Origin of the sequence: Achromobacter sp. GD03932 (assembly GCF_029839485.1) — a bacterium.
GTDB lineage: Bacteria > Pseudomonadota > Gammaproteobacteria > Burkholderiales > Burkholderiaceae_B > Achromobacter > Achromobacter bronchisepticus_A.
On sequence record NZ_JAOCAT010000035.1, the window covers coordinates 1 to 57,165 of the forward strand.

Sequence of the window (57,165 nt, forward strand, 5' to 3'; positions counted from 1 at the left end):
ACGTCGGGCAACACCAATTCGCCGACCATCATGATCGCGGAGCGGGCTGCCGACATGATCCGCGAGGATGCCGCGGCGCGCTGAAACGACGCCGGGCGCCGCAGAAAAGAAAGCCGCCCTCTTGGGGCGGCTTGCTGGCGATGGCGTCACTGCCTTCAGCGCAGCGAGCGGTACATCTCCTGGCGTTGCGGGTGGGTCAGCATCACTTGCCAGAGCTGGCCCTCGCGCGAGCGGAAGAAGCCCGCGCAGCACATCAGGTAGTACTTCCACATGCGGTAGAAGCGGTTGCCATAACGCGATTCCAGGCCGGGCCAGGCGCGCTCGAAGTTGTCCCACCAGGCCATCAGGGTGCGGTCGTAATCCGCGCCGAAGTTATGCCAGTCTTCAATGATGAAGCGGCTTTCCACGGCGGTGGCGATCTCCCGGGCCGATGGCAGCTTGCCGTTGGGAAACACGTAGCGGTCGATCCAGGGGTCGGTGCTCTGGCTGGTGGCGGCGATGCCGATGGTGTGCAGCAGGAACACGCCGTCCGGCGCCATCAGGCGCTGCACGTTGCTGAAGTAGGTGTCGTAGTTCTTGGGGCCGACGTGCTCGAACATGCCCACCGACACCACCTTGTCGAAGCTGCCCTGCAGGTCGCGGTAGTCCTGCAGCAGCAGTTGCACCGGCAGGCCCTTGACCCGTTCCTGCGCCAGCGCCAACTGCTCCTTGGACACGGTCACGCCCGTGACCTTGACGCCGTAGCGTTCGGCGGCGAAGCGCGCCAGCCCGCCCCAGCCGCAGCCGATATCCAGCAGCGTTTCGCCTTCGCGCAGCTGCAGCTTGCGGCAGATCATCTCCAGCTTGGCCAGCTGCGCCTCTTCCAGCGTCTGGGCGTTTTCCCAGTAGGCGCAGGAATAGATCATGCGGCTGTCCAGCATGGCCTCGAACACATCGTTGCCCGCATCGTAGTGCTGTTCGCCGACCTCGAACGCGCGGTGCTTGGACTGCAGGTTGAACAGCTTGTGGCGCAGGTGTTCGGCGATCAGCTTGACGCGCGCCAGGCCCAGCGCCGCCGACCCCATGTCCGCGCGCAGCAGGCGGGTGAACAGTTCGTCGAGCTGGTCGCAGTCCCATTCGCCGTCCATGTAGGATTCGCCCAGGCCCAGCGACCAGCTGGCGAAGACGCGGTCGTACATATGCTTGTCATGAACCTGGATGTCCCAGGGGCGGTTGCCGTTGATGCGGACGTCGGCCCGGGCCAGGATGTCCTGGAGCACTTTGGGAGGTTCGGGGGGAGGGGAACTGGCGGATTGATGGCCGGTGGCGGCCAGCGGCGAGGAAGGACTGCTCTGCTGCATACGGACTCCATATCAATTTTGGGATGACTGATCTGGCAATGCTTGAAACTTCCGACTCTGATCCTAACAGGTCCGCAACTCCAATTTAATGATTGGATCGCCTCGATAGGCAATGGCAATTCCGCGGCGGCGGCGATCCGGATGCCAGGATCGTAGCGACGACCGGGCCGATAGTCCAGAACCCCACGGCCGGGGTGTTGCGGCGGCGCAGCCCGCCGTCCTATAAGATACCGGCCTGGCGCGCCTTCGCCATGGCGCGCAACGACTTGTGGAGTGTATCGATGGTGGACGCCAGCCTGGAACCCCGTTTGGATTTCGTCACATGCGCCAGCCCGGCGGGCCTGCACCGCATGGCCTACTGGGAATGGGGCGACCCGGCCAACGACCAGGTGCTGGTCTGCGTGCACGGCCTGACCCGCAGCGGGCGGGACTTCGATACGCTGGCGCGGAGGCTGGCGGGGCGTTATCGCGTGGTCTGCCCGGACGTGGTGGGACGCGGCCGCTCCGACTGGCTGGCCAATCCCGCGTTTTACACGGTGCCGCAGTACGTCTCGGACATGGTGACCCTGCTTGCCCGCCTGAAGCCGGCGCGGCTGGCCTGGGTGGGGACGTCGATGGGCGGCCTGATCGGCCTGGCGCTGTCGGGCGCGGCCGTGTTCGCGCGCGCCATGCTGGCCATGCGTCCGCACGCGGGCATGCTGCCGCCCGAGCAAGGCTTCCATCTCGACAAGCTGGTGCTCAATGACGTCGGGCCGCGCCTGGAGACGGGCGCCCTGGCGCGCATCGGCCAGTACGTGGGCGAACCCGGCGAGTTCGCGAGCTTCGAAGAGGCCGTGGCCACCATGCGCGCCAACTCCACCACGTTCGGCCCGCATACCGACGCGCAGTGGGCGGACTTGGCGCGCTATCTGTATCCCCGGCAGGGCGATAAGTGGGTCAAGCATTACGACCTGGCGCTGTCGCAGGCCCTGGCCGCGCAGACCCCCGAGGAACTGGCGGCCGGCGAACAGATCCTGTGGCGTTCGTATGATTCCCTGCCGTGCCCCGTGCTGATCGTGCGCGGCGCGGAATCCGACTTGCTGACGCGCGCCACCGTCGAGGAAATGCTCAAGCGCAATCCGCGCGCACAGGCCCATGAAGTGGCCGGCGTGGGCCATGCGCCCACCTTGATCTCGGACGAGCAGGTGGATCCGGTCGCGTCCTTTCTGCTGTCCTGACCGCGCCGTAAACAGGGGACGGCTCGGCGCTATCCACGCTGCCGGGCCTTCTCTACAATAGCTGGATGAACGCGCGCACACTGAACATCGATCTGCATTGCCATTCCACCGTCTCGGACGGCTCGCTCGCGCCGCGCGACGTGGCGCAGCGCGCGCATGCCAACGGCGTGGACGTATGGGCCTTGACCGACCACGACGAAATCGGCGGTGTGGCCGAAGCGGCGCGCGCGGCGCGCGAGCTGGACATGGACTTCGCCACCGGCGTCGAGATCTCCGTGACCTGGGCGGGCGTGACCGTGCATATCGTGGGCCTGCGCTTCGACCCCGAGAACGCTGCCCTGATCGAAGGCCTGCGCAAGACCCGCTCCGGCCGCGCCGAACGCGCCAAGCGCATCGGCGAACGCCTGGCGGAAATGGGCATGCCCGGCGCCTATGAAGGCGCGCTGCCGTTCGCAGGCAACCCCGAACTCATCAGCCGCACGCACTTTGCGCGCTATCTGGTCGAAGCCGGTTATTGCCCCGACGTGCAGACCGTGTTCACCAAGCATTTGGGCGATGACCGCCCGGGCCACGTGCCCATGCAGTGGGCCACGCTGGCGGAAGCCGTGGGCTGGATCCGCGGCGCGGGCGGCATCGCCGTCATCGCGCATCCCGGCCGCTACAAGTACACGCCGCTGCAGTTTGCCGCGCTGTTCGACGAATTCCTGCAGCTGGGCGGCCTGGGCATCGAGGTCAACACCGGCAGCCATACCCCGGAAGAGGCCCGCTATTATGCGGATGTGGCGCGCCGCTATGGATTCCTGGCGTCGCGCGGTTCGGACTTCCATAGTCCGAAGGAAAGCCGGGTGGACCTGGGCCGCTTGCCGGCCTTGCCGCCCGACCTTAAACCGGTCTGGCACGACTGGTTCTGACGCGGGCGGCGGCCGGGCCGCCTTGCCCTTCAAGCTATCGACTGTGACCGCGCCGAGACGGCGCAACCGCCATGAACAAAGCCTTTGTCAAAGAGTCGGACAACGAGGACGACGACGATCTGCCGCAAGCCCAGGCCCTGCCTGCCGGCACCAAGAACTACATGACGCCCGGCGGCTATGAGCGCCTGCGCGGCGAACTCACGCACCTGATGAACGTGGAGCGTCCTTCGGTGGTGCAGGTGGTGTCGTGGGCCGCGTCCAACGGCGACCGTTCCGAGAACGGCGACTATCTGTACGGCAAGAAGCGCCTGCGCGAAATCGACCGCCGCATGCGCTTCTTGACCAAGCGGCTGGATATCGCCGAAGTGGTCGATCCGGCCGCGCAGCCCAACCGCGACCAGGTCTTCTTCGGCGCCACGGTGCTGTATTCCGACAAGGCCGGCGAGGAACACAACGTGACCATTGTCGGCGTCGACGAGGCCGAGCCGCTGGCGGGCAAGATCAGCTGGATTTCGCCGGTGGCGCGCGCGCTGATCAAGGCCAAGGAAGGCGACACCGTGGTGCTGCGCACGCCCGGCGGGATCGAAGAGCTGGACATCCTGGAAGTCAGCTATCCCGCATAAAAGAAAACGGGCGCCAGCTTGTGGCCGGCGCCCGTTGGTGGGCGGGATCTGACGTCCCTGCCTCGGTTGGCGGCTTGCGCCGCCGTTCCCCTGGGGCTTGCTGCTTGTTCTTTGCGGCCTACTTCTTGCGATTGGCGATCGACTTTTCAGCCAGGTTCACCAGGTCTTCGCCGATCTGCTTCTTCCACTTGTCATAGACGGGCTTGGTCACCTTGACGAAGGCCTCGTGGTCCGCCTGCGACAGCGAGGTCACGGTCACGCCGTGGCCCGCGATCTCCTTCAGCAGCGACGGGTCTTCAGGCGTCACGCCCTTGCGCGCGATCACGATCTGCTGCTTGCCGGCGTCCAGCGCGGCCTGGCGCACGATGTCGCGGTCCTTTTCGGACCAGGAATTCCAGACCTCGCGGTTGACCACGAAGATCAGCGGATCGGCCACGTAGTTCCACAGCGTCAGGTATTTCTGGCCCACGGTGTAGAGCTTGGAGCCGGTGTAGATCGACAGGGGATTTTCCTGGCCGTCCACCGCGCCGCTGGCCAGCGCCGGCTGGGCATCGGCCCAGCTCATCTGCGTGGGGTTGGCGCCCAGCGCGGTGAAGGTGTCGATGTACAGCGGCGAGCCCACCACGCGCAGCTTCAGGCCCTTCATGTCCTCGGGCTTCTTGATCTCGTGCTTGGAATTGCTCAGCTGGCGGTAGCCGTTCTCGCCCCAGGCCAGCGGCACCACGCCGGCCTTCTCGATGAGCTTGAACATTTCCTTGCCCACGTCGCCCTGCACCAGCGCATCGATGGCGGCGTAGTCGGGCATCAGGAAGGGCAGGGAGAACAGGTTCAGCTGCTTGACCTGCGGCGACCAGTTGATGGTGGAGCCCACGGCCATGTCGATCACGCCCTGGCGGATGGCGGTGAATTCGCGCGTCTGGTCGCCCTGGACCAGCGAGGTGCCGGGATAGACCTTGATGTTGATGCGGCCCTGCGTGCGCTCGCGCACCAGGTTCGACCAGATTTCAGCGCCCTGGCCCCACGGGAAGGTGGTGCCGACCACGATGGAGAGCTTGTATTCGGGCTTGTAGTTCTGCGCATGCGCAGGCGCCATGCCGACGACGGCCGCCGCGCACAGGGCCGCTCCGATCAGGTTGCGGAATTTCATGTTGCGTCTCCTCTCTTTGCGTGTCTGTTGTTGTAGTGAATACCGGTACCGCCGGCCTTGGGGTCGCCCCTTGGGGGCGTCCTGTTTGGCCCTTTCAATAACCCAGCTTCTTGGGCAGCCACAGCGCCAGCTGCGGGAACACCAGCACCGCGACCAGCACCAGGAACATCGCGCCCAGCAGCCACACCACCCAGCGCACCGTCGACTCCATCGGCACGCGCGCGATGCGGCACGACACCATCAGGTTCACGGCCAGCGGCGGGGTGAACTGGCCCAGGGCGACCTTCAAGGTCAGGATCACGCCGAACCACACCGGATCCCAGCCATAGGCGTTGGCGATGGGCATGAGCAGCGGCACGAAGATAAGGAAGATGGAGATGCCGTCCAGGAACATGCCTACCGTCATCAGCAGCAGGATCAGCAGCGCCAGCACACCCCATTCGCCCAATCCGGAGTTGACGATGGCGTGGGTGATGGGATCGATCACGCTCAGGGTGGAAAGCGCCCAGGCGAAGATGCCGGCCAGCGTGACCACCAGCATGATGACGGCGGACAGCTCGGCGGCTTCGCGCAGGATGGTGTACAGGTCGCGCAGCTTGATGGTGCGGTGGATGAACATGCCCACGAACAGGCCGTAGAACACCGCGACCACGGCCGCTTCGGTAGGCGTGAACCAGCCCATGCGCATGCCGCCCAGGATCAGCACCGGCGCGGCCAGGCCCCATGAGGCTTCGCGCAGGCTGGCCCAGAAAGGCGGGCGGGGCAGGTGGGCTTCCAGCGCGCCCATCTTGTACTTGCGCGACAGCCAGACCGCCGGAATGATGAGCGCGAAGCCGGCCAGGATGCCGGGGATCATGCCGGCGGCGAACAGCGCCGGCACCGATGCGCCAGGCACCAGCACCGAGTAGATGATGAAGGCCACCGAGGGCGGGATCAGGATGTCCGTGGCGGCGCCGGCCGCGACCACGGCAGCGGAGAACGAGCCCGGATAACCGGCGCGCGACATGGCGGTGATCATCACCGCGCCCACCGCGGCGGCGCAGGCCGGGCCGGAGCCGGAGATGCCGCCCAGGAACATGGCCACGGCGATCGATACCAGCGGCAGCATGCCCGGGCCGCGGCCGACGATGGCGATGGCGAAATCCACCAGCCGCTTGGCCACGCCGGAACGGTCGAAGATCGAGCCCACCAGCACGAACATGGGGATGGCCAGCAGCGGATACTTGGCCAGGCCGGCGTAGAAGTTCTGCGGCACGGTCAGCAGGCCATACCAGGGCGTGTCCAGGTTGGACAGCACGATGGCCACGGTTCCGCCCAGGCCCAGGGCCACGCCGACCGGCACGCCGATCAGCATCAGGACGATGAAGACGGTGAAGAGGATGGCGGCGATCATTGCTGATCCTGCCCGGCGGCGCGCCCGCTCTTGGCGATGCGGCGCAGCGTGCCGATGGTGCGCAGCGAGATCGCCGCGGCCATCACGGGCAGCCAGATCGAATACCACCAGGTCGGCACGCCGATGGCGGGCGAGGTCTCTTCGTAGATGTACTCGTCGGAAACCAGCTTCACCGACAGCACGGTCAACAGCAGGAAGAAGGCCAGCACGCAGCTGTTGGAGATCAGCGCCATGATGCGCTGGCGGCGCGGCGAACCCGAGTCCGCCAGGATCTCGATGCGGATGTGGTGGTTGCGCACGAAAGCCACGCTGCCGCCGGCCATGGTCAGCACGATCAGCAGGAACACCGAGATCTCTTCCGTCCAGGCAAAGGACTGGTCGGTGAAGTAGCGCACCAGCACATTCAGGAAGGTAATGATGGCCAGGGTCGCCAGCAGGATCACGGCCAGCCAGTCCTCGATGGCCAGCGGCACTTTGACTGCGGGATCTGATTCGGTGGGAATGATCGGTTCGACAGGCTCGGCGGGGGCTTCGGGGCGGGACATGTGAGGCAGCGGCCAGCGCGCGGGTAGGCGCCATGCATTAATGGGGGTCGCTGCATCCTACCGTTGCGCCGTGGGGCCGGAAGTTCGTGTTTTCCCGCGGTGCGGGATAAGCGCAACATGTTGCGCCGCCGCATAAGCGCTGGGCTTGCGGCGCGGCTGGTGTTGGGAAAGGTTCGCAATGGCGGGAATTTGTCGTCGATATTGCTCTGCACCATCAAACCGCGGGATGCCTGGAATTCTTTTGTAACAGTGGTCGAAATCGGGCCATCGGAGGTCGGTGGAACAAGCTCTCCGGGAAAACCCCCTAAACGGGTAAAATCACGTTTTGCTCTCCTTCTCTTTATACGGCGCCCGCATCGTGTCCCTAGTTCAGCATCTGCCTGGTTCCTCCGTCCTGTCCTCCTTCCGTCGCGATCGCCTCCTGGCGCAATTGAAGGAAGCCGGCCTGCCGGTGGCCGACATATCCGCCCGCTACGAGCACTTCGTCAGCACCGACGCGGCCCTGACGGCCGAACAGCAGCAACACCTGACCCAATTGCTGGACTACGGCACCCCCGCCACCGGCGACGCGCCGGCCAAGAGCCTGTCCCTGCTGGTGATCCCGCGCCTGGGCACGATTTCGCCCTGGGCCAGCAAGGCCACCGACATCGCCCACAACTGTGGCCTGGCGTCCGTGCACCGCATCGAGCGCGGCGTGCGCTACGTGATCACCCCCGAGCGCGGCCTGCTGGGTACCAAGTCGTTCGACGACGCCATGCTGGCGCGCGCGGCCGACTGCCTGCACGACCGCATGACCGAAACCGTGGTGGACGCCAGCTTCGACGGCCAGGCGCTGTTCCAGCCGCTGGCCGGCAAGCCCATGCGCACGGTCGATGTGCAGGCGCGCGGCGCCGAAGCCCTGGCCGAGGCCAACGTCTCGCTGGGCCTGGCGCTGTCGGACGATGAAATCGAGTACCTGGCCAAGTCCTTCAGCGACCTGGGCCGCGATCCCACCGACGTGGAACTGATGATGTTCGCCCAGGCGAACAGCGAACACTGCCGCCACAAGATCTTCAACGCCCAGTGGGTGATCGACGGCCAGGAACAGCCCAACACGCTGTTCGGCATGATCCGCGCCACCCACAAGGCGCAGCCCGAGGGCACCGTGGTCGCCTATTCGGACAACGCCGCCATCATGGAAGGCGGCCCCGCGCAGCGTTTCCAGGCCGGCGTGCCGGGCGTGACGGGCGAGGGCGTCGAAGGCGCCAAGTACATCCGCCGCAACACCACCGTGCACACGCTGATGAAGGTGGAAACCCACAACCACCCGACCGCGATCGCGCCGTTCCCCGGCGCCTCGACCGGCAACGGCGGCGAGATCCGCGACGAAGGCGCGACCGGCCGCGGCTCCAAGCCCAAGGCCGGCCTGACCGGCTTCACCGTGTCGCACCTGCGCTTTGACGATGCCTTGCAGCCCTGGGAAGCCGACCATCACGGCCTGCCGGAGCGCATCGCCTCGCCATTGTCCATCATGATCGACGGCCCCATTGGCGGCGCGGCGTTCAATAACGAATTCGGCCGTCCCAACCTGCTGGGCTATTTCCGTTCGTTCGAACAGACCGCCGGCGGCACGCGCTGGGGCTACCACAAGCCCATCATGATCGCGGGCGGCCTGGGCAGCATCGATGCCGGCCTGACGCACAAGGACGTGATTCCTCCGGGCGCGCTGCTGATCCAGCTGGGCGGCCCGGGCTTCCGCATCGGCATGGGCGGCGGCGCCGCCTCCAGCATCAGCATGGGCAGCAACTCGGCCGAACTGGACTTCGATTCCGTCCAGCGCGGCAACCCTGAAATCGAGCGCCGCGCCCAGGAGGTCATCGACCGCTGCTGGCAGCAGGCAGAGAACAACCCCATCATCGCGATCCACGACGTGGGCGCGGGCGGCCTGTCCAATGCGTTCCCGGAACTGGTGAACGACGCCGGCCGCGGCGCCATCTTCGACCTCAAGCGCGTGCCGCTGGAAGAATCGGGCCTGTCGCCCGCCGAAATCTGGAGCAACGAATCCCAGGAACGCTACGTCCTGTCGATCCTGCCCAAGGACCTGGAACGCTTTGACGCCATCGCCCGCCGCGAACGCTGCCCCTACGCGGTGGTGGGCGTGGCCACCGAAGAGCGCCAGCTGCGCGTGGTGGACGGCGAGGGCCTGCCGGGCCTTGACACCATCCGTCCGCAGGGCGAAGCCGAAGTGCGTCCGGTGGATGTGCCGATCGACGTCATCCTGGGCAAGCCGCCGCGCATGACCCGCGACGTCACGCGCCTGCCCGGCGTGTCCGCGCCGCTGGACCTCGCCGGCATCGACCTGACCGAAGCCGCCTACCGCGTGCTGCGCCACCCCACGGTGGCCAACAAGTCCTTCCTCATCACCATCGGCGACCGCACCGTGGGCGGGCTGTCCAGCCGCGACCAGATGGTCGGTCCGTGGCAGGTGCCGGTGGCTGACTGCGCCGTGACCCTGGCCGACTACGAAGGCTTCCGCGGCGAAGCCATGTCCATGGGCGAACGCACCCCGATCGCCATGCTGGACGCGCCGGCCTCCGGCCGCATGGCCGTGGCCGAGGCCCTGACCAACCTGGCCGCGGCCGACGTGGCGCGCCTGGAAGACATCAAGCTGTCGGCCAACTGGATGGCCGCCTGCGGCGTGGCCGGCCAGGACGCCGCGCTGTACGACACCGTGTCCGCCGTCAGCGAACTGTGCCAGGCCACCGGCCTGTCGATCCCGGTGGGCAAGGATTCCCTGTCCATGAAAACGTCCTGGGAACAGGACGGCGAACAGCGCCAGGTGGTGGCGCCGGTGTCGCTGATCGTCACGGCCTTCGCGCCCGTGGCCGACGTGCGCGCCAGCCTGACCCCGCAGCTGCGCACCGACGCCGGCGACAGCGTGCTGATCTTGATCGACCTGGGCCGCGGCCGCCACCGCATGGGCGGCTCGATCCTGGCGCAGGCCTACAACCAGGTCGGCGAAACCGTGCCGGACATCGACGCGCCGCAAGACCTGCGCGCGTTCTTCGTCACGATCCGCACCCTGGCCGAAGCCGGCACCATCCTGGCCTACCACGACCGTTCCGACGGCGGCCTGTTCGCGACCCTGACCGAAATGGCCTTCGCCGGCCGCACCGGCATCTCGGTCAACCTGGACATGCTGACCTTCGATCCGCAATCGGCGGATTGGGGCGATTACAAGATCCGTCCCGAGCAGGTGGCGGTGCAGCGCGAGGAACTGACGCTCAAGGCGCTGTTCTCCGAAGAAGCCGGCGCCGTCATCCAGGTGCCGGCCGCCCAGCGCGACGCCGTCATGCAGGTGCTGCGCGGCGCGGGCCTGTCGGCGCATTCGCACGTCATCGGCGGCCTGAATGGCGCCGACGAAGTCGAGTTCTACCGCGACGGCAAGAAGGTCTGGGGCCAGCCGCGCGCCGAACTCGGCCGCGCCTGGAGCGAAGTGTCCTACCGCATCATGTCGCGCCGCGATAACCCGGCCTGCGCCCAGGCCGAGCTCGACGTCTGGAACGACGTCACGGATCCGGGCATGAGCCCCAACGTGGACTTCGACCCCCAGGAAGACGTGGCCGCGCCCTTCATCAACACCGGCAAGCGTCCGCGCGTCGCGATCCTGCGCGAGCAGGGCTGCAACAGCCAGGTGGAAATGGGCTGGGCCTTCGACACCGCCGGCTTTGAAGCCATCGACGTGCACATGACCGACCTGTTGTCCGGCCGTGTGGATCTTGCGCAGGTGCAAGGCCTGGTGGCCGTGGGCGGCTTCAGCTACGGCGACGTGCTGGGCGCCGGCGAAGGCTGGGCGCGCACCATCCGCTTCAACAGCAAGCTGTCGGATCAGTTCGCCGCCTACTTCGCGCGTCCCGATACCTTCGCGCTGGGCGTGTGCAACGGCTGCCAGATGATGGCCGCGCTGGCGCCGATGATTCCGGGCGCAGAATTCTGGCCGCGCTTCACGCGCAACCTGTCGGAAAAATACGAAGCCCGCCTGGCGATGATCGAAGTGGCCAAGTCGCCGTCGATCTTCTTCGCCGGCATGGAAGGCGCGCGCATTCCGGTGGCCGTGGCGCACGGCGAAGGCTATGCGGACTTCTCGCAGCAGGGCGACGCCAGCCGCCTGCTGGCCGCCGCGCGCTACATCGACAACCGCGGCCAGGCCACGGAAGCCTATCCGTTCAACCCGAACGGCAGCCCGGGCGGCCTGACCTCGGTCACCACCGCCGACGGCCGCTTCACGGTCATGATGCCGCACCCGGAACGCGTGACGCGCAACGTCATGATGTCCTGGGCGCCCGAGAAGTGGGGCAAGGCGGATGCCGGCGGCGCGTTCAGCCCCTGGATGCGCATCTTCCGCAACGCGCGCGTCTGGCTGAAGTAAGCCAAACGCTGGCGCCGGGGCTTGCTTCCCGGCGCTTGCGCGAAACGCCCCGCTACTTGGCGGGGCGTTTTCATTGTGGCGCTCAGAACTGGTACTTCACCCGGCCGATGACGCTGCGGCGGCTGCCCGGATAGCAATCGCTCAGGTCGGAGCAGGTCGCCAGGTATTCCTTGTCGAACAGATTGGTGGCGTTGACCGACAGCGTCAGGTGCTTGTCCACCGCATAGGACACGCCCGCGTCCACCAGCGTGCGCCCGGCGATCTCCAGCGTGTTGGCGTTGTCGCCGTAGGTCGAGCCCACGTAGCGCAGGCCTGCGCCCAGGCTCAGTCCGGCCAGCGCGCTGTTGCGCACCGTGTAGTTCAGCCAGCCCGACGCGCTGTGCTCGGGCACCAGGGCAGGGCGGTTGCCTTCCGTGCCGTTGTTGGCGCGCGTGATGCGGGCGCGCACATAGGTATAGGAACCGGTGAAGTCCCAGCCGTCGCCCAGGCTGAACTTGCCTTCCAGTTCCACGCCGCGCGACTGCACCTCGCCCGAAGCGACCTGGAATCCGGGGTTTTGCAGGTCATTGGTCAGTACGTTGCTCTTCTTGATGTCGAAGACCGCCAGCGTGTAGAGCGCATTCGACCCGGGCGGCTGGAACTTGACGCCGCCTTCCCATTGGCGTCCGCGCGAGGGCGCGAACGGAGAACTGCCATTGGCCGGCGCCGAGGTTCCGGTATTGGGCAGGAAGGACTGGGCGAAGCTGACGTAGGGCGCGACGCCGTTGGGCATGACGTAGTTCAGGCCGGCGCGGCCGCTGAAGCGGCTGCCGCTTTGATCGGAGTCGTTGTTCAGGATCCGGTTTTCGGTCTTCTGGCTGTACCAGTCGTAGCGGCCGCCCAGGGTCAGCACCCAGCGTTCGTCGAAGCGAACCTGGTCCTGCAGATACAGGCCGGTCTGGTGCGTGCGCTCCAGGTAGTTGGCCAGCGGTATGGTCGGCGTGGGCACGTCCACGCCATAGACTGGATCAAAGGGGTTCAGGCTGGGGGCGGGCCCCATGGTGCGCGACACGTCCGCGCTGCTGCGGTTGAAGTCCAGGCCCAGCAGCAGCGTATGGGCCAGCGGGCCGGTGCGCAGGTCGAACTGGGCTTGGTTGTCCAACGCCAGCGCGGTCATGCTTTCGTCGTAGCGGCGGGCAGTGCGGGCGATGCCGGTGGGCGTCAGGCCGGCCAGGAACATGTTGTCCAGGATCGAATCGACCCGCCCGTAGCGCAGGTTCTGCCGCACCTGCAGCGTGTCGTTGAAACGATGCTCGAACAGATACCCGATGCTCTTCTGGTCCTGGTCGTAGCGATTGAAATTGGGATCGCCGTTGCGCAGATTGGTGGGCTTGCCGTTCACCGTAACCGTGCCGATGGTGCCGCCGGAACGGTCGCGCAGGTACTCCGTTAGCAGCGTGAAGCGGGTCGCGGCGGAAGGGGCCCAGGTCAGCGAAGGCGCCAGAAAGAGGCGGTCGTCGGAAATGCGGTCGCCGTTGGGGTAGGTGAATTGCGTGTTGGCGTCGCGCGCCACGCCGATGATGCGGTACATCAGCGTGCCGTCTTCGGTCGCGGGGCCGGTCAGATCGACCGCGGCCTGCTTGCGCTGGAAGCTGCCGTACTCCAGCTCGGCCTCGTAGTGCGGCGTGGCCGAGGGCAGCTTGCTCACGCGGTTGATGACCCCGCCCGCGTCGCCCTGGCCGTACAGCACGGAAGAAGGGCCGCGCAGCACTTCGATACGATCCAGCGCGTAGGGTTCGCTGCGGAACAGGGTGTAGCCGGACGTGGCCTGGCGCAGGCCGTCCTTGTAGTCGCTGGTGGCCTGGGCGTTGAAGCCGCGCAGCATGACCCAATCGAAGCCCTTGGGATCCACGCCATACGTTTCCACCGTCACGCCGGGCACGTAGCGCAGCACTTCGGTCACGCTTTGCGCGTTCTGCGCTTCCATCTGCGCCCGCGTCACCACCGAGATCGACTGCGGGACTTCCAGGATGGGCGTGTCGGTCTTGGTGCCGGCCCGGGTTTCCTCGGCCACGTAGCTGTCGGGCGCCACGCTCGAGGCCCGCACGGTGACAGACTCCAGCGTGGAAATGCCTGCCGCGCCGGGCGGCAGCGGACGCAGCACGTAGCCGCCGCCTTCCTGCCGCGCGGCCAGGCCGCTGCCGGCGAGGATCGCGGCATAGCCCGCGTTCAGGCCATAGGCGCCGCGCAGGCCGGGGCTGCGGCGGCCCGCGGTCAGGGCGCCGTCGATGGCGATGGTCACGCCCGCCTGCTGGGAGTAGGCGTTCAGCACCTGGTCCAATGGGCCGGCGGGAATGTCGTAGCTCCTGGCGGCCCGCTCCTGGGGCGAGGGGGAGCCTGGTCCCGCAGCCATGGCGGCGGGGGGCGCGGCCAGCGCCAGGGCGGTCAGCGCCAGCGCCAGCGTGCTGCGGGCGGGCTTGGGAGTGGAGCGGGCTTGCATGGAGTGGGTTCCTCGTTGCGGACGTGAATGCTGCGGATATGCAGGTATCCCGAACGAGAAATAAAAAGTGCTACGGTTTTCGCGGATTTTTCTGTAGAGGGCTATCTGGGTTCCACCACCACCCAATAAGCCGTGTAGCGCGACACGCGCAGCGGCAGGGCTCTTGCAAGCGAGGCCAGGATCCGGTCCGTGTCGTCCAGGGCGTACACGCCCGACACGATCAGGTCGGCCACGCGCGGGTCGCAGCGGATCACGCCGCGCCGGTAGCGCCCGACCTGGTCCAGGAAGTCCGCCAGGCGCAGCCGTTCGGCCACCAGTTGGCCGCGCAGCCAGGCCGGCGCCTGCTGCAGGGCGTCCGGCATCGGCTCGGCCGCCAGCGGCGTGAACGCGGCGGACTGGCCCGCGTCCAGGCGCAGGGGGTGGCCCCGCGAGGGCTGGATCTCCACCGCGCCTTCGTAGACGCCGACCCGTATCCGGTCGCGCTGCTGCTCCACGGTGAACCGGGTGCCCAGCGCCTGCACATCGCCATAGGCGGTGGCGACGAAGAAGGGGCGGCCCGCGGCAGCCGGGCCGTGGCCGGTTTGCACGTAGATCTCGCCGCGCCGCAGGACCAGCCGGCGCGCCTCGGCGGTGTATTCCATGTCCACGGCGCTAGCGCCGTTGAGTATGAGCCGGGTGCCGTCGGCCAGCATGATTTCGCGCCGTTCGCCTGCCGCGCTGCGATAGTCCGCGGCGTAGGGCTGCCAAGGCAGGCGTTGGGCCGCCAGGCCCGCGGCGCCGGCGCCCAGCACCGCCCAGCCCATCAGGCGCAGGGCTTTGCGGCGTCCCGCCTGCCGGCCGGAGCGGGCCAGCGCCTGGGCAGAGGCCTCGGGCGAAACGTCCATCAGCCGCGTGTCGATCCGCTGCACCTGCTGCCAGGCGCGTTCATGGTCCGGATGGGCCGCGCGCCAGCGTTGCCAGGCCGCGCGTTCGTCGGCGCTGGCTTCGCCGGACCACAGGATGACCAGCCATTCCAGTCCTTGCGCCAGTATCGGTTCGGGGATGTCCCCGTGCCGGGCGCTCACAGCGCGGCCAGGCAGGCTTGGGCGGCGCGCAGCATGTGCTTGCGCACCAGCGCCACCGACACGCCCAGGCTTTGCGCGATGTCGGAATAGGTCCGGCCCTCGAAGCGGGACAGGATGAAGACCTGGCGGGCGCGGGCGGGCAGGGCGTCCAGCGCGGCGTCCACCGCCATCAGCGTTTCCAGCGCCAGCGCGCGCGCCTCGGCCGAAGGCATGTGCGCTTCGGGCAGGCTGGCCAAGGCGTCCAGATAGGCGCTTTCCAGGGCGCGGCGGCGGTACAGGTCCACCACCAGACCCTTGGCGATCTGGGTGAGGAAGGCGCGCGCCTGGCCGGCTTCGGGCAGGCGGCCCGAGTTCAGCAGCCGCTCGTACGTGTCGTGCGATAGGTCGGCCGCGTCATGGGCGCAACCCAGCCGCCGCCGCAGCCAGCCCGCCAGCCATCCATGATGGTCGCGGTAGAGCAGGTTCAAGGCATGTTGCGCCGTGGGCTGGGTGGCCGCCGTCACGATGGGTTTCCGTCAGGTCCAAAGATTGCAAATGATAATCGTTGTTAATTGTGTTGGACAAGGGCGACGCCGCAGGAAATGCGTCATGCAATCAAATGAGATGTTTAACTTTTCATTGCAACCTGTCGTAAAGCATAGGTAGCCGCTATACGCAACCCGGAGTGACCCCAATGTTCCAGAATCTCAGTATTCGCGCGGTCTTGACGACCGCTTTAGCCGTTTTCTTCGCGCTTTTCCTGCTAACCGGCATCGCCGTCCACCAGCAGCTGACGTCCAACCGCAATTCCATCGAGGTGCTGCTGGACACCAACCTGGTCCGCGCCAATGCCGTGAACGGCGCCGGCACCGAACTGCTGCGCGCCCGCCTGGTGCTGCTGGCCGCGCAGACCGCGCTGATGGAAGGCAAGAGCCTGGACAACCTGGCCAGCATGCAGCGCCTGGACGGCTATACCAAAAAGGCCGGCGAGCTGATCGACCTGGTGCGCAAGACTCCCGAAACCTCGGCCCAGGGCAAGCCCCTGCTGGACGCGGCCCTGGCGGCCTACGACGTCTATCACCGCGACGCCATCGTGCCCATGATTGCGGCCATCCGCGCCGGCAACGCCCAGGATTCCAATCGCCTCAACCTGGAAAAAGTCACGCCGCTGGGCCTGACCTTTACCGCCGCCATCCAGAAATACGTGGACTATGCCGACGAGGTCGGCCAGCGCGTGGCGCGTGACGCCTCCACCCGCATCAACGGCGCGATCGCCGTCCTGGTCGGCCTGCTGGTCGTGGTGGCCGCGCTGGTGGTGGGCCTGTACGCGGTGTTCGGCCGCGCGGTGTTCCGTCCGCTGCATGAAGCCGGGCGCCTGTTCGACCGCATTGCCGGCGGCGACCTGACCAACCGCATCGAGCAACGCGGCAACAACGAAATCGGCGTGCTCTACGCCGCCGTCAAGCGCATGCAGGACAGCCTGGCGCGCACCGTGTCGGCCGTGCGCCTGGGCGTGGAAGAGATCCACACCGGCGCGCGCGAAATCGCCGCGGGCAACATCGACCTGTCTTCGCGCACCGAACAGCAGGCCGCCTCGCTGGAGGAAACCGCCGCCAGCATGGATGAGCTGTCGTCCACCGTGCGCAACAACGCGGAAAGCTCGCGCAGCGCCTCGGAACTGGCCGTGGCGGCATCCGAAGTGGCCACGCGCGGCGGCCAGGCCGTGGGCGACGTGGTCGGCACCATGCGCGGCATCGCCGACAGCTCCAACCGCATCGCCGACATCGTCGGCGTGATCGACGGCATCGCCTTCCAGACCAACATCCTGGCGCTGAACGCCGCGGTGGAAGCGGCGCGCGCCGGCGAGCAGGGCAAGGGCTTCGCGGTCGTGGCCAGCGAAGTGCGCGCCCTGGCGCAGCGCAGCGCTGCCGCCGCCAAGGAAATCAAGGGCTTGATCGACGACTCCGTGCAGAAGGTATCGATCGGTTCCGACCAGGTTGAAGCCGCCGGCGCCACCATGCAGGAAATCGTGACCTCGGTGCGCCGCGTGACGGACATCATCAACGAAATTTCCAGCGCGTCCGAGGAGCAGTCGCAAGGCATCCAGCAGGTCAACCAGGCCGTGTCGCAGATGGACAGCGTGACACAGCAGAACGCGGCGCTGGTCGAGCAGGCCGCGGCGTCCGCGGCATCCCTGGAAACCCAGTCGCAGCGCCTGCGCGAAGCGGTGGCCGTGTTCAAGCTGCAGACCGGCCGAGTGATCGACGCCGATGCGCCGGCCGTGGGCCGCAACGGCGAACCGGCTTTGCTCGGCGCCTGAACGCGCCAGCACATGGCGGCCGGCCCGGATGGCTGGCCGTGAACGGGAACAAAGCCCCCAGCGCGTGTGCGACTGGGGGCTTTGTCCATGGGCCGGAGGTGCGGTCCGTGTGGCGGCACCATTTCCCGGCGCCTATGACAATCAGGGACAAAAGATGCCAGCCGCGCCGCACAGGCATAAAATAGCGGATTGCCTACCCCCTCCCGCACACAGGATCCCGCGCCATGAACGCACGCATCCCCGAAGACGCTCTTCCTCCCACCCTGGACCCGAAGGCCTTGCAGGCTTTCGTCGACGAAAAATGGGACAACGAGATCATCCCGGCGCTGACCGACTACATCGCCATCCCGGCCAAGAGCCCGGCTTTCGACGCGGACTGGGAAAAGAACGCTTTCATCGAGCGCGTGGTGCGCGACGCCGCGCAGTGGGTCGAGGCACAGAAGGTCTCGGGCCTGAAGCTGGAAGTGGTGCGCCTGCCGGGCCGCACGCCCGTCATCTTCTTTGACGCGCCCGCCACCCGCAGCGACAACGGCGACACCGTGCTGCTGTACGGCCACCTGGACAAGCAGCCCGAATTCTCGGGCTGGCGCGCCGGCCTCGGCCCCTGGACCCCCAAGCTCGAAGACGGCAAGCTCTACGGCCGCGGTGGCGCCGATGACGGCTATGCCGTGTACGCCTCGCTGACCGCCATCATGGCGCTGGACAAGCAAGGCATTCCGCGCCCGCGCTGCGTGGGCATCGTCGAAACCTGTGAGGAATCCGGCAGCTACGACCTGCTGCCCTACGTGGACGCGCTGCGCGACCGCCTGGGCAACGTGGCCCTGGTGGTGTGCCTGGACTCGGGCGCCGGCAACTACGACCAGCTCTGGATGACGACTTCGCTGCGCGGCATGGTGTCGGGCACGCTGGAAGTGCAGGTGCTGGACGAAGGCGTGCACTCGGGCGACTCCAGCGGCGTGGTGCCGTCCTCGTTCCGCATCCTGCGCCATCTGCTGGACCGCCTGGAAGACAGCGGCACCGGCCGCCTGCTGCCGCAGAGCCTGCATTGCGAGATCCCCGCCGAACGCGTGGAACAAGTGCACGCCACCGCGCGCATCCTGGGCGACGAAGTCTGGCGCCGTTTCCCCTGGAGCTGCGGCGCCGACGGCGGCTTCGTGCTGCCCATGACGACCGAACCCGAACAGGCGCTGCTGAACCGCACCTGGCGTCCGACGCTGTCGGTGACCGGCGCCGAAGGCCTGCCGCCGCTGTCCAGCGCCGGCAACGTGCTGCGTCCGCGCACGGCCTTCAAGCTGTCGCTGCGCCTGCCGCCGCTGATCGACGCCGTGGCTGCCTCGCAAGAAATCAAGGCGCTGCTGGAAGCCGACGCGCCCTATAACGCCAAGGTGATCTTCAAGGCCAACGAAGGCGCCGCCACCGGCTGGAACGCCCCGGCCTCCGCGCCCTGGCTGACCCAGGCGCTGGACGCGGCCTCGCAGCAGTACTACGGCGCGTCCTGCGGCTATATCGGCCAGGGCGGCACCATTCCGCTGATGAGCATCCTGCAGAAGGGCTTCCCCAAGGCCCAGTTCATGGTCTGCGGCGTGTTGGGCCCCAAGTCCAACGCCCACGGCCCCAATGAATTCCTGCACGTGCCCTACGGCAAGAAACTGACCGCAGCCGTGGCCCAGACCATGGCCGCCATGCCGGCCGCGTAAGCGGCGGCGACGCTCTTCAAAGCGCGGGCCGCAACGCCCGCGCTTTTCTTTTTTCCAGGACGGACACCCATGATTTCCACTTCCGACGCCTATGCCAACGTGGTCGCTGAGACCAAGCACTGGCTGAACCAGGCCGTGATCGGCCTGAACCTCTGTCCCTTCGCCAAGGCGGTGCAGGTCAAGGACCAGATCCGCTTTGCCGTCAGCGACGCCACCGACGCCGAAGGCGTACTCACCGACCTGCAGGACGAACTGGCGCTGCTGGCCGAGACCGATCCGGAAAAGATCGACACCACGCTGCTGATCATCCCCGACGCGCTGGACGACTTCATGGACTTCAATGACTTCGAAGACCTGTCCGACCGTCTGCTCAAGCGCATGCGCCTGGTGGGCGAGCTGCAGGTGGCGACCTTCCATCCGCAGTTCCAGTTCGCCGACACGCAGCCGGACGACATCGAGAACTACACCAACCGGTCGCCGTACCCGATCCTGCACCTGTTGCGCGAAGACAGCATCGACCGCGCGGTGGAGTCCTTCCCGGATGCCGCCGAAATCTACGAGAAGAACATCGATACGATGAAGCGGCTGGGGCTGGAAGGCTGGAAGAAGCTGATGACCAAGGCCTGACGCCATCGGATCGCATACCAAATACCGCTGCTCGGAATAAAGTGCTCATCGTCTCCTGGTAAGCCTCGGGATATCCCTAGATAGCCCGTCCGCGGTATTGCATACAACATACTGACGCCGTGACAGCTCGCCGTAAGGTGAGCGGCCCGTGCGTCCTTTCCCTTCGATTGCTTTGCCCCGCGGCCTCTCCCGGGCGCGGGGGCGTTGTCCTTGCCTGGAGAGTTGTATGCGATTTACCCGCCGCCATGCCCTGGGCGCGCTCGCCGCGCTGCCTCTGATCTCGCGCCCCGCCTGGGCCCAGAACACTTTTCCGACCCGCCCCGTGCGCCTGCTGGTGGGCTTTGCCCCTGGCGGGCTGACCGATATCGCGGCGCGCGCCCTGGCCGAGCGCATGGGCAAGACCTTGAAGCAGAGCGTGGTGGTGGAAAACCGTCCCGGCGGCCAGGCCATCATCGCCACGGTGGCGGTGGCGCGCGCCGAGCCCGATGGCTACACGCTGGGCTTTGCCGGCACCAATGGCATGATCCTGAACCCCTTGCTCTACAACAACCTGCCTTACCAGCCATCGGACTTCAAGCAGCTGGGCTCCATGGGCAAGTCGCCGATGCTGCTGATCGTGCATCCCGAGCTGGGAGTGAAGAACGTGCAGGAATTCATCGCGCTGGCCAAGAAGAAGCCGGGCGACATCACCTGCGCGCACGCCGGCCGCGGCGTGATCAACCACCTGGCGCTGCTGCACTTCCAGTCCAAGACCGGCACCCAGTTCCAGGACGTGCCCTACAAGGGCAGCGGTCCCGCGCTGCTGGACCTGATGGCAGGCACGGTGCAGAGCACTTTCGACTTCCCGACCTCGGCGCTGCCCAACATCAAGTCGGGCAAGTTGCAGGTGTTGGCGGTGACCTCCGACAAGCGTCTCTCCAGCCTGCCGGACGTCCCGACCATGAAGGAGGCTGGCCTGGACGGCTTCGAACTCTATACCCGCATGATGATCTCGGGCCCGGCCGCCATGCCGGCGCCGGTAGTCGCGGCGCTGGAGAACGCCGTGCGCGAAGGCACGCGCGATCCCAGCCTGGTGCAGCAGTTCGCGGACCAGGGCGTGACCGTGGAGTTCACTTCGTCGGCCGACCTGGACAAGGTCATCGCCGACGAGTCCGCCATGTGGGCCCAGGTCATCAAGGCCAACGGCGTGCCCAAGACCGACCTGAAGAGCTAAGGAGCCACCGTGGCAGAACAACCCAGCATCACCGTCAGCCCGGAACGCGCCCTGATCGACGTGGCGCGCGAGATCCGCGTGAGCGGCTTTCCGGCCTATGCCTTCATCACCGTCACGGCGAGCATGACGATGTGCGGCGCGCCATGGCGCTCGCAAGCCGTATTCGTGGCCGGCCACGACGGCAGCCTGGACCTGGCCCGCGATTGTCCCGTGTCCGGCAGCTATGCCGAGCCCGCGGCCATGGGCATCGTCTGGTCCATGGCTTGCGAGGACGTGGCCAGCGTGGTGTTCCCGCCGGACCGGACCGAGCCGCTCGTCATTCGCATCGAAGCCAGCGACGGCCGCCAGTCCGCCGCGGCGACCCTGGTGCAGGAATTCCAGGCCGAAGGCGTCACGCACCGCAGCGTGCGCGAGCAGGTTGGCGGCATGACGCTGTCGGGTGAACTCTATACGCCCGCCGGCCCCGGCCCGCACCCGCTGGTGATCTACATGAACGGCTCGTCCGGCGGCGTCAACGCGCCGCGCGCGGCGCTGTTCGCGTCCCGTGGCTACCAGTGCCTGGCGCTGGCCATCTTCAACTACGAGGGCCGCCCCAAGTACCTGAACGACATGCCGCTGGAGTACTTCGAGCATGTGTTGCGCTGGGCCCGCACGGAGCTTACGCCGCGCGACGGCTTCGTGGCCTTGTCCGGCATCAGCCGCGGGGGCGAGACCTCGCTGCTGGTGGCTTCGCATTACCCGGACTTGGTCAGCGCGGTGGTCGCCTACGTGCCGTCGCCGGTCATGCATGGCGTGGTCAGCGCCGGCGCGCCCGGCACCGGCCGCGACGCGCAGGTCTGGACCAAGGGCGGCGAACCGCTGCCGCATCTGTGGCAGGACAACACCAGCGCCAACTGGGACGCCGCCTACGCGTCCCAGCCGCCGTACCGCCAGACGCATGCCTTCCTCAGCGCCACGCGCGACAGCGCGGCGTTCGAGCGCGCCCGCATTCCGGTCGAGAACTATCCCGGCCCGGTGCTGCTGGTCAGCGCGTCGGACGACGGCTTCTGGCCCAGCACCGCCTACTCGGAAATCGTCATGCGGCGGCGCCAGGAACATGGCTTGCCCACGTTCCACCACGTCTGCATGGGCGCGGGCCATCACGTGCACTATCCCTGCCTGCCCGCGACCCTGATTAGCAAGCCGCACGCCATGTCCGGCCTGCTGCTGGACGCGGGCGGCACGCCCAGCGCCAACGCGGCGGGCAACGAAGGCTCCTATCTGGCGGTGCTGGAGTTCCTGGGCAGGGTGGGGGGCGTGGCGAAGTAGGCGGCCAGGCGGGCGGCCGGGCTAGTCCGCCCGGCCGTCATCCGTTGCGCAGCTTCTGTTCCGACACGAACGCCGACCAGCGCTGCAGCTCGCCGCGTATCAGCCCGGCGAACTCGGCCGGGGTGTTGGCCTGGGCGGCTTCCATGCCCAGGCCGGCAAGCTTTTCGCGCACCTCGGCGTCGGCCAGGATGGTCTGCATGGCGCCGTTCCATTTGGCGATCAGGTCAGGCGGCGTGCCCGCGGGCGCGACGATTCCCTCCCATTCCTTCAGATTGAATGCAGGCACCCCGGCCTCGGCCAGCGTGGGCACGCCGGGCAGGGCGGCCATGCCGCCATCGCGCGTGACGGCGAGGGCGCGCAGCTTGCCGGACTGCGCCAGCGGCACCGCGACGGATGCGGTGGCGAACATGGTCTGCACGTAGCCGCCCATCAGCGCCTGCGCCGCTTCCGCCGGCCCCTTGAACGGCACGTGCAGCATGTCTATGCCGGCCGCCTGGCAGAAGGCCGCGCCCAGCAGATGGGCAGGCGAACCATTGCCGCCGGAACCGTAGCTGAGCTTGCCGGGCTGGCGCTTCGCCTGTTCGACCAGGCCGCGGACGTCGGCGTATTCGCTGCCCGGCGCCACCAGCAGGGCGTTGTACAGCCAGACCAGATTCGCGATCGGCGCGAAGTCGCCATCCGTGCGGTACGACACCTTGCCGAACAGCGCCGGCAGCACGGTATGCGTCAGGAACATGATGCCCACGGTATAGCCGTCGGGCGCGCTGCGCGCGACCGCGTCCAGCCCTATCATGCCGGTCGCGCCGGGCCGGTTCTCGACCACCACCGGCTGGCCCCACAGGCGCTGCAGCCTTTCGCCGATCACGCGCGCCAGCACGTCGGGCGGGCTGGCCGCGGGCAGCGGCACAATGATGCGTACGGGCTTGTCCGGGTACGCGGCGCGGGCGGCCCAGGGCAGGTTACAGGCCAGGGCGCCGGACAGGCCCTTCAGTAGCGTGCGGCGGCGCATGGTTCAGGCCGCGGACGAGACAGGCGGCATGAAGATCACGTCATACTCCGGCGCCACCGCAACGACCTCCGCCGGACTCGACATGTTGTGGATACGCCGGTAGAGCTCCAGCAGCTTGCCCGCGGGCGCGGCCCAGAACAGCGCGGTGGCGGCGACGCCGGAATTGTTGAAGAAGGCATGCGGCACGCCACGGGGCATGCGCACCAGGTCGCCGGGGCCGGCCGAGGTCTTCTTGCCATCGAGCAGCAGGTCGATGCGGCCGTCCAGCACGAAGATGTACTCGTCCTGATTGGGATGCACGTGCGGCGGCACGAAGCTCTCTTCCGGAAACGTGGCGTGCCAGGAAATGCTGTCCAGGCTGACCTGCTTGGGCACGTACACCTGGCCCAGGATGTTCCAGGAGACGCCGTCCAGGCCGGCCTGGGCGCGGGTGATGTCGGGGGTTTCGAGAATCATGCTGCACTCCTCAGGATTGCGACAGCCGATCCAGCGTCGGCTTCACGAGCGGGTTGGATGATGCGAAACGGGGCTTGAACGTCTGCCTGGCGCGGGCCAGGTCGGCTTCGTCCCAGTAGCCGATCAGGATGCCGCCTTCGGAAATGCGCGGCTGGACTTCAATCGACTCGATGGTGCCGTCGGCCACCGTGGCGCGCTGGCGCGGCTGGCGGGCCCAGCGGAACAGCAGGTCCTCCATGCGCTTGCGCACCGCCTCGTGCGCGGGCGAGGCGCCCAGGTCGACGAATTCGTTCGGGTCTTCCTGCAGGTCGTACAGCATTGGCCGGTAGCCTTCGGCCAGCACGTATTTCCAGCGTTCATCGCGCACCATGCGCAGCCAGGCCTGGCGCGCGGGCGTGCCCAGCGCGATGCGCGAATCCTGGAAGGCGTAGTCGTACTCGCAGATGACGTGATCGCGCCAATCCGGCGGCGTCTGGCCGAACAGCAGGGGCCGCAGCGAACGGCCGTCCATGATGTGCGGCACCGGCACGCCGCCGCAGGCCTCAAGGAAGGTGGGCGCCAGGTCTATCGCCTCGACCATGGCGGCGCAGCGCGTGCCGCGGGCGGCGTCGGCGCGCGGATCCGGGTCATAGACAATCAGCGGCGCGCGGATGACGGGTTCATGGAACAGGTCCTTTTCCCCCATCCAGTGGTCGCCCAGATAGTCGCCGTGATCGGACGTGAACACGATCATGGTGTTGTCGAACAGGCCGCGCGCCTCCATGAAGCGGAACAGCGCGCCGAGTTGGTCGTCGATCTGCTTGATCAGCCCCATGTAGCCGGGCATGACCGCCTCGCGCACGCCAGGCTCGGAGAAGGTCGCCGACACGCGATGCTGCATCATCGCCGCATACACCGGATGCGGGTCGGCGCGTTCGGCCTCCGATCGCACCACCTCCAGCGCGTCCTGCGCGCTGTACATGCCGGCGTAGGGCGCCGGCGCCAGATACGGCCAGTGCGGCTTGATGTAGGACAGGTGCAGGCACCAGGGCTGCTCGCCCGCCTCGGTGATGAAGTCCATCGCGCGGCGCGTGATGTAGGGCGTTTCCGAATGCTCGTCGGGCACGCGCGCGGGCAGGTTGGAATACTTCAGGAACCAGCCCGAGCGCACCCTGCCGTCCGTGTCGACCGCCGAATTGGCCCAGCTTTCCCAGGGGTTGTCGCCGCCATAACCCTGTGCGCGCAGATAGTCGTTGTAGCGCGGGTCCGGATCGTGGCCCGAATAGGGATGGATGCCGTCGTCGCGTTCGTAGGCGTCGAAGCCGCATTCGGCAATGCGGCGGCCAATGACGGAGGCAGGGTCTATGCCCAGCCGCGACATACCCGCCGTGTCGGCGCGCATGTGGGTCTTGCCCACCAGCACCGAGCGCACGCCCAAGGGCCGCAGATGGTCGCCTATGGTCATCTCGCCGGCCTTCAGCGGCACGAAGTTCCAGCTGGCCCCGTGCGCATGCACGTAGCGTCCGGTGTAGTAGCTCATGCGCGACGGGCCGCAAACGGGCGACTGCACGAACGCCCGGTCGAAGATCACGCCGCGCGCGGCCAGCGCGTCCAGATTCGGGGTCTTCAGCCTGGGGTGGCCAAAACAGGAAAGATGGTCGTAGCGCAGCTGGTCGCACATGATGAAGAGAATGTTCTTCACGCCTCGGGTCATGCTAGGCTCCTGTCTCCGATGGGGCATGCAGGAATTCTATCGACGGCCTGCGCGCGCATCCCTTGAATTGTTTTGATGTCGATTACCCCAGGTAATCGGCCGGAGAGGCGGTTTGCGACTCCAGCATCTGAACCTGTTGCTCACCCTGGCCCGGACCGGCAGCATGCGCGCCGCCGCGCAGGTGCTGAACGTGTCGCAGCCGGCGTTGACCAAGTCGCTGCGCCAGCTGGAAGAAGAGGTCGGCGCCGAGCTCGTGGTGCGTACGCCCAAGGGCGTGCGGCTGGCGCAGGCAGGCGAGATCCTCGCGGCACGCGCCGCGGTCGTCATGCGCGAAATCGAAAAGGCCCGCGAAGACCTGGCCTGGCACCTGCGCGGCGCCGAAGCCCAGGTGACCTTGGGCGTATCGCCCGCCGCCGCGATCCTGCTGGCGCCGGGCGCGGTGGCGCGCTATGGCGCGCGCTGGCCGCAGGTGCGGCTGCGCGTGCGCGACACGCTGTATCCGCAGGCGCTGGAGCGCATCCGTTCCGGCGAGCTGGACATGGCGCTGGGGCCGCTGCCCGAAGCGGGCGGCGGCGGCGACCTGGCCGTGCAGCCGCTGTTCGAAAGCCAGTCGGTCATCGTCGCGCGGGCATCGCATCCGCTGGCAGGCGCGCGGCGTCTGGGCGAGCTGGCCGAGGCGGCCTGGGTGCTGACGGGGCCGGCGCAGGGGCCGGGCGATCCCAGGGCGCTGTATGCCGACGAAACGCAGGCGCGCGCGTTGCACCTGCAGCTCGAATGCGAGTCTTTTTCCACGCTGCTGGCGTTGATGCCGCAGCTGGACCTGATCGGCATCATGCCCCAGGGGTTCCTGGACCGCTACGGGCCGACGTTGGGCCTGGTGCGGCTGGCCATCGCCGATCCCTTGCCCAAGACCGTCATCTATGTGACGCACCGCGCCGATGCGCCGCTGACCGTGCCGGCGCGCCGCCTGCTGGACGCGCTGCTGGGCGAGGCCGCGCAGCTGGCTGCCCACCCCTGAGCCGTAACGGATCGGTCCAAAAGGTTGAGGCGCGCCGCAGACGCCATGCCAGCGGCGTAAGCCTCAATATCTTTGACGGTTGGCCATGCGCGGCCTTATTTTTTTGGATTCCTGCCGAGGCGCAATCCACGCCGCCTCGACATTCTCCAAGGCGACATCATGGTGATTGCAACGACAGTCCTGGTGGTGGGCGCCGGTCCGGCGGGCCTGCTCACCGCCGCCGAGCTGCAACGGCGCGGCGTCCAATGCCTGTTGATCGATGCGCACGAGCGGCCGCTGGAATGGGACCGCGCAACCGTGGTCCACCCCCGCTCGCTGGAGATCTTCGACTCGCTGGGCATCGTCGAGCCGCTGCTGGCCGCGGGCGTGAAGCAGCGCGGCGCGCGCATCCATGCCGACGGCAAGGTGCTGGGCGAGATCGACCTGGACCTTTGCGGCAGCCGCTACCCCTACAACATCGGGATTTCGGAAGAGGTCACCGAGTCCATCCTCGCCGATTATCTGGCCAGCCACGGCGGCAGCGTGCAGCGGGCCAGCAAGCTGGTGGACCTGCAGGAACGGCCGGACGGCATGCTGGCCAGGATCGAACGGCTGGACGGCGATATCGAAGTGCTGGCCGAGTGGGTGATAGGCTGCGACGGCCACCACAGCACGGTGCGCGAGCTGGCCGGCATCGAACAGGACGGCCACGACATCAGCCAGCCTTGGGCGGTGTTCGATGCCGCAATCAGCGGCTGGCCCGAGATTTTCGAGGCCAACTACGCCTACCTGGACCGGATCCCGGTGATCCTGACGGCGCTGCCGGGCCAGCGCTGGCGCGTGTACCTGCGGCCCAGCGCCGAAGATTCAGATCTGGTGGCCGATGCCTTGTCCACGTTGCGGCGCTATCTGCCCCAGGCCAATTTCGAAGACGTGGCCCACCCGGCGCGCTTCCGTTGCTACACCAAAGTCGCGCGGCAATTCCGGGCCGGCCGCATCCTGCTGGCCGGGGACGCCGCGCATACCTGCAGCCCGGCCCAGGGCCATGGCATGAATAGCGGCCTGCACGACGCCGTCAACCTGGCCTGGAAGCTTGCGCTGGTCTGCGGCGGGCAGTGTTCGGATTGGCTGCTCGACAGCTACCAGGCGGAGCGCCGGCCGGCCGCGCAGCGCGTGCTGGCATCGGGCGACGAGGCCGAGAGCGCCCAATTGGCCACGGACCCCGACGTGCTGCGCGAGCGCAATGCCGCCATCCGCAAAGCCTTCGAGGACGGCGCCTCGCAGCATCACGAGGCGGTGGCCGAGGCGGAGCTGGACATCGACTACCGCGATTCGCCCATCGTCATGGGAGACCGGCACGACCCGGTTTCGCCCGGCCAGCGGCTGCCGGACCAGATCCCGATCCGCCTTGCGGCGGGCGGCGCGGGGATGCTGCACGAACGCACCCACCGCAAGGGCCATACGGTCTTCATCCTGGGCGGCCCGCGGACGTCCGCGGACGCGCTCGCCCAGGTCCGCGCCGCAATCGAACCGCTATCCGACGGCGCCATCATCGAGGCCGTGGTCGCCTTGACGGCGAACGGCGATATCGGCGGCGTGGACGGTTATCTGGATCTCTCGATGGCCGGCAGGCTGGGCGTGCGGCATATCCTGGTGCTGGCGGTCAGGGCGGACGGCCATGTCGGGCTGCGCTCGGAAGAGCGCCACGCGGAGACCCTGGGGGCTTACGTAGCGCGGCTGCGCATGCCTGCGCCGGTCTCCTGATCGGGGGCGGGCGCTTGCGCCACGCCCGGCACGCCGCGCCGGATGTTGCGCGAGAATTCGGCCGCGTCCACGGTGGCGCGGGCGCGCTGCGTGTAATGGCCCGCCTGCCGGTAGGCCTGCGGACTGTCCGCGCCTGCGAGGGCGTCCAGGCGGTACAGGTACTCGGGCAGATAACCGGAGAACAGCACGCGGTAGTCGAGCGGCAGCCCCGGCACGATCTGGTCGGCCAACCGGTACACGATGGTGGTGCAGTTGCCCGTCAGCGTGTTGTAGAAGCGCGGCTTGTCCGCCAACCGGGTGGCGGTGTCCACATAGGACAGGAACAGCTTGCGGGCTGCGCCCTCTGGCATGTGCACGCGGTACAGATAGCCTTCCTCGCCGCGCACATTGGTGCGCACGCGCAGGCTGTCTTCCTCGGTCGAGGCCAGCACGGACAGCTCGTACTGGCGGAAGAAGCCGCCGATTTCCGAGAACTCGTCGTGCAGCTTGCGGCGGATCTCCACCGAGAACACCACGTATTGGCCGTCGCTGAAGCCGAACGACACCAGGGCGTGGGCGATGGCGGGCCGGCCCCAATAGGACAGCGCCAGGTCCACCGAGGCGAGGCGCGACAGATCGTAGCGGCGGGTCTCCCAACGCACGTCGTAGTCCGTGCGCGTGCGCCAGTCGAAATTGCGCACGTTACGCAAGGTGACGATGTCGCCCTCGATGGTGCCTTGCGTCTGGCGCTCCACTTCCGGCATCCACTGACGGTCGTTGGACGGACGCACGCCCAGCCGCCACCAGGCCAACAGCGCCAGCAGCAGAACGCTGAACAGCCAGGCAGGCCAGGACTCTCCGATGGACAGTCCGACCAGCGCGGCGGCCGCGAGCGCGAGCCATGCCGCCGGCAGGACGGCGCGCGCGCGGCCGGGGAACGGAGACTGGAACCAGAGCGCCGCCGCGCCCCAGGCCGCGCCGGCCACGATGGCCACTCCGCCTACGATCTGCGCAATCATGGCGTCTTCATGCGCGTTGCGGGGCCGTCATTGCGCCCCTTGCGAGGATTCGGCCTGCTCCGCGTTGCGGGCCTGCGCCTTGCGGTCCTGCTTGCGCCAGCCCGCGCGCATGCGGGCGATCTGGCGCAGCGCGTCCTGCGACATCTTCCACCAGCCGAACGGGCGCGGGTCGGCCAGCATGCTGAGCGCGCGCGCATAGTCCAGGGTGAGGCCCGGGGTCCAGGCCATGGTCAGCGCGCGCTTGCGGATCTGCGCGGCCACCCACAGTTCAGGCGTCAGCAAGAGGCGCAGCAGCACGCGCCATCCTGCCTTCGGGCCATGCAGGCGTCCCACCACGCCGTCCAGCGCCGCTTCCAGCGCGCTGGACACCGAACTGGAGCAGTTGCGGTGCGTCAGGTTGTAGATCTCGGTCTTGCGGTACTCGTTCCAGAAGGCCTGCAGCTTGGCCGCGTCGTAGTTGCGGATGCGCACTCGCATCGTGGACGGCGTCCAGGCCTTGGATTCGGTGGCGTAGTCGGGCTGGTACACGCCTGGCACGTTGTTCTCGGCCGTGGCGCGCAGCAGAGTGCCGAACTGTTCCGGAGAGTGGTCGATCTCCCGGGCCGGATACAGGCTGATGTACACGCCTTCGGGCGATTCCAGCGCGGCGTGGCCGGTCGACACCACGCCGTTGATGTCGACGGCGGCGATGTAGCGATTGACCACGGGGTAGTTGCGCGTCTCGGTCTTGGCCGAGCCCGACGGCGTCCAGACGTGGACGGTCAGCGCGCGCTCGGATTCCAGCGGGGGACCGTCGAACACCGTCTGTGCGGGCGCGTCGGCGCGCGTCGGCATGAAGTCCGGATGCGGATTGACGTCCAGCGCCGGGTTGGAGTCCAGGTGGCGGACACGGCGCGCCAGCGACAGCAGCCGCAGCCCTGTGAACGCCAGGAACAGGCCCAGGCAGTATGGCACCGTGCCGACGTAATGGGTCGGGTAGGGCTGGAAAAAGAAAATGGCCAGCAGGATTTCCGCCACGCCCGAGGCGAAGACATAGCGCCAGCGCTCGTAGCGCACCACGTAGGCGGCGGTGCACTGGATCAGGCCGTCCACCAGGAACATGAGGCCGAACAGCATGGATAGCGCGAAATGCCCGTGATGGTGGCCGATCAGGACCAGGCTGCCGGCCGTCAGCACGATGGCGCCCTTGGCATAGCGCAGCACCCGCTGCCCGCCCACGCCGGACTTGGCGATCATCAGCGTGGCCACGCCTTCGATGACCAGCAGCGCCGCGAAGAAGTTCAGCGGGAAATAGACGGCGTTGTCGAGCGCGTCGATGAACAGCGTGGCGCCTGTAATGCAAAGCAGGCCGCCGATGATATACAGCCCGCGGGCGCGCTTGCGCAGATAGTCCACGCCCAGCAGCAGCAAAACCAGATTGGCCATTGCGCTTGATCCTCCTCTTCCGTGACCCCGTTACGGTGCTAGAAATTTGGTTTGCTAACCAAGTTAACAAATTTTCCGGCAGCTATGCAGGTATTCTTCCTGACGCATCCGTCTGCGATCTTTCCCGGGACATGGCATGAACACCAAGACCAGCCGCGCAACAAAAGAGGCAACGCAAGAGACACCCTCCAGCCTGATAGACGCCAGGATCCGCGAACTGGACGACTGGCGCGGCCAGACGCTCGCGCGGGTCAGGGCCATCATCAGGCAGGCCGATCCCGGCGTGGTAGAGGAATGGAAGTGGCGGGTGCCGGTGTGGTCGCGCGACGGCATTATCTGCACTGGCGAAACCTATAAAGGCGCCGTGAAACTGACCTTCGCCAAGGGTGCGGCGCTGGAGGACCCCACCGGGCTGTTCAACGCCAGCCTGGACGGCAACACGCGGCGCGCCATCGATATCCGCCAGGGTGAAACCCTGGACGAAACGGCCCTGGCTGCGCTGATCCGCGCCGCGGTGCGCCTGAATGCGGCGGGGAAATCGGCAGGCGCGAAAAAATAGCTCGCGCCTGAGGTTCAGGGCAACAGCCCGGCCTCCCGCAACAGCGGCTCCTCATACTCGGAGCCTTCCGCCGGATATCGCAGGTCCGCAAGCTTGCCGGCCTTGGCCAGCGCCCAGACGATGCTTTCGCCGGCGGGCAGCGTGTCGGGCGCCTGGGCGTACAGCGGATCTTCAAATGCGGCGCTCGCCGGGGCGATCGTCCAGCCCTGGGCGTTCAGCGCCGCAATCACGTCCGGCAGGGCTGCCGCATTGAGCTGGTTGGTGTGCAGCAGCATGACATGCTTGGGGCTGCGGCCCAGCACCTCGCGGGCCAGCCCGTCGTAATAGGCCGCCCGGTCCAGCAAATGGCGGACATACCGCTGTTTCACGCGCTGGGCCCGGGCGGTGTCGCCCGCCTTCATGTGATCGGCATAGACGCGGCTGTAGTACCAGTCGCTGGCATCTATGGAGACCAGCCCGTTCCTGTAGCGGTTCTGCGCCATCCAGTCCCGCATGCCGTCCCGCTTGGCTTGCGTATCGCCTTCTTTCAGGTACGGGAACCGCAGCATCGGCACGAAGGTAGGCAGGCTCCGCAGGGCGGCATCGGCGCTTTTTACATCGGCAATGAACGCTTCCAGCGACACCTTGGGGTCGGCAAGGCTGCGGTGGCTGGCCGTATGGTTGCCAACCCAATGTCCCGCCCTCGACCATTGCGCCACCAGCGCGAGCCCGTCGGCGCCACCTATGCTGCGCAACGCGGGAAACAGCGCGGACTGGATCCCGTGCTTCTGCAAGGCCTCCAGCAGTTGGGAATTCCATAGCGCGGCCTGGGGCTGCTTATCGGGATCGAGTCCGTCGTCAAAGGTCAGGGCCACGGTCTGGGCGGAGCACCACGACGCCCATAGAGAGAAGCCGACGGCAAAAATGCGGCGTAGGGAAAAGCGGGAAGCCATGCAGGGAAGCAAACCTCGGATGTCGTTGCCACGCACGCCAGGAATTCCACCCTGGCGTCCCGTGCCCCGGCGGATGCCGGGGCATCAGGATAGCAGCCAGGGCAAACGGGCGCGCCGATCATGTCAGACCCCCGCCGGCCTGATGTTCTGGTTGTGCCGGAACAGGTTGTGCGGGTCGTAGCGGGTCTTGGCCTGGACCAGCCGGTCGAAGTTCGGGCCGTAGGCCGCGCCCAGCCGCTCCGGTTCGTCCTGCGTCAGGAAGTTCACGTACACGCCTCCTTGCGCATAAGGCTCGGTGGTGCGGAACAGCGTCCGGGCCCAGGCGATGCAGCGCTCGTCTTCTTCCGGAAAGTCCCAGCGTCCGTGCACGTTCATGGCGAATTGCGCCGCACGGTGCGGATAGGCCATGGCGGACACCGGCACCTGCGCGGCCACGCCGCCGATGTAGCCCAGGAAGATCTCGCATTGCGGCGACGGCAGGTTTTCCACCGCGGCGACAATGGCGTCGATCAGCCCGTCTTCCAGGCCCCCCAGATTGTGCGACTTCCAGTAGTTGCGGGCGCCGGGCGTAAGCAGCGGGTCGAAGGCCTTTTGCCAGGCGGTGTAGGGCATGGGGCCCAGATGCTCGCCATAAGGCGTGCCGAAGCCGCGCACCACTTCGACCGCGGCCGGACCTAGCGCCGGATCCCCTGAATAGCACATGGCGAAGGCGACCATGGGCTTGCCATGCACATCTTGAGGCAGGAAGGGCAGCGGCGGCGCCAGGCGCAGCACGGCCCAGACCGTCAGTTCCTGGGGCAGCGTCGCCAGCGCATCGCGGTACTTCGACAGCGCTTGCTTGCCCTGTTCCAGCGGCAGCACCACCAAGCCGCCATACACCTCGGGGCCGACCGGATGCAGCTGGAATTCGAACATCGTGACCACGCCGAAATTGCCGCCGCCGCCCCGGATCGCCCAGAACAGGTCCGGGTTGTCCTGCTCGCTGGCGTGCAGCAGCTTGCCGTCCGCGGTGATGACGTCGGCCGAGAGCAGGTTGTCGATGGTCATGCCGAACCTGCGGGTCAGCCAGCCGAAGCCGCCGCCCAGCGTCAACCCGGCCACGCCGGTGGTGGAATTCACGCCCAGCGGCGTGGCCAGGCCATAGGCCTGGGCTTCGTGGTCGAAATCGGCCAGCGTGGCGCCGGGCTCCACATAGGCCCGGGCGCGCAAGGGATCGACGCGCACCGACTTCATCGGCGACAGGTCGATCATCATGCCGTCGTCGCAGACCGCGGTGCCAGCGATGTTGTGGCCCGCGCCGCGCACGGACAGGACCAGGCCGTTGTTGCGCGCGAAATCCACGGCGCGGCGCACGTCGGCCGCGCCCGCGCATCGGAAGATCACCGCCGGCCGGCGGTCTATCATCGCGTTCCAGATCTTGCGGGCGTCGTCGTAGCCGGGGTCGCCCGGGCAGAGGACCTGGCCTCGGGCCGAGGCTTTCAGATCATCCAGGGCGCTATCGGAAAGTTTGCTCATCACACACCTCCTTGAAGGTGCTGCTTCGTGAACAACCTCTGAAACTGGGGCCTGCGTAGCAGGCCCTGGCCGCCTATGGGTTCGGGCGCGGCATGGGAGACGCCTCCTGGGTAGAGGGCCATGACCCGGAAAGGGCGGCGCGCCGCGCCGGGAGCCGGTCGGCCCGCTCCCGTTTTGCGCGCCGTGGCGTGCGTATCTGGAAAGCTTACTCCTCGCTGGTCCATTCCACCTGCACGCCGAGGCTGCGCAGGTTTTCGACGAAGCGCGGATGGGCGCGGCGGATCGGCGTGGCGTTGCGGATTTCCGAACGGCCGTCGATGCTGCTGGCGATCATGAAGAGGGCGATGGCGACGCGGATGATGTAGGGGCTTTCGACCACTGCAGGCGTCAGCGGCCGGCCGCCGAACGTGATCAGGCGGTGCGGATCGGACGAAAACACGTGCGCGCCGAACTTGGACAGTTCGCCGGCCCAGCCCAGCGCGCCGTCGTAGACCTTGTTCCAGAACATGGCATTGCCTTCGGCGCACACGCCCAGCGCGATGAAGATGGGCAGCAGGTCCACCGGGAAATAGGGCCACGGCGCCGCCTCGACCTTGGTCAGCACATTGCTGGTGAAGGGCGTCTGCACCTTCAGCGGGCCCGAGCGCAGCGCGCGCGACCAGCCGTTCTCGTGCACGATCTGCACGCCGAACTTGGCGAAGGTGCGGTCGATCAGCGGGAAGTTCGCGGGCGTGCTGTTGCGCACCACCACGTCGCCGCCCGTGATCGCGCCCAGCGCGAGAAAGGTGGTGATCTCGTGGAAGTCTTCCTCGAAGGTGAATTCGCCGCCGCCCAGGCGGGCGCCGCCGCGCACCGTCAGCCGCGAGGTGCCGATGCCGTCGATGTCCGCGCCCATCATCGCCATGAAACGGCAGAACTCCTGCACGTGCGGCTCGGAGGCGGCGTTGGTGAGCGTCGACTCGCCCTGCGCGGCGGCGGCGCACAGCACGAAGTTCTCGGTGGTCGTCACCGAGGCATAGTCCAGCCAGTGGTGGGTCGGCTTCAGGGGACCGCTGCTGCGGACCAGCAGCGAGCCGCTGGCGCGCTCCACTTCGCCGCCGAAGGAGCGGAAGATGTCCACGTGCGGGTCGATCTCGCGCACGCCCAGGGTGCAGCCCTTGACGTTGTCTTCCAGCCGCGCCACGCCGAAGCGGGCCAGCAGCGGCGGCACCAGCATGATGGACGAGCGCATTTCCTCGGGCAGCCGGTGGCGCGCGGCGTCGAAGGCGGTGTCGCGGTGGTGCAGGTCCAGGGTGCGGGTGGACTCGTCCAGCCGCACCTCGCTGCCCAGGGTGCGGAAGATGTCCAGGATCTTGCGCACGTCGGTGATGTCGGGCACGCCGTGCAGCCGCAGCGGCTGGTCCGTCAGCAGGGTGGCGCACAGCACCGGCAGGACCGCGTTCTTGTTGGCCGAAGGGATGACGCGGCCGCGCAATGGGGTGCCGCCGTGGACGATGAGGTTGGACATGGAGCGAGTAGGACGAAAAGAAAGAGGGAGGGGAGCCGCCAAGGCTCCCGGTAAATTCACACTGTAAGGGGGCGTGGCACCCGTGTCATGCCGGCTTGGCGGCGCCGGGGCCGGGATTCTTGCGGATCAGCACCCAGCCGCCTATGGTCAGTGCCAGGCCGGCCCCCAAATAAGGCAAGCCGAAAATCAGCGCCCAGAAAAACAGCGCCGTATAGGCGTCGTTGGCCGCCTGCTTGCCGCCGGTGGCCGGATTGAAGATGCCGGGTTCCATTGCAAGCAGGGCGCCGAGCAGGTTCAGCAGGACGGCCAGGCCGAGCATGGCGCAGCCCCAGCCGATCAGGCGGCGGAAATTGGGAATGCGGACCAGCGCCGCGACGAGCGCCAAGCCTATCAGCAGCGACACGATGCCCGTCGTGATCAGCATTTTGTCCAGCGCTGCCATGTAGGCAAGCCCAGTCAAGTCCGCCAGCCCGAACGCGTGCTGCATGACCGGATTGACGACGCCGCCGCTGGCCCAGGCGACGAGCAGGCCGAACGCGATGCAGGTGAGCCACTTGGTCAGGGCAGAGGGCATGCGGGAGTCCTGTTCATAATGCGGTGCAGCGAGAATACTGCGGATTGCTGCTGACGATTGAGACCGGCGGTAACCGCGATCCGGGCAAGGCGCCGCCGCCTAGGGCCGGCGCCGCATTCTTTCCTGGTGCAGCAGCCTGACCTGTTCGGCGAACTCCGGCACCGGTCCTTCGACGGGAATGCCGTCCACGACCTCGGCGATGGCCAGCGGCCGCACCTTGGACGTGGGGGCGACACCCCATTCCCGCAGCCATTCACGGTATTGCGCGGAGGAGCTGGCATAGACGATGCGGCCCAATCCGACCCAGCCATGCGCCGACGCGCACATGGAGCAGTGTTCGCCCGAGGTATAGACGGTGCAGGCGGCGCGCTCGGCCGCCGGCACATTGCTGGCGGCCCAACGCGCGATCTCGAATTCCGGATGCCGCGTGCGGTCGCCGCCGGAGACGTGGTTGTGGTCTTCGAACAGGACCACGCCGTCGGGCGAGACCAGGACCGAGCCGAAGGGCTCGTCGCCAGCTTCCAGCGCCTGTCTGGCGAGTTCGATACAGCGCGCCAGGTGCTTCTTGTCCGTTTCTGTAATCATGCGAGCCTCCTTGTGTATGCCGCGCGGCGCGTGGGGACCGGCGGCTGTGGGTGGGGAGGCCGCCGGCATGCATCCGCAAGCATAGCCTTGTTGCAGGCTGGCTCAGTAATACACGTCCACGTAGTCCGTCAGCCCGCCGCAGGCTTCCATCTGCTGCAGGCGCCAGTACTTGCGCTTGCCGGTCGCGCGGAACTCGAATTCGCCGTTGCGCTCGCAGCGCCGGCCCTTGTCCGGCGCGTCCAGGATCAGGATCGTGCCGCGGAAGATGAAGCGGTCGCTGGCGATGGAGACGATATCGCCCTTGATCTTCAGCGTGCCTTCGTGGTTGGCCTGAGTGCCCTCGATGCGGACCACGTCGTTTTCATCCGTCGCGGTCAGGTGGCCGCGCTGGGCGGACCAGAGCCATTGCAGCGTGATGCCGCTGTTGTTCATCAGGCGCTCGTAGGCGGCCTGGTTCTGGATGTCGGTCTTCTGCGCCGAACCCGAGGGCGCGGCCGCGGCCGGAGCCGCAGCGGTCGGGGCAGAAGCGCCTTGATGCGCCCTCACTTGGGCCGCAGCCATCGTCGGCACAGCCGCGGCCATGGCCAGGCTTGCCGCCAGCAGCAGGCTGGACATCCGCTTTTTTCCCAGGGCGATGGGGGTGTCGCGCTCGAGGTTCTTGTGCATGGTTCTCGTCAAGTAAGGGTAGGAGGGCGCGGCCGCCCGGTCCGGGCAACCTGACGGGGACGCCGCCAGGGATGCGCCTGGGCCGAGGGTCGGCGGGCGCATAACTTAGCATGGTCATCGGACCCCGATAATTGCTGTTGTTTGAGCTTGTGTATCCATTGGTTATTTGCATTACCAATGAATACCGCCAGACGCCGCGCCAGTCCATGCCCCCCGCCCACTCACTGTTTGGCGGCTGCGCTCTGCGCCCGGAAGGCGGCTTCGCCCGCATCGGAAATCTCGACCCATTTCCTGTCGGGCGCGGCGTCCGGCACATAGCTGTCGTGCCAGTTCCACCACTTGTAGGTCGGCGTCTGCGGATAGCCCTCGGGCGAATCCTCCCAGGCTTCCTGGCGCCCCAGCGGCGTGATGTCCAGGTAGTTCCAGGTGCCGCCCATCTGCTCGTCGCCGCGGTTGTTGAGGAAGTAGGTGCGGAAAATGCGGCCGCCGTCGCGATAGAACACATTGGTGCCATGCCACTCGTCTACGCCGAAGTCGGCATCGAAGCCGTCGGTCAGCGTGTACCAGGGCATTTTCCAGTCCATCTGCGCTTTCAAGCGCGCGATGTCCGCCTGCGGCGCGCGGGAAACAAAGACCAGCGTGGTGTCGCGGGCGTTCAGGTGCGCCAGATGAGCGACCTGGTCCGCCACCATGGAGCAGCCGCGGCAGGCATGTTCCGGCCAGCCGTACACGCCCGGTTCGAAAAAGGCGCGGTAGACGATCAGTTGGCGGCGGCCGTCGAACAGGTCGGGCAGGGAGAGCGTGCCCGAGGGTCCCTCGAACACATAGGTCTTGGCCACTTCCGTCCAAGGCATGCGCCGGCGTTCGGCGGCCAGCGCGTCGCGGGCGCGGGTGTGGGCTTTTTCCTTGACCAGCAACTGCTGGCGGGCGGTTTCCCAGTCCTGGGGCGAGACGACCGGGGGCGTGCGCATGGGGATGCCATTGCTTGATGCAGTCATGATTTCCTACCTCCTTATCGCGGGCCGGCGCCCTGGCGCAAGGGTCTGCGCGCAGACTGGCTGCTCGGTGGCCTGGAAACAGTCTGGCATCGCAGGGCAGAGAGGGGGGAGTAACAAATCCGGCGCAATTCCGCCGGCGGCCGGCTCAGAAACTTACCGCCAAGCCCACCGAGAAGCCCGACACGTTGTTGCCGAACACATAGCGGCCCACCAGCCGGGTGCGGGTGATGATCATGTTGTAGGCGCTGGAGTCCAGCTCAAGGCCGGCGCCCACCGAGGTCAGCCGGTCGAAGCCCAGGATGCCGCGCTGGTCGCCAAGGAACTCCGAGTGCGTCAGTTCCAGCACGTAGCGCAGCGGCCGTTGCAGCATGACGAATCCCGTGGGGGCGCGGTAGCGCGCCCACAGATTGGCCGATTGCGCCGTGGCATGGCCTTGCACGGCCGCGGAGCTGTCGAAGCTCTGCAGGCGCAGGTCCGAATAGCGCAGCTCCACGTCGACCTCGTAGCCGGGTCGGTAGTGCTCGTAATCCAACATGAGCGAGCCGCCCAGGCCGTAGGCGTTGAGCGAACCCTTGTCCAGGAAATCGATGTCCTTGCCAGTCTGGCGTCCCACATACCAGCTGGCCGCGCGCAGGTCGCTGGTGACATTGCCCAGCGCGAAATTGAAGATGGGGCGCAGTTTCAGCTCGTCCGTGAGCTTGAAGTCCCAGCCGATGCCGCCGGTGGCGGATACGCTGTTCCACTTGGTGGGGACGGTGCGAGACTCCGCCCCTTGCGTGGCGACGAAAGTCGGATCGTAGCGGCTCCAGGCCAGCACGCCTTCAAGGTAGATGGGCACGGATTTGGAAATGGTGTCGCCGCCGCCCAGCTGCGACATGGAGAATTCGCTGGACCCGGAGACCGATCCAGTGCCGGCGCCGATGTTCAGGGCGCTGGTCGTGATGTCGGGCACGATGGAGAACGACATGATGGCCAGCACGCCGTTGGCGCGCTTCTGCAGATCGTCCTTGCTCAGGCGCAAGCCTTGCTGTGCCAGGGCGGGAGCAGCCGCTGCGCAGGCCAGCAGGGCAAGCAGCCAGCCCATATGTCGTTTCGCCATGCTCAGGGGCAGGGGCATGTCATCTCCGGAACGAATGCGTGTCCAATGGCGGCAGCCAGCCTTGGGGCGTCAGGCAATCTAGGGGGCGGTGGCGGCAGGCGGGTCAACCATGGATTGGCGCTGGGCTGCCAGCAGAGCGTCGCTCTGGTCGATGCGGATGGTTCCTATCCGCGGAAATTCGAAATCCACGATGATGTAGATCGCTGCCGTCATGACCACCGCATAGACCAGCTGGTGCAGCATGCTGTCGCGCTGGGCGACCGCCAGTTTGGATCCGATGAGGCAGGCGCACACCAGCGCCAGAAACACCAGGAACGCGTAGGTGGCGACGGGGGGATGGACCTTTTGCGCCACGGTCTGGGCGGTGGACACGTCGAACATGTCATTGACCGCGCCTATGTACGACGCCGCGAAGGGCGGCACGGTATTGCGGGCGGCGCTCATCGACGTGGTCCAGATTTCTTTCTGCAGCGCGCCTACCCGGCCTGCGATCGCTTCGCGCTGGCCCAGGTCGGAAACGTGACTGTAGTATTCGATGCGCCCGTCCACGTAGCGCCGGAACTGCTTGCGCAGCTTGGGCTGGTCCGTGGCATTGAGCATGTCGATCCGCAGCCAGGCCGTGCCGATGGCGTTGACCTCGAGCACCAGGAGGTTGCGGCGCTCGGCCATGCGCTGCGCCGCGCCCGAGAACGTGAAAGCCACCAGCAGGCCCAGCAGCGCGAACACGGACGCCTCGATGGCGGCGGCGCCGGCGCCGCTCTTGTCGTCGGCGCGATGGCCCAGGCGCTTGCCGATGCGCATCGCAAGCAGCAGCAGCGCGAAGAACAGGACCGCCAGACCCGCCAGCAGAAGGGAATAGTTCATCAGGTCACCACGCGTTCAATTGCGGTTGGTAGGGTACGGCGGCACAGCCTGGGCCTGGTCGCGCCACAGCGTGACGCGGTTGCGCCCCGCCTGCTTGGACGCGTACAGGGCCTCGTCAGCCCGCCGTATGACTTCGGAAGCGGACTCGCCGTCCTGCGGCCAGAGCGCGACGCCGATGGATATCGTCACGCGGCCCACGCTGTCCGGCATGAGACGGCGGGCCACGGCCGTGCGCAGGCGTTCGGCAACCTCGCAAGCCTTTTCAGCCGAACCGGTGGGCAACAGGGCGATGAATTCTTCTCCCCCCACCCTGAAAGCGCGGTCCTGGTCGCGCAGGCCGGCGCGGATCACCTCGGTCAGCGCGATCAGCACTTTGTCGCCCGTCATGTGGCCGAAGCTGTCGTTGATGCGCTTGAAGTGGTCCAGATCCATGGCGATGACCGCCACGGATGCGCCGTCTGCCGCGTAGGCGTTCAGCACCTCGGTCATGGCCCGGCGGTTCAGCAGACCGGTCATCGGATCCGTCAGCGCCTGGGTGTTCAGGCGTCCCACTTCGTCCTGATGCTGGTCCAGCGTCGATCGGACGGCCTCGCGCAACGTGTCGGCCTCGGCGTACCACGCGTTGAGCCGCGCGAGGTCCACGCCGCCCGACTTGCCTGCGGTCATGGCGCGCGTCAGGCGCGACAGCGGCGATGCGATGGCATAGGCCAGGCCGCACACCAGCAATAGCGTGAGCGCGATGGCCGGGATGGCGGAGCGCAGCGCATCCCCCAGCAATTCGCGCAGCGGCGACAGTACCTGATCCAGCGTACGCTGCGCCACCACCGCCCAATTGCCCTTGGGCAAGGGCGCGTAGCCGGTCAATACGGCGCCGCCGTCCGCCTTCGGATGCAGGGCGGCGCCGACGTTCCGGGCCGATTCGATGCTGGCCAGATCGAGCGTGTCGGGCGCGGCGTGCCGGCGGTACAGCACGTCGCCGTTGCTGCCGACCAGGAACACCGACATGCCGGCGATTTCGTCCCGGTCGCCGATGATCCGGTCCATGCCGCTGCCGGCATCCAGCGTGATGGCAATGGCCAGATAGGCCTGGGGCGCGCCGGCCGCGTCTTCCACGGGTTCGGCCACGGTAAGCACCGCGGCCTGCGCGCCGGGTATCTCCGTCACCCAGGCGCCCGAGCCTGGGGCGCTCACGCCCAGATCGGCAAGGCGGAGGATCTTTGCATCCGCAAGCTGGCCCGTAGGCGAGCGGGCAACGATACGGCCTTCGGCGTCGGCCAGCATGACCGCGTGCAGCGAGTCGACCTGGCCGGCCAGGCGCTGCAATTCGCTCTGCAGCGCTTGCGGTTTTCCCATGGAGGCAGCGAGTTGGCCGGCGGCATTGCGGGCCTGGCGATGCAAGGCGGCAATGTAGACGTCGATGACCTCGGCCAGCTTCTCGGCGCGCGCGTGGTTGGCGGCCAGCGCATTCTTGATGATCTGCGCCTTCTGTACCTGGTAGCTGGAGTACATGGCGTTGGAAAAACCGACGGCGACGCTCAGCACGGCCAGGACGACCAGCACTGCAAGCAGGCCGATTTTGCGCTTGCGCAGGCCTGCGTGGCTAGACCGAGGGCTCATCGAGACTCCGTGCAATATTCCATGCGTGTTGGTGTATCGACTGCGTTTAGTCTGCAAAGATAAATGGGCTGGGGGCGGGCCGCAAGAGCTGACGCCCGGAATGGCGATCCGCCGTTGATTTACCGGAGAAAAATGTGAGTTGCCGCCAACACGGACGGCCTGATGCCATCAGGCCTGGGAATTCCCGTTACGTCGGTGCCGGCGCGCCCTTATGCCTATTTCACCTTGATGATGTCGTCCGGCTTCCAGGTCTGGTCGTAGAACGCATCTTCCGCGCCGTACAGCCGCAGCGCGACCAGGAAGTCGCGCCCCGGGATGGTCTGAATGAAGGCGGCGTCCGCCGTGCCTTCGGGCTTGTCCGGCCCGAACCAGATTTCCACGGAACCGTCCGCCTGCTTGGGGATGTCGTAATAGCCGTTGGTGGAGGGCATCAGCTGCCTGGTTTCCGGCATGGTGCCGTCAGTCACGTTATAGGCCGTGACCGCCCAGAACAAGGCCGCCGGCGCGTTGGGCGGCAGCCGCAGCTTGTAGGTGTTGGATCCATGCAGGAAATTCCCGGCGGCATCCCGGGCGGTGTAGGGGTATTTCGAACCCGCGCCCGTGGTGCGCATGACCATCGCGGGGGCGGACGAATAGGCATACTGGAAGAAGCCGGCGCGCTGGTTCACGTCCAGATAGCTTTCCTGCATCCATTCGGCCGTGCCGCCCGCCCAGGCCCGTTCCCATTGACGGTCCTTATAGTAGAGGTTGCGTCCATCCTCCCGCCCCAACTGGCGCAGCGCCAATATCATCCTGGGCGCGGTCTCCACGGCTTTCTGCAGCATGTCCTGCTGCCGTTGGGTCGGCTCGAAGGGTTGACCCTTGACGATGCCGATGGACGCCAGCACGCCCCGCAGTTCGGGATCGATGGCGGACACGGGCTCGTAGTCGACGAAGTCCTTGAGCTTCTGCCAGAACTGGCGGTCCACCGGATACATCATGTCCACGCGCTTGCCGCTGGCATCCGGAAACTCCATGGGCTTGATGTTTTTTTCCTCTGCCCAGAGCGGATAGACGCGAGTGGTTTCCGCCGCCTTGACGGCGGGGGCGGGGTCGGGTTTGCCGTCGCCCTTCGCCATGACCGTGCGGAAGAACAGGAACACGTTGTAGGTCGGCGATTTGAAGGCGAAGTAGCTGCTGGGAATGTGGCCGTCATAGTCCGGCGGCAACAGCAGATACAGGCCACCGCGTGCGCGGTCAGGGCCGATGGCGCCCACGTCGGTAATGGTGCGTTGGAAGAAGTCGGTGAACATGCCGATGACGTTGGGGGGCGCCTTGACCACCAGCGGGCCGGTCTTCTTCAGGTCCAGGTAGCTCATGGAATAGATGACGTCGGCGTTGGGCGTGGGCACCATGGTCTTGGCGTCCATGCGCTCCTTCCAGATCGGCAGCACGTTGTAGCCGGCTCCGAACGCCTTCTCGGAGCCATCGCGCATGCCGATGACGTTGAGCGCCGGCAGCATCGTCATGTAGGCGTGAATGGCGCGTTGGTAGTAGAGCTCGTCGCGCAGGCCTTCGGCCTCCTTTTGGTCGAGCCAGTTGCCATTGTTGATTTGCCTGACGAGCGGCGAGATGGCTGCTTGTTCCTGGGCTGCGCTGGTTCCAGCGCAAAAGGCGGCAAGCAACGCGGCCGCCAACAGCTTGAATCGGGGTTGGGCGCGCATGAATGAACTCCTGGTGAGGGTGCGGGAACGCTCCCGCGCAAGACATGACGAGGTGGAAGAGGGGCGGACCGGCGCTGCGCCGTTCCGGGCCGTCAATCCATCTTCTTGATTTGCGGCGGCTTCCAGCTGCCGTCGAGTACGGCCTGCTGGCCCCAGTACGCGCGTATGTAGAGCGAGATGGGCTCTTTGGGCGAGGGCAGCCAGTTGGCCTCCTTGTCCTTGCCAGGAGAGGTCGGCCCCACATAGAGAGTCAAGGAACCGTCCGCATTGCGGGCGAGGTCCTTGTTCTTGGTACCGAGCGAATAGCGCTTGAGTTCGTTCGGGCTGAAGAGATGCAGCTTGTTGTAGAGCGTCAGGGACCAGAAGCCCTTGACGGGCGGCAGCTGGCCCTTGGGGAAAGTGATTTCGTAGCGTTGGCTGCCATCGAGCTGCGCGCCGGCCGCGTCGAAGTCCGTATAGAAATACTGGGTTTCGCTAGGCCGGTTGTCGAACATGTTCGACTTGGAGGTGCCGGTCCGGTTGAAATAGTCCAGGCCCGTCTGGGCATTGTTGACGGACCGGTTCCAGTTGTTGCCGGCAGGGCGCCCATTGTGCTTCCACTGGAAGAAGGGCGCTATGACTTGCTCTTCGGTTTCCTTGGCGGTCTGGAGCAGCGCCTCCTTGATTGCCGGATCGCGCGCCGCCGCGGCCAGCACGGAACGGAACTGGGCATACATGGCCTCCTCGCCTGGCAGCGGCGGGACTGTGTCCAGCACCTTGCCTAACTGGTCGAAGAATGTCTCGGGGATTACCCAGCGCGTTTCTCCTGAGCTGGCGCTCTCGGCCTGAGGGTTCGGGATATCGGGTGTGTTCTTCCAGTTTATGGTCTTCATCTTCCCGTCGAAATCCTTCAGCGGATAGAACACGACCTGGTTTATCTTGTCCTGTATGGCTTTGCGATCCTGTTCCGTGTCATCCATGAAAATACGCGGGATGGCATTGGCCAGCGCGGTTGGACTGCGGATGACACCCTGTACGCCTGCGGGCCGTTTGCCCTTCCAGTTGGGGCCGACCAGCAGATAGAAGCCCGGCTTGCTCTTGTAAGGCTTGCCCAGTTCGCCGAACTGGTTGGTGCGCTGGTCGTAGAGCGCGTAAACCCAGAAGCGATCGCCGAAGTCGGGAACCTGGGCGATCACGGGTTCCTCGTCCAGCGAGAAGAAGCCCAGGCCGTACACCACGTCCTGATTGGGGCAGGTGACGAAAGTTTCTTGCGGGGCGATGTAATCGTGCAACATGCCGGCCTGGCCGCGTGGTGCCACAGGAAGAATGCCGCCCAGCAGGCCGGGGCGGGGCGCCTTGGTGATCCGATCGCTGCGGTTTTGCATGTTCACCATGGGCCAGCCCCAGATGTAGGCATAGCGGCCTATCGCCTTCGCGTACTCCGGGTGCATGGCGATGTCAGGCGCCGGCAGGGCCAGCGCGGCTTTGCCGGCTGGCGCCTGCGGCGCACCGACGGCGGGCGGGGCGCCCGTCGCAAGATTCAGGCAAAGAAACGAGAGAATTGCGACACCATGCTTCATTCTGCGCTCCTGTCGGGGACTGCCAGACTGCTTGCGGGAGACGCCATTTTCACTAGTGACTCGATTACAAGTCCATGCTAATTTCGGCAATAACTCGTCAGAAAGTTGCGAGGGTCTCGATGGAGCTGTTCCAGTTCGGATCGTTCGGAGAGTACGAAGCCGCGGTGGTTGACGTAGACCTGAAAGTGCGTCTGCTCGGGCCACAAGACGGAGGCTGGCGATTGGGGCACGCGGACGTTGGCGGGATCACTGTCCAACGCGGAATTGAAGCCGTGCCGAATCTGTGTGAAGCCGCGGTGGCGGCCACGCATTTCATGTTTCTGATATCCGATGCCGGATCGGCTTCGGCCTGGCTGAACGGCGTCGCATTGGGGCCGGACAAGCTTGCCGTTCTTGCGCCTGGCCGAGGCTTCGTCTTTCGCGCCGACGGCCCGAATAGCTGGGTGACCATCGCGATTCCTCTGTCGTCGCCCTTGTTGCAGGCCGATGACGAAGTCGGCGGGATCTTGCGCTACTGGTCCCGTACCACCAGTGTATTGACCGCCAGTCCTGCGCACATCGCGGCCTTGCAGCAGGCCGCTCTTTGTGCGGCGGACTCGAGAATGCCTGGCGAAGCCGGCCGCGTGCTGATCGAAAATGCGATCGCAACCATGGTCTTTTCCCGCCGTCCGCGGCCGGCGCCTGGTGGAAGACCAGGGGTTTCCTTGCACGAATTGTGCAACGCGACCTTGACGCTTTTCCGGGCGATGGACGGCGATGGACGGAAGAGCGCCGGCTACGATGGACTGAGCGTGGGCGATCGATCATTGAGGACGTTCTTTCGTCATTGCTTTGGCTTGAGTCCGACGCAGTATCTGCACTTGCGGCAGTTGCATGCGGTTCATGCCGCCTTGGCCAGCGCCGTGGCGGGCGAATGGTCCATTGCGGAAATTTTCGAACGTCAAGGCTATCCCTATTCCAACTACGCGCTGACTCGCTATCGAGCGCTTTTCGGAGAAACGCCGTCGGCGACGCGCCGACGTTTCTTCAATGCGGCTAGCCAGCTTGGCGTTTCATAGCGCCAGCGCATCGGGCCGGCACGTCGGCGCGCCTGTCACTGAAGAGGAGTACGAGCATGCCCAGCAAAAACACGATTTGCCTCTGGTACGACCGCGACGCCCTGGAAGCCGCGCAGTTCTATGCCCGGACCTTTCCCGACAGCGCCGTCAGCAAGGTGCTGCGCGCGCCGGGGGATTATCCTTCCGGCAAGCAGGGCGACGTGCTGACGGTGGAGTTCACCGTGGCAGGCATCCCCTGCGTGGGCCTGAACGGCGGCCCGGCCTTCAAGCACAGCGAGGCCTTTTCCTTCCAGATATCCACCGAGGACCAGGCCGAGACCGACCGCCTGTGGAATGCCATCGTCGGCAATGGCGGCCAGGAAAGCGAATGCGGCTGGTGCCGGGACAAGTGGGGCCTGTCCTGGCAGATCACGCCGCGCGTGCTGATCGAAGCGATCTCGGACCCCGACCCTGCCATCGCCAAGCGCGCGTTCGACGCGATGATGACCATGGGCAAGATCGACATCGCGGCCATCGAGGCCGCGCGGCGGGGGTAGGGGGAGGATTCCTCCTTTTGGCTGATTCCGGCGGGAACCGCGCGATCTATCATGGAAGCGCCGCGCCGGGGCAGCCATCCGCATGGTTCGTCCCGAGGGTGGCAAGTGCTTGCGCTATCTTGCTCGGGGAGCTTTTGCCATGGCCACGCTCGCGGTTCGCCTGATGGCGTTTGTCGTGCTTGCGGGCTGCGGCGCCGCGGCTCATGCGGGGCCCGGACAGGCCATGGAGGCCACCGGCACGTCGCGCTCCTCATCGTCCTCGCGCAGCAACAACACCGGCGCCGCCATAGACGCGGCGCAAAAGGCGCTGAGCGATTATCTGCGCAGTTCCGACCAGCAGGACGGCGCGCTGCTCGATCAGGACGCGCAGGACCGCCTGCGTCAGCAGTACGAGGAGGCGCAGCGCGCGGCGGCCCAGGCCCGCGCGAAGCAGCAAGAGGCCGACTATCTGCGGAATCGCGACCGGATCAAGGAGCGCTATGGCGCCGATCCCGCGCTGAATCCGTGGGGTAGCGGTTCCGCCAGCCGCGACAAGCCCCGCAATGCGCCCGCCGACGCGCCGAACCCTCCGGCTTCAGCCAAGGCCGGGGCCAAGGACCCCGGGCTCGATTACGCCGGCCAGGCCTGCGAGTACTTCACGCGGCCCTCGGATGCCGCGCATCTGAACTATTACAGCGAAGGGTCGACCGTCGTGTACGGCGGACGCGTCTACCAATGCAAGGACGGCCGCTGGGCCTACCGCTATCCCGATACCGTGCTGAGCGCGCGCGACCGCAGCCGGCTTTCGGCCACCCAGCTGGAGAAGTGACATGTCATTGTTCGCGTCGGTCATGGCGGCCGTGCTGGCGTCTTCGACCCTGGGCGCTCCGCAGGGCTCGGGAATGGGAAACAGCGAAGCCTTGTACAAGGCTTATTCCAGCGCCTTGGACCAGGGCTTTCAGGCGATGGGGCCTGGCATGCAGCGCGCGCTGGCAACCTATTGCCAGGACGGGCTGTCCATCGACGGCTACTGCAGCATGGTGGAGCACGGCGCGATCATAGGCAGTCATCTCAGCGGCAATTACGAGGCTGTGCTGCGCTACAGCGACCGGTACGCAACGGCCATGCTTGCCTACCTGGGCGCCAACCGCGTTCCGGCCGGCGCCTGTATGCCCTTGAACGCAGCAGTGGTGAACCCACGCACGAGCAGGATTACGGCCTCCTGGGACGCTCTTTTGCCGTCCCTGGTCTACTTCGCTCAGACCAAGCTCAGGCTGCCCGCGAGCGGCTCCTATTACCAGGCGTTCTACTGCGCGCGCCGTGGGCCCAACAATCTGTTCGAGGACTATGACCCTGAACATTCCAGCGTGCCGGCCAGCGAGGCGGAAGTGCGTGTTGCGCGCAAGTTCGAGGCGGAGATCCTGCGGCCGTTCCGCGTCGCGAATGAACAATTGCACGCGGAACTCCTCCAGACCGCCGATCAAGACCGCGCGGCGGGCCGCCGTCACCTGCTCAAACGCTCCGTCCTGTTCGGAAACGCGTATGCGGCATGCAGCCGGGCGCGTTTCCCGGCCAACCTCTGCGGCTACCTGAGCACCGACCGCATCGAGGTCGATTATTACGAGCGCCAGTAAGCCGGCTTTCACGCACCCAACAGGAGAAGCGATATGTCATTGTTCGCGTCGGTCATGGCGGCCGTGCTGGCGTCTTCGACCTTGGGCGCGCCGCTGGGTTTGGGAACGGAACGGAGCGAAGCCTTGTACAAGGCCTATTCCAGCGCCTTGGACCAGGGCTTTCAGGCGATGGGGCCTGGCATGCAGCGCGCATTGGCAACGTATTGCCAGGACGGGCGGTCCATCGATGGCTACTGCAATTGGGCGGTGCAAGGCGCCATCATAGGCAGCTATCTCAGCGGCAACTACGAGGACGTGCTGCGCTACAGCGACCGCTATGCCGCTGCGAAGCTGGCTTATCTGCAATCCAGGCGCGAGCCACTGGGCGCCTGCATGGCGGTGTACGTGAGCACGGTGAAGCCTGGCACGACCAGCACTTTGATTTCCTGGAGTTCGCACGTGCCGTCGTTGAACTACCTGGCGCAGGCGCGGCTGAAACGGCCCGCGACGGGGCCGTACTACCAGGCGTTCTATTGCGCGCGACGGGCGCCGAATGACTTGCTGGACGCCTATGACCCCGAGCATTCCAGCGCCCCGGCGAGCGATGCGGAGTTGCGCGTGGCGCGCAAGTTCGAGGCGGAAATCCTGCGGCCGATGCGCACGGCGAGCGAGCAGATGCAAGCCGAACTCGTCCGTACCATCCAGACCGACAGCACGGCGCTCAGCCGCAATCTCCTCCAGACTGCGGTGCTGTACGGAAACGCCTATTCCGCATGCAGCCGGGCGCGCTTCCCGGCCAATCTCTGCGGCTATCTCAGCGCGGACCGCATCGAGGTGGAATACTACGAACGCCAGTGAGCCCGCCCCGCTGTGCGGGTGCCGCGAGCTGGCATAACATGCACTGATTGCGATACGCCACGGAGCGCAGACAGTGCGATTGCCCGCCAGTCCGGATCACCGGGCGTTTTCCCGGCTGTGCCGCGCGCGGGACCTGCTCGCGGATCTGCGGTCCGCGCAGGTTTCGGTCGCGGATGCCGCGCGCGAAGCGAGCATGTCCCCATTTCACTTCATCCGCCGCTTCGAGGCCGCGTTCGGCGAAACGCCGCACCAGTTCCGCACGCGGGAAAGACTGGCGGCCGCGCAGCGGCTGCTTGCGCATGGCCACGCCGTGACCGACGTGTGCCTGGAACTGGGCTACAGCAGCCTGGGCTCGTTCAGCGCGCTGTTCGCGCGCAGGATCGGGGTCTCGCCCGCGCAATACCAGCGCAGACTGCGCCAAGTCGTCCATATCCCCGACTGGACGCCGCATCCCCCGGCATGCCTGTTGCTGATGGGCGGACCAGCCGCTATCGCAATTTTCGAGAAGACGCGGCGCCGGCCTTGAGCCATGCTGGGGCTTTTGCGGCCCGGCCGTGGTCATGCCGGATTTTGCGTCCAGGCATAAGGAGAGACGATGAGGATCAAGCTGAACAGCATATTTGTCGACGATCAGGACAAGGCGCTGCGCTTCTACACCGAGGTGCTCGGCTTTATCAAGAAGCAGGATTTTCCCGCGGGCGGCGCGCGCTGGATCACGGTGGTTTCGCCCGAGGGACCGGACGATCTGGAGCTGGTGCTGGAGCCCAACGGCCATCCGGCGGCCAGCGCCTACCAGACCGCGCTCAGGAATGACGGCATCCCCGTCACCGCCTTTGAAAGCGCCGACATCCAGGCCGAAGCGCAACGCCTGAAGCAGATGGGCGTGGTCTTCACGGTAGATCCGACCGCCGCGGGTCCGGTGACGATCGCGATCTTCTCGGACACCTGCGGCAACCTGATACAGATCTACCAGTTGAATGGCTGAGGCTGTCGGCGCGCGCTTCAGCCTCCGGCCGGCAGCACGTGCAGTCCGGTGCGCTTGACGAATTCCTCGTAACTGATGGGCGGCCCGGCTTTGGTGCTGGCGGCGTTGGCCTGCCAATGGACCCAGGAGCGTCCCGTGGTCGCGTCGTACACGACCTTGTAGATGTAGGTGGGCACGGCCACGCCCGCGCCTATGGTCTTGGGCTTGTCCGCATAGACGGGGCCGGTGAAGACGTACACGTCGCCCGCGGCGCGCATCACGTACTTGCGCGTGTCCTGTTCGATGCTGCTCCAGGCGCCGCCGTTGTGAATCTGGTCCTGCGGCACCATGTTGGCCAGCGAGAAGCTCTGCGCCATCGCCTCCGGCGTGGACATATCGCCTGCCGGCGCCATGTGGCCGCGCGAATAGCCGGAGCCGCGGTAGTCGTCCAGCTCGGCCCGCTCGGCGCGCGGCAGCCGCGCTTCGGCGTAGAACTTGTCGGTGCGGCGCATGCCCTGGGCCTGGGTCAGCATCTGGCGATTCAGGCGTTCCGCCACGAATACCGGCGTCTTGGTCTGCCCGTCGTGCAGGATGGCGAAGGCCGAGAAGCACACCTCCCGCAGCTTCTGGCCGCCCGGGACTTCCGGCGGGCGCGAATGCGGAAAGAACTGCCGGCATTCGGCAAACATCGTTTGAACAGGCGCCCCTGTCCGCGCTGCGGTCGGCACCGCCACGGGCGCCGCGGGCTGGCGTTGCTGCGGCCAGCCCAGGCGCGTGATGACTTCCTGCACCGGCGCCGGAATCCGCCACTGCGGATTCAGCATATAGGTGGCCGCGCCGAAACTCGCCAGCGACGAGAACAGCAGGGCCTTCAGGAATCGGGGGAAACGGCCGCTGGATCGGGATCCGGCCCGGGCCTTGGATCTGCTTGGGGGACTTCTCTTCTTGGAAGCGGGTGTCTTCGCGCGCGTCATTACTACCTGTGAGCTACTGCCCGATTGCAGTTGGCAATCGGCACCGCCCCGGATTGTAGATGAGTGGCAAATTTGCCACTTGCACGGATTCTTTCGTTTCCCGAGATGACTGCGAGGTCCGGTGTTGCATGATGCGCAACACGGCTTGTGACAGTAGTTACGCTATGTTTCCATGAGGCATTTCCCACGTAGAATTCTTGCTGGCCGCGGCGATTGCTGCGGCGCGATACCCACGCGTTCAAGATGTACGTCGATCTCCTCACCCTTTACTTCATCATTATCGGAACGCTGCTCGCCAGTGCAGGCCTGACGTTCTGGGAGCATCGGACCCATCCCAGCCGCAGCGGATCATTGCGCATCCTGGCGGCGGGTTTCGCCACGCTGGCCGTGGGCTGCACTGTCGCGCTGTTTCGCGCGAGGCTTCCCAGCCCGCTGGGCTCGGCCGTCGCCAATCTCATCGTCCTCAGCGGCTATCTCCTCCTCATGAACGGCGCGGCCTCGTTGAGCGGCAGGCGCCACCGCGGCGCTTCCATTGGCCTGCTGGTCGTCATGGCGCTGATCTGGCTGGCGGCCGGCACCCAGCGGGAGGACCTGGTCTGGAAGTACATCAGTGCATTCCCGATCGCGTTGGTCAGCGGCGTGACCGCTTGGGAACTGCTGCGCTGCCAGTCGCTCAGGTCGTTGACGCCGCTGCGCATCGCAACGGCGGCGGTAACCATCCACGCACTGGTCTACGCCGCGCGCGCCTTCATCCTGCCGTGGTGGGTGGCGGAGCACGGGCCGGCCATACACCTGACCGCCAGCACCCTCACCATGTACGAAGGCGTGCTGTATTCGATCGTGCTGCCGATGACGCTGCTCAAACTGATCCGCGAGGAAACCCATGGCCAGCTGCTGCGAGAGTCGCAGACGGACTATCTGACCCGCCTGGGCAACCGCCGCTGGTTCTTCGAACAGGGCGCGCGCATCATCGAGGGCGGAGCAGGGCGCGGACCGGTTGCGGTGCTGGCCTTCGATCTGGACCAGTTCAAGGCCATCAACGACAGGTACGGCCACCAGACGGGCGATCAGGTGTTGAAATTCTTCGCGGATAGCGCGCGTTGCGTGTTGGGCGACGATGTGTTGCTTGCCCGCATCGGCGGCGAAGAGTTCGCCGCGCTGCTGTCCGGCCCCGACGCGCGCCGCGCCACGGTGCTGGGCGCGGCCGTGGCGCAACGCTTCGCCGTGACGGTGTCCGGGCGGGGCGACAGCTTGGGCATACCGGCCACGGTCAGCGTCGGGCTGGCGCAGTTCGAGGACAAGGTTCCGCCTTTGGCCGACGCGCTGGCCGCGGCCGACCGGGCGTTGTATCAGGCCAAGGCGCTGGGCGGGAACCGGGTGGAACTGGCGGGTGCCGCCGCAAGCGCGGTGAACTGCTGACCGCAGCCGGCGCGGATCAGGTCCGGCGCCGCGACCTGGGCCTGGGCGCCACCCCCATCCGCGGATCCCGCGCCAGCGCAAGCCGCGCCATCAGCGCTGCGGTCGTCTCGAAGTCCTCGTCGGTCTGGGGCAGGTACAGCCATTTCCCCAGCACCGGATGCACGCGCAGGGCGGGGAACTCCGCCAACAGCGCCTCATGGCGCTCCCGCGAGGTGCAGACCAGCAGGCCGCTCCAGGGATCCTCGCGATCGGCCGCGACCAGATACAGCAGGCCGTCCAGATACGCCGCATCGCAGCCGAACATCTTGCGGCGCAGGTAGCCGGCATCGCGCTCCAGCGGTTCCAGGATCCAGAGCAGCGAATTGAGGCGGACGGTCCGTTGTTTCGGGGGCGGGGCGAATGGGTCTGATCGGTTGCGCATGAGGTGACTGCTGGCGGGACGGGTTGCGGCGGGAAGCCAAGAATAATGGTAATAATGGTGCCGGATTAAAGTTTCGACTGCGAGGGGATAGCGTGCATTGCTCTAGATGCGGAGCCGCCCACAAGGGCAAGAACAGCGTATGCGACGAATGCGCAAGAGTGCTGGGCAACATGACCAGCAAGAACATCTTCGCATCGGACACCGGCAGTTTTTCGACGGACCAGACGCCGCCGGCGGTGACGGGTCCGCAGCCGGCCATGAATCCGCAGCCCGCCGCCAGTCCGCCAGCTGCCGCGGCCTCTCGCGGCAGCTGGGCTGAAGCATTCCAGCGCTACCACATTGTGCCCCTGCGGCTGCGCGGCAAGCCCGTCAAGACGGTCTGGCTGTTGGCTGCCGGCGCGGCAGGCTTGGCGATCACCGCCCTGGGCGTCTACGCCTGGGGGATGTCGACGTGGTGGTTCATCCTGATTTTCCTGAGCCTCATCAGCCTGGACACGGGGCGTGACCTGAATCGCATGCGCTACTCGCGGTTTTTAATGATGTGCAGCCTGGAGGCCAATCGCGCCGGCGAGGTTTTCTACACGGAGATTGGCGGCCAGTGCCCGGTGTGCGATGGGGAATTGAAGCTCAGGGAGATCGGTCCGAAGCGCCATAAGGAGACGATGGCGGTGTGCTGCGTGAATGGCAGCCACCGCTGGCGATTCGATCCCCGCGTGCTCGGCGATCTTTGAGGTCCGTGTCCGGCGCAACCCGTCGGGCGTAGTCCGGCCGGCGGGGCCGGTCCCGCCGCGCTGCCTATAATGGCCCCGATCCCCGCTTCGACGGCAATCTTGCCGTGTTTCATGTCCTCTTTGCCTCTACGCGTGCTGTCGGTCATTCCGCCGATGACGCAGCTCAATACTCCGTACCCGTCCACCGCCTACCTGACCGGCTTTCTGCGGTCGCGCGACGTGACCTCGTTCCAGGAAGACCTGGCGCTGGCCCTGGTGCTGCGCCTGCTGTCGGCCGACGGCCTGCGCGCCGTGGCGGAACGCGTCGCCGCCTTGCCGGCGAACAAGCACAGTCCCGCGGTCCAGTCCTTCGTGGCGCAGCAGGCGCGCTACCTGGCGACCATCGGGCCGGTGATCGCCTTCCTGCAGGGCCGCGATTCGACGCTGGCGCACCGCATCGTCGGCCGCCATTTCCTGCCCGAGGGGCCGCGCTTCAGCTCGCTGGACGCGTATCTGGACGAAGACGGCGGCGATCCGCTGGGCTGGGCCTTCGGCGCCCTGGGCCTGCATGACCGCGCCAAGCACCTGGCGACGCTGTATCTGAACGACCTGGCCGACGTGCTGCGGGACGCGGTGGATCCGCGCTTCGAGTTCGTGCGCTATGCCGAGTCGCTGGCGGGCAGCCAGCCCACGTTCGACCCGCTGGCCCAGGCGCTGGCGGCGCCGCCCACGCTGGTGGACGACATGCTGCGCAGCCTGACCGCGGAAGCGCTGGCCCGCCACACGCCCACCGTGGTGCTGCTTTCCGTACCGTTCCCCGGCGCGGTCTATGCCGCCTTCCGCATAGCCCAGACCATCAAGGCGCACGATCCCGGCATCGTCACCGTGTTGGGCGGCGGCTTCGTCAACACCGAACTGCGCGAACTGAAGGACCCGCGGGTCTTCGATTACTTCGACTACGTGACCCTGGACGCGGGCGAGCGTCCTTTGCTGTCGCTCCTGGAACACCTGCAGGGCAAACGCTCGCGCCAGCGTCTGGTGCGCACCTTCCTGCGCGACGCGGACAGCGGCGCGGTGCGCTATGTGAACATGGTCGAACCCGATATCGCCTTTGCCGAAGTGGGTACGCCCACCTGGGACGGGCTGCCGCTGGACCGCTACCTGTCGCTGCTGGACATGCTGAATCCCATGAACCGGCTGTGGAGCGACGGGCGCTGGAACAAGCTGACCGTGGCGCATGGCTGTTATTGGAAGAAATGCAGTTTCTGCGACGTCAGCCTGGACTACATCGGCCGCTACGAAGGCGCATCCGCCGCGGTGCTGGCCGACCGCATCGAGGCCATCGTGCGCGAAACCGGGCAGACCGGCTTCCATTTCGTCGACGAGGCCGCGCCGCCCAAGTCGCTCAAGGCGCTGGCGACCGAGCTGATTGCGCGCAATACCGATATTTCATGGTGGGGCAACATCCGCTTCGAAAAGACCTTCAGCCCCGAACTCTGCGAACTGCTGGCCGACAGCGGCTGTATCGCAGTATCGGGCGGCCTGGAGGTCGCCTCGGACCGCCTGCTGAACCTGATGAAGAAGGGCGTCTCGGTGGATCAGGTGGCGCGGGTCACGCGCGCCTTCACCGACGCCGGCATCTTGGTGCATGCCTACCTGATGTACGGCTTTCCCACGCAGACCGTGCAAGATACCGTGGATGCGCTGGAGTACGTGCGGCAACTGTTCGACAATGGCTGCATCCAGAGCGGCTTTTTCCACCGATTCGCCTGTACAGTGCATTCGCCCGTGGGGCAGAACCCCGAGGAATACGGCGTTACCCTCAAGCCCTTGCCGCCGATCTCCTTCGCCAAGAACGACGTCGGCTTCCATGACCCTACCGGCGTGGATCACGACGCGCTGGGCCGCGCGCTGAAGAAGGCCATCTACAACTACATGCATGGCATCGGGCTGGACGAGGACGTGCGTAGCTGGTTCCCGTTCCATGTGCCGAAGACCACGGTATCGAAGCACCGGATCGGCCGGGCATTGAGCCAGCGCGGTTAGGGCGGCGCGCCGCCCCTATAATCCGCAGCACGGAAATGACCGTCGGAGAGGCGATGGCAGTGCTGGTGGTCGGAGCAAGCGGAGCGACGGGGCGGCTGCTCGTGAGGCAGTTGCTCGATCGCGGGCAGCAAGTCCGGGCCATCCTGCGGTCTCCCGGCGCGCTTGCGGACCTCGCCGGCGATGCCAGGCTGTCGCTCATACAGGCCAGCGTCCTGGACCTTGGCGACGCCGAGATGGCCCGGTGCGCCAGCGGCTGCACAGCGGTGCTGTCCTGCCTGGGCCACAACATGACCCTGAAGGGCATGTACGGCGCGCCTCGCAGGTTGGTGGCGGATGCGGCCCGACGCTTGTGTACGGCGATCCGGGCGAACCGGCCGGACGCGCCGGTCAGATTCGTGCTCATGAACACGGCGGGCAACAGCAACCGCGATCTGGCGGAGCCTGTTTCGTTCGGCCAGAAATGCGTGGTCGGGTTCGTGCGTCTGCTAGTGCCGCCACACGCCGACAACGAACAGGCTTCGGATTATCTGCGCACGCAAGTGGGACAGGCCGACGGCATGGTCGAGTGGGCCGTGGTCCGGCCCGACAGCCTGCGCGATGGCGCCGCAGCCACCGGCTATGAGGTGCATCCTTCGCCCACCCGCAGCGCCATCTTCAACGCAGGGGCGACAAGCCGCATCCATGTGGCGCACTTCATGGCCGAGCTGGCCACCGACGCGGCCACATGGAACCGGTGGAAGGGGCGGATGCCGGTGATCTACGACCAGGGCATGGCCTAGCCGGACTGGATCGGGACGCCGCCCTAACGCAGCAGCACATCTTCGTAGAACGCGCCGATCGGCCGCTGCGCATCGCGCACTTGGATCTCCAGCACCCAGATGCCGTCGGCGGGCACGAAGTCCGCCTGCGCCAGCAAATGTTTGCCGTACAGCGCATGCGGGAAATCCGACACCCGGTGTCCGGGAATCTCGCGCACCAGTTCGCAGCCATGCTCGCGTGCATATTCCGAGGCACGGTCGTATAGCGCGGCTCCCGTCAGGCCTTCCAGCCATGCCAGGCGTGCGCGCCGGAAGACCTCGCGAGCGGCCTCGGCGCAGCGCAGGCGGTCCGCATCCGCGCCCAGCACGAAGGTGTCGCCGTAGTCGCCCTCGTGGCCGTCCCACACCGGGCCGATGTCCAGTACGAAGATGTCGTGCGCCTGCAGCTTGCGGTCGTAGTCGGTGCGCTGGACGGGCGGCGATTGCGTGTCCGGGCCGAAGCGCACATAGGTCGGGTGCCAGTTGTTGGATGCTCCCATTTGACGCAGGTGCTCGTCCGCCGTGGCGATGGCCTCGCGCGTGGTCATGCCGGGGCGCATCAGCGCGGCGATTTCCGCCACCGCCTGCATGGATCGCCGGCGCGCGTCCAGGATGCCTGCCAGCGTATAGCGCGGACTGAGGCGTTCCCAGGGGTGCGCCTCGCGCTGCGGCGCGACGCTGGCCGCGTCCCCGGCTGCGGGGTGGAAGGCTTCGGACCGGTAGCGGTCGGAGGGCAGGCCGGCCGCCAGCAGGCGGTCGCGGGCAGCCTGCACCATTGCCGGATTGCCGCAGGCGTAGACCAGGCTGCGGGACCAGTCATGGTCCGCGGCGATGGCGGCGTCCTGCACGTGGCGGCGGGGCCGGCCATCTGCGCTGTCGGCCTGGGACAGCACCGCATGCCACTGGAACCCCTCGCCCTTGCCCTGCAAGGCATCCAGCATCTGCCCGGCGTAGCAATCGTCCGGCGTGCGTCCGCCCCAGTACAAAGTCACCGTCTTC

50 protein-coding genes (1 of these 50 only partly in view) are annotated in these 57,165 nt (G+C 66.7%); 23 read left to right on the forward strand and 27 right to left on the reverse strand.

The genetic code is table 11. The features are described 5' to 3' along the window. Positions 1–155 precede the first annotated feature (155 nt). Entirely contained in the window at positions 156–1,340 is a 1,185-nt protein-coding gene (gene cfa / locus N5C88_RS26355; protein WP_118932097.1) for a cyclopropane fatty acyl phospholipid synthase, read from the reverse strand. A gap of 281 nt (positions 1,341–1,621) precedes the next feature. Between cfa and N5C88_RS26360 the strand changes: the two genes are divergently transcribed. The 3 genes from N5C88_RS26360 (at position 1,622) to greB (ending at position 4,091) form a co-directional block, all read left to right on the forward strand. Next, entirely contained in the window at positions 1,622–2,557 is a 936-nt protein-coding gene (locus N5C88_RS26360) for an alpha/beta hydrolase (RefSeq protein ID WP_059373403.1), read from the forward strand. A gap of 65 nt (positions 2,558–2,622) precedes the next feature. Continuing rightward, on the forward strand, positions 2,623–3,468 hold the full coding sequence (locus N5C88_RS26365) for a 3',5'-nucleoside bisphosphate phosphatase (RefSeq protein WP_059373401.1): 846 nt from the start codon (positions 2,623–2,625) through the stop codon (positions 3,466–3,468). A gap of 71 nt (positions 3,469–3,539) precedes the next feature. Further along, positions 3,540–4,091 (forward strand): transcription elongation factor GreB, encoded by a 552-nt coding sequence (greB, locus tag N5C88_RS26370; protein WP_059373400.1) that lies wholly within the window; start codon positions 3,540–3,542, stop codon positions 4,089–4,091. Between the two features lie 118 nt (positions 4,092–4,209). On the opposite strand, the gene N5C88_RS26375 is transcribed toward greB, so the two are convergent. The 3 genes from N5C88_RS26375 to N5C88_RS26385 form a co-directional block, all read right to left on the reverse strand. Next, positions 4,210–5,238 carry a DctP family TRAP transporter solute-binding subunit gene (locus N5C88_RS26375; RefSeq protein WP_059373398.1) on the reverse strand — a complete coding sequence of 343 codons (1,029 nt, stop codon included), beginning with the start codon at positions 5,236–5,238 and terminating at the stop codon, positions 4,210–4,212. A gap of 94 nt (positions 5,239–5,332) precedes the next feature. After that, positions 5,333–6,631, reverse strand: coding sequence for a TRAP transporter large permease (locus tag N5C88_RS26380; RefSeq protein ID WP_059373396.1), 1,299 nt, complete (start codon positions 6,629–6,631; stop codon positions 5,333–5,335). Next, positions 6,628–7,176, reverse strand: a complete 549-nt coding sequence (locus N5C88_RS26385) for a TRAP transporter small permease (protein WP_059373394.1) — start codon at positions 7,174–7,176, stop codon at positions 6,628–6,630. The genes N5C88_RS26380 and N5C88_RS26385 overlap by 4 nt, the downstream gene beginning before the upstream one ends. 358 nt (positions 7,177–7,534) lie before the next feature. On the opposite strand from N5C88_RS26385, the gene purL reads away from it, so the two are divergent. Next, entirely contained in the window at positions 7,535–11,584 is a 4,050-nt protein-coding gene (purL, locus tag N5C88_RS26390; RefSeq protein ID WP_059373666.1) for a phosphoribosylformylglycinamidine synthase, read from the forward strand. 82 nt (positions 11,585–11,666) lie between these two features. Here purL and N5C88_RS26395 read toward each other — a convergent pair whose 3' ends face one another. The 3 genes from N5C88_RS26395 to N5C88_RS26405 form a co-directional block, all read right to left on the reverse strand. Next, the gene (locus N5C88_RS26395) at positions 11,667–14,063 is read right to left on the reverse strand and encodes a TonB-dependent siderophore receptor (RefSeq protein ID WP_280016542.1); all 2,397 of its coding nucleotides are present in this window, start codon (positions 14,061–14,063) and stop codon (positions 11,667–11,669) included. A 101-nt stretch (positions 14,064–14,164) separates the two neighbouring features. Continuing rightward, positions 14,165–15,127 (reverse strand): FecR family protein, encoded by a 963-nt coding sequence (locus tag N5C88_RS26400; RefSeq protein WP_118932101.1) that lies wholly within the window; start codon positions 15,125–15,127, stop codon positions 14,165–14,167. Then, positions 15,124–15,630 (reverse strand): sigma-70 family RNA polymerase sigma factor, encoded by a 507-nt coding sequence (locus tag N5C88_RS26405; RefSeq protein WP_118932102.1) that lies wholly within the window; start codon positions 15,628–15,630, stop codon positions 15,124–15,126. The genes N5C88_RS26400 and N5C88_RS26405 overlap by 4 nt, the downstream gene beginning before the upstream one ends. A 170-nt stretch (positions 15,631–15,800) precedes the next feature. On the opposite strand from N5C88_RS26405, the gene N5C88_RS26410 reads away from it, so the two are divergent. The 5 genes from N5C88_RS26410 to N5C88_RS26430 all read left to right on the forward strand — a co-directional run bounded on the left by N5C88_RS26410 (position 15,801) and on the right by N5C88_RS26430 (position 22,271). Continuing rightward, positions 15,801–17,426 carry a methyl-accepting chemotaxis protein gene (locus tag N5C88_RS26410; protein ID WP_118932103.1) on the forward strand — a complete coding sequence of 542 codons (1,626 nt, stop codon included), beginning with the start codon at positions 15,801–15,803 and terminating at the stop codon, positions 17,424–17,426. A 224-nt stretch (positions 17,427–17,650) separates the two neighbouring features. Next, the gene (locus tag N5C88_RS26415) at positions 17,651–19,123 is read left to right on the forward strand and encodes a M20 family metallopeptidase (protein ID WP_118932104.1); all 1,473 of its coding nucleotides are present in this window, start codon (positions 17,651–17,653) and stop codon (positions 19,121–19,123) included. A 69-nt stretch (positions 19,124–19,192) separates the two neighbouring features. Then, positions 19,193–19,750: a DUF1415 domain-containing protein gene (locus N5C88_RS26420; protein WP_059373378.1), complete on the forward strand. Its 558-nt coding sequence runs from the start codon at positions 19,193–19,195 to the stop codon at positions 19,748–19,750. A gap of 226 nt (positions 19,751–19,976) precedes the next feature. Further along, positions 19,977–20,963 (forward strand): tripartite tricarboxylate transporter substrate binding protein, encoded by a 987-nt coding sequence (locus N5C88_RS26425; RefSeq protein ID WP_118932105.1) that lies wholly within the window; start codon positions 19,977–19,979, stop codon positions 20,961–20,963. Between the two features lie 9 nt (positions 20,964–20,972). Beyond that, positions 20,973–22,271 carry an alpha/beta fold hydrolase gene (locus tag N5C88_RS26430; RefSeq protein WP_251881493.1) on the forward strand — a complete coding sequence of 433 codons (1,299 nt, stop codon included), beginning with the start codon at positions 20,973–20,975 and terminating at the stop codon, positions 22,269–22,271. A gap of 37 nt (positions 22,272–22,308) precedes the next feature. Here N5C88_RS26430 and N5C88_RS26435 read toward each other — a convergent pair whose 3' ends face one another. From N5C88_RS26435 to N5C88_RS26445, 3 genes are read right to left on the reverse strand one after another with little or no spacing between them, the layout of a single operon-like run. Then, positions 22,309–23,280, reverse strand: coding sequence for a tripartite tricarboxylate transporter substrate binding protein (locus N5C88_RS26435; protein ID WP_280016543.1), 972 nt, complete (start codon positions 23,278–23,280; stop codon positions 22,309–22,311). Positions 23,281–23,283: 3 nt separating this feature from the next. After that, positions 23,284–23,736 (reverse strand): cupin domain-containing protein, encoded by a 453-nt coding sequence (locus tag N5C88_RS26440; RefSeq protein WP_054456254.1) that lies wholly within the window; start codon positions 23,734–23,736, stop codon positions 23,284–23,286. Between the two features lie 10 nt (positions 23,737–23,746). Further along, on the reverse strand, positions 23,747–25,429 hold the full coding sequence (locus N5C88_RS26445; RefSeq protein WP_280016544.1) for an alkaline phosphatase family protein: 1,683 nt from the start codon (positions 25,427–25,429) through the stop codon (positions 23,747–23,749). Between the two features lie 112 nt (positions 25,430–25,541). Between N5C88_RS26445 and N5C88_RS26450 the strand changes: the two genes are divergently transcribed. Next, a complete protein-coding gene (locus N5C88_RS26450; RefSeq protein ID WP_059373363.1) occupies positions 25,542–26,447 on the forward strand; it encodes a LysR substrate-binding domain-containing protein in 906 nt (301 codons plus the stop codon). Between the two features lie 159 nt (positions 26,448–26,606). Continuing rightward, entirely contained in the window at positions 26,607–28,190 is a 1,584-nt protein-coding gene (locus N5C88_RS26455; RefSeq protein ID WP_280016545.1) for an FAD-dependent monooxygenase, read from the forward strand. Here the strand turns inward: N5C88_RS26455 and N5C88_RS26460 are convergent. Continuing rightward, positions 28,151–29,188, reverse strand: coding sequence for a DUF4105 domain-containing protein (locus tag N5C88_RS26460; RefSeq protein WP_280016546.1), 1,038 nt, complete (start codon positions 29,186–29,188; stop codon positions 28,151–28,153). The two genes, N5C88_RS26455 and N5C88_RS26460, sit on opposite strands and share 40 nt — an antisense overlap. A gap of 27 nt (positions 29,189–29,215) precedes the next feature. Beyond that, entirely contained in the window at positions 29,216–30,613 is a 1,398-nt protein-coding gene (locus N5C88_RS26465) for a DUF308 domain-containing protein (RefSeq protein WP_280016547.1), read from the reverse strand. Between the two features lie 136 nt (positions 30,614–30,749). On the opposite strand from N5C88_RS26465, the gene N5C88_RS26470 reads away from it, so the two are divergent. Continuing rightward, a complete protein-coding gene (locus N5C88_RS26470; protein WP_059373355.1) occupies positions 30,750–31,172 on the forward strand; it encodes a DUF1801 domain-containing protein in 423 nt (140 codons plus the stop codon). 14 nt (positions 31,173–31,186) lie between these two features. On the opposite strand, the gene N5C88_RS26475 is transcribed toward N5C88_RS26470, so the two are convergent. The 12 genes from N5C88_RS26475 to N5C88_RS26530 form a co-directional block, all read right to left on the reverse strand. Beyond that, positions 31,187–32,104 carry a polysaccharide deacetylase family protein gene (locus N5C88_RS26475; RefSeq protein WP_118932113.1) on the reverse strand — a complete coding sequence of 306 codons (918 nt, stop codon included), beginning with the start codon at positions 32,102–32,104 and terminating at the stop codon, positions 31,187–31,189. 123 nt (positions 32,105–32,227) lie between these two features. Then, entirely contained in the window at positions 32,228–33,619 is a 1,392-nt protein-coding gene (locus tag N5C88_RS26480; protein ID WP_280016548.1) for an FAD-binding oxidoreductase, read from the reverse strand. 205 nt (positions 33,620–33,824) lie between these two features. After that, entirely contained in the window at positions 33,825–35,126 is a 1,302-nt protein-coding gene (locus N5C88_RS26485) for a UDP-N-acetylglucosamine 1-carboxyvinyltransferase (protein WP_059373348.1), read from the reverse strand. An 85-nt stretch (positions 35,127–35,211) separates the two neighbouring features. After that, positions 35,212–35,700, reverse strand: coding sequence for a hypothetical protein (locus tag N5C88_RS26490; RefSeq protein ID WP_280016549.1), 489 nt, complete (start codon positions 35,698–35,700; stop codon positions 35,212–35,214). A gap of 99 nt (positions 35,701–35,799) precedes the next feature. Further along, positions 35,800–36,285 carry a nucleoside deaminase gene (locus N5C88_RS26495; protein ID WP_280016550.1) on the reverse strand — a complete coding sequence of 162 codons (486 nt, stop codon included), beginning with the start codon at positions 36,283–36,285 and terminating at the stop codon, positions 35,800–35,802. A 102-nt stretch (positions 36,286–36,387) separates the two neighbouring features. Further along, on the reverse strand, positions 36,388–36,951 hold the full coding sequence (locus N5C88_RS26500; protein WP_118932117.1) for a hypothetical protein: 564 nt from the start codon (positions 36,949–36,951) through the stop codon (positions 36,388–36,390). 221 nt (positions 36,952–37,172) lie between these two features. Beyond that, complete coding sequence (locus tag N5C88_RS26505; protein ID WP_280016551.1) at positions 37,173–37,949, reverse strand: DUF899 domain-containing protein; 777 nt, start codon at positions 37,947–37,949, stop codon at positions 37,173–37,175. 145 nt (positions 37,950–38,094) lie between these two features. Further along, the gene (locus N5C88_RS26510) at positions 38,095–39,033 is read right to left on the reverse strand and encodes a hypothetical protein (RefSeq protein ID WP_223283259.1); all 939 of its coding nucleotides are present in this window, start codon (positions 39,031–39,033) and stop codon (positions 38,095–38,097) included. 93 nt (positions 39,034–39,126) lie between these two features. Next, complete coding sequence (locus N5C88_RS26515; RefSeq protein WP_280016552.1) at positions 39,127–39,912, reverse strand: hypothetical protein; 786 nt, start codon at positions 39,910–39,912, stop codon at positions 39,127–39,129. Positions 39,913–39,927: 15 nt separating this feature from the next. Further along, positions 39,928–41,529, reverse strand: a complete 1,602-nt coding sequence (locus N5C88_RS26520; protein ID WP_280016553.1) for a sensor domain-containing diguanylate cyclase — start codon at positions 41,527–41,529, stop codon at positions 39,928–39,930. A gap of 215 nt (positions 41,530–41,744) precedes the next feature. Next, entirely contained in the window at positions 41,745–43,232 is a 1,488-nt protein-coding gene (locus N5C88_RS26525; protein ID WP_118932121.1) for a DUF1254 domain-containing protein, read from the reverse strand. Positions 43,233–43,324: 92 nt separating this feature from the next. Further along, positions 43,325–44,881: a DUF1254 domain-containing protein gene (locus N5C88_RS26530; RefSeq protein ID WP_280016554.1), complete on the reverse strand. Its 1,557-nt coding sequence runs from the start codon at positions 44,879–44,881 to the stop codon at positions 43,325–43,327. Positions 44,882–44,910: 29 nt separating this feature from the next. On the opposite strand from N5C88_RS26530, the gene N5C88_RS26535 reads away from it, so the two are divergent. The 7 genes from N5C88_RS26535 (at position 44,911) to N5C88_RS26565 (ending at position 49,820) form a co-directional block, all read left to right on the forward strand. Beyond that, positions 44,911–45,849 (forward strand): helix-turn-helix transcriptional regulator, encoded by a 939-nt coding sequence (locus N5C88_RS26535; protein ID WP_165867805.1) that lies wholly within the window; start codon positions 44,911–44,913, stop codon positions 45,847–45,849. 56 nt (positions 45,850–45,905) lie between these two features. Then, complete coding sequence (locus N5C88_RS26540; RefSeq protein WP_059373333.1) at positions 45,906–46,385, forward strand: VOC family protein; 480 nt, start codon at positions 45,906–45,908, stop codon at positions 46,383–46,385. A gap of 139 nt (positions 46,386–46,524) precedes the next feature. Next, a complete protein-coding gene (locus tag N5C88_RS26545) occupies positions 46,525–47,193 on the forward strand; it encodes a hypothetical protein (protein WP_280016555.1) in 669 nt (222 codons plus the stop codon). Between the two features lies 1 nt (position 47,194). Next, the gene (locus N5C88_RS26550; RefSeq protein WP_059373329.1) at positions 47,195–47,998 is read left to right on the forward strand and encodes a hypothetical protein; all 804 of its coding nucleotides are present in this window, start codon (positions 47,195–47,197) and stop codon (positions 47,996–47,998) included. Between the two features lie 33 nt (positions 47,999–48,031). Next, a complete protein-coding gene (locus N5C88_RS26555; protein ID WP_280016556.1) occupies positions 48,032–48,835 on the forward strand; it encodes a hypothetical protein in 804 nt (267 codons plus the stop codon). 73 nt (positions 48,836–48,908) lie between these two features. Next, the gene (locus N5C88_RS26560; protein ID WP_280016557.1) at positions 48,909–49,361 is read left to right on the forward strand and encodes an AraC family transcriptional regulator; all 453 of its coding nucleotides are present in this window, start codon (positions 48,909–48,911) and stop codon (positions 49,359–49,361) included. A 69-nt stretch (positions 49,362–49,430) separates the two neighbouring features. Next, positions 49,431–49,820 carry a VOC family protein gene (locus N5C88_RS26565; protein WP_280016558.1) on the forward strand — a complete coding sequence of 130 codons (390 nt, stop codon included), beginning with the start codon at positions 49,431–49,433 and terminating at the stop codon, positions 49,818–49,820. Positions 49,821–49,837: 17 nt separating this feature from the next. On the opposite strand, the gene N5C88_RS26570 is transcribed toward N5C88_RS26565, so the two are convergent. Next, a complete protein-coding gene (locus N5C88_RS26570) occupies positions 49,838–50,623 on the reverse strand; it encodes a DNA/RNA non-specific endonuclease (protein ID WP_059373662.1) in 786 nt (261 codons plus the stop codon). Positions 50,624–51,016: 393 nt separating this feature from the next. Between N5C88_RS26570 and N5C88_RS26575 the strand changes: the two genes are divergently transcribed. After that, on the forward strand, positions 51,017–52,192 hold the full coding sequence (locus N5C88_RS26575; protein WP_280016559.1) for a GGDEF domain-containing protein: 1,176 nt from the start codon (positions 51,017–51,019) through the stop codon (positions 52,190–52,192). 16 nt (positions 52,193–52,208) lie between these two features. Here the strand turns inward: N5C88_RS26575 and N5C88_RS26580 are convergent, their stop codons facing one another. Beyond that, entirely contained in the window at positions 52,209–52,613 is a 405-nt protein-coding gene (locus tag N5C88_RS26580; RefSeq protein WP_059373323.1) for a hypothetical protein, read from the reverse strand. Between the two features lie 170 nt (positions 52,614–52,783). Here N5C88_RS26580 and N5C88_RS26585 point away from each other — a divergent pair, with 170 nt between their 5' ends. The 3 genes from N5C88_RS26585 (at position 52,784) to N5C88_RS26595 (ending at position 56,148) form a co-directional block, all read left to right on the forward strand. After that, a complete protein-coding gene (locus N5C88_RS26585) occupies positions 52,784–53,344 on the forward strand; it encodes a hypothetical protein (protein WP_280016560.1) in 561 nt (186 codons plus the stop codon). Between the two features lie 111 nt (positions 53,345–53,455). After that, the gene (locus N5C88_RS26590) at positions 53,456–55,369 is read left to right on the forward strand and encodes a B12-binding domain-containing radical SAM protein (protein ID WP_280016561.1); all 1,914 of its coding nucleotides are present in this window, start codon (positions 53,456–53,458) and stop codon (positions 55,367–55,369) included. A 53-nt stretch (positions 55,370–55,422) separates the two neighbouring features. Beyond that, the gene (locus N5C88_RS26595) at positions 55,423–56,148 is read left to right on the forward strand and encodes an NAD(P)-binding oxidoreductase (RefSeq protein ID WP_118932186.1); all 726 of its coding nucleotides are present in this window, start codon (positions 55,423–55,425) and stop codon (positions 56,146–56,148) included. Positions 56,149–56,171: 23 nt separating this feature from the next. Here the strand turns inward: N5C88_RS26595 and N5C88_RS26600 are convergent, their stop codons facing one another. Continuing rightward, positions 56,172–57,165, reverse strand: partial view of an NAD(P)H dependent flavin oxidoreductase family protein gene (locus N5C88_RS26600; RefSeq protein ID WP_280016562.1) — the 3' portion only. It continues 710 nt past the right edge of the window; only the last 994 of its 1,704 coding nucleotides appear in the window; the start codon falls outside the window, past its right edge — the gene reads right to left on this strand; the stop codon is at positions 56,172–56,174.

Coding starts and splice junctions, on each gene's coding strand:
- cfa (WP_118932097.1), bottom strand. CDS start 1,340: ATGCAGCAGAGCAGTCCTTCCTCGCCGCTGGCCGCCACCGGCCATCAA.
- N5C88_RS26360 (WP_059373403.1), top strand. CDS start 1,622: ATGGTGGACGCCAGCCTGGAACCCCGTTTGGATTTCGTCACATGCGCC.
- N5C88_RS26365 (WP_059373401.1), top strand. CDS start 2,623: ATGAACGCGCGCACACTGAACATCGATCTGCATTGCCATTCCACCGTC.
- greB (WP_059373400.1), top strand. CDS start 3,540: ATGAACAAAGCCTTTGTCAAAGAGTCGGACAACGAGGACGACGACGAT.
- N5C88_RS26375 (WP_059373398.1), bottom strand. CDS start 5,238: ATGAAATTCCGCAACCTGATCGGAGCGGCCCTGTGCGCGGCGGCCGTC.
- N5C88_RS26380 (WP_059373396.1), bottom strand. CDS start 6,631: ATGATCGCCGCCATCCTCTTCACCGTCTTCATCGTCCTGATGCTGATC.
- N5C88_RS26385 (WP_059373394.1), bottom strand. CDS start 7,176: ATGTCCCGCCCCGAAGCCCCCGCCGAGCCTGTCGAACCGATCATTCCC.
- N5C88_RS26395 (WP_280016542.1), bottom strand. CDS start 14,063: ATGCAAGCCCGCTCCACTCCCAAGCCCGCCCGCAGCACGCTGGCGCTG.
- N5C88_RS26410 (WP_118932103.1), top strand. CDS start 15,801: ATGTTCCAGAATCTCAGTATTCGCGCGGTCTTGACGACCGCTTTAGCC.
- N5C88_RS26415 (WP_118932104.1), top strand. CDS start 17,651: ATGAACGCACGCATCCCCGAAGACGCTCTTCCTCCCACCCTGGACCCG.
- N5C88_RS26420 (WP_059373378.1), top strand. CDS start 19,193: ATGATTTCCACTTCCGACGCCTATGCCAACGTGGTCGCTGAGACCAAG.
- N5C88_RS26425 (WP_118932105.1), top strand. CDS start 19,977: ATGCGATTTACCCGCCGCCATGCCCTGGGCGCGCTCGCCGCGCTGCCT.
- N5C88_RS26435 (WP_280016543.1), bottom strand. CDS start 23,280: ATGCGCCGCCGCACGCTACTGAAGGGCCTGTCCGGCGCCCTGGCCTGT.
- N5C88_RS26440 (WP_054456254.1), bottom strand. CDS start 23,736: ATGATTCTCGAAACCCCCGACATCACCCGCGCCCAGGCCGGCCTGGAC.
- N5C88_RS26445 (WP_280016544.1), bottom strand. CDS start 25,429: ATGACCCGAGGCGTGAAGAACATTCTCTTCATCATGTGCGACCAGCTG.
- N5C88_RS26455 (WP_280016545.1), top strand. CDS start 26,607: ATGGTGATTGCAACGACAGTCCTGGTGGTGGGCGCCGGTCCGGCGGGC.
- N5C88_RS26460 (WP_280016546.1), bottom strand. CDS start 29,188: ATGATTGCGCAGATCGTAGGCGGAGTGGCCATCGTGGCCGGCGCGGCC.
- N5C88_RS26465 (WP_280016547.1), bottom strand. CDS start 30,613: ATGGCCAATCTGGTTTTGCTGCTGCTGGGCGTGGACTATCTGCGCAAG.
- N5C88_RS26470 (WP_059373355.1), top strand. CDS start 30,750: ATGAACACCAAGACCAGCCGCGCAACAAAAGAGGCAACGCAAGAGACA.
- N5C88_RS26475 (WP_118932113.1), bottom strand. CDS start 32,104: ATGGCTTCCCGCTTTTCCCTACGCCGCATTTTTGCCGTCGGCTTCTCT.
- N5C88_RS26480 (WP_280016548.1), bottom strand. CDS start 33,619: ATGAGCAAACTTTCCGATAGCGCCCTGGATGATCTGAAAGCCTCGGCC.
- N5C88_RS26485 (WP_059373348.1), bottom strand. CDS start 35,126: ATGTCCAACCTCATCGTCCACGGCGGCACCCCATTGCGCGGCCGCGTC.
- N5C88_RS26490 (WP_280016549.1), bottom strand. CDS start 35,700: ATGCCCTCTGCCCTGACCAAGTGGCTCACCTGCATCGCGTTCGGCCTG.
- N5C88_RS26495 (WP_280016550.1), bottom strand. CDS start 36,285: ATGATTACAGAAACGGACAAGAAGCACCTGGCGCGCTGTATCGAACTC.
- N5C88_RS26500 (WP_118932117.1), bottom strand. CDS start 36,951: ATGCACAAGAACCTCGAGCGCGACACCCCCATCGCCCTGGGAAAAAAG.
- N5C88_RS26505 (WP_280016551.1), bottom strand. CDS start 37,949: ATGACTGCATCAAGCAATGGCATCCCCATGCGCACGCCCCCGGTCGTC.
- N5C88_RS26510 (WP_223283259.1), bottom strand. CDS start 39,033: ATGGGCTGGCTGCTTGCCCTGCTGGCCTGCGCAGCGGCTGCTCCCGCC.
- N5C88_RS26515 (WP_280016552.1), bottom strand. CDS start 39,912: ATGAACTATTCCCTTCTGCTGGCGGGTCTGGCGGTCCTGTTCTTCGCG.
- N5C88_RS26520 (WP_280016553.1), bottom strand. CDS start 41,529: ATGAGCCCTCGGTCTAGCCACGCAGGCCTGCGCAAGCGCAAAATCGGC.
- N5C88_RS26525 (WP_118932121.1), bottom strand. CDS start 43,232: ATGCGCGCCCAACCCCGATTCAAGCTGTTGGCGGCCGCGTTGCTTGCC.
- N5C88_RS26535 (WP_165867805.1), top strand. CDS start 44,911: ATGGAGCTGTTCCAGTTCGGATCGTTCGGAGAGTACGAAGCCGCGGTG.
- N5C88_RS26540 (WP_059373333.1), top strand. CDS start 45,906: ATGCCCAGCAAAAACACGATTTGCCTCTGGTACGACCGCGACGCCCTG.
- N5C88_RS26545 (WP_280016555.1), top strand. CDS start 46,525: ATGGCCACGCTCGCGGTTCGCCTGATGGCGTTTGTCGTGCTTGCGGGC.
- N5C88_RS26550 (WP_059373329.1), top strand. CDS start 47,195: ATGTCATTGTTCGCGTCGGTCATGGCGGCCGTGCTGGCGTCTTCGACC.
- N5C88_RS26555 (WP_280016556.1), top strand. CDS start 48,032: ATGTCATTGTTCGCGTCGGTCATGGCGGCCGTGCTGGCGTCTTCGACC.
- N5C88_RS26565 (WP_280016558.1), top strand. CDS start 49,431: ATGAGGATCAAGCTGAACAGCATATTTGTCGACGATCAGGACAAGGCG.
- N5C88_RS26570 (WP_059373662.1), bottom strand. CDS start 50,623: ATGCTGAATCCGCAGTGGCGGATTCCGGCGCCGGTGCAGGAAGTCATC.
- N5C88_RS26575 (WP_280016559.1), top strand. CDS start 51,017: ATGTACGTCGATCTCCTCACCCTTTACTTCATCATTATCGGAACGCTG.
- N5C88_RS26580 (WP_059373323.1), bottom strand. CDS start 52,613: ATGCGCAACCGATCAGACCCATTCGCCCCGCCCCCGAAACAACGGACC.
- N5C88_RS26585 (WP_280016560.1), top strand. CDS start 52,784: ATGACCAGCAAGAACATCTTCGCATCGGACACCGGCAGTTTTTCGACG.
- N5C88_RS26590 (WP_280016561.1), top strand. CDS start 53,456: ATGTCCTCTTTGCCTCTACGCGTGCTGTCGGTCATTCCGCCGATGACG.
- N5C88_RS26595 (WP_118932186.1), top strand. CDS start 55,423: ATGGCAGTGCTGGTGGTCGGAGCAAGCGGAGCGACGGGGCGGCTGCTC.